General features: G+C 44.1%; 54 protein-coding genes (1 of these 54 running past the window's edge). 26 read left to right on the top strand and 28 right to left on the bottom strand.

The window, feature by feature from the left end; translation table 11 throughout:
- From sucC to sdhC, 7 genes are all read right to left on the bottom strand, one after another.
- Nucleotides 1-775, bottom strand: the 5' portion of a protein-coding gene (gene sucC, locus AB4161_RS12405; protein WP_019820479.1) for an ADP-forming succinate--CoA ligase subunit beta. Its footprint begins 392 nt before the window's first position; the window shows 775 of its 1,167 coding nt (coding positions 1-775); the start codon lies at nt 773-775; its stop codon lies beyond the left edge, outside the window.
- 206 nt (nt 776-981) lie between these two features.
- The gene (gene odhB / locus AB4161_RS12400) at nt 982-2,190 is read right to left on the bottom strand and encodes a 2-oxoglutarate dehydrogenase complex dihydrolipoyllysine-residue succinyltransferase (RefSeq protein WP_017056410.1); all 1,209 of its coding nucleotides are present in this window, start codon (nt 2,188-2,190) and stop codon (nt 982-984) included.
- 21 nt (nt 2,191-2,211) lie between these two features.
- Nucleotides 2,212-5,028, bottom strand: a complete 2,817-nt coding sequence (gene sucA / locus AB4161_RS12395; protein ID WP_017061946.1) for a 2-oxoglutarate dehydrogenase E1 component — start codon at nt 5,026-5,028, stop codon at nt 2,212-2,214.
- Between the two features lie 97 nt (nt 5,029-5,125).
- Nucleotides 5,126-5,839 (bottom strand): succinate dehydrogenase iron-sulfur subunit, encoded by a 714-nt coding sequence (locus AB4161_RS12390; protein ID WP_010436773.1) that lies wholly within the window; start codon nt 5,837-5,839, stop codon nt 5,126-5,128.
- A gap of 12 nt (nt 5,840-5,851) precedes the next feature.
- Complete coding sequence (gene sdhA / locus AB4161_RS12385) at nt 5,852-7,618, bottom strand: succinate dehydrogenase flavoprotein subunit (protein WP_048606450.1); 1,767 nt, start codon at nt 7,616-7,618, stop codon at nt 5,852-5,854.
- The gene (gene sdhD / locus AB4161_RS12380) at nt 7,619-7,966 is read right to left on the bottom strand and encodes a succinate dehydrogenase, hydrophobic membrane anchor protein (RefSeq protein ID WP_010436768.1); all 348 of its coding nucleotides are present in this window, start codon (nt 7,964-7,966) and stop codon (nt 7,619-7,621) included. It lies immediately after the preceding gene.
- Nucleotides 7,960-8,352 (bottom strand): succinate dehydrogenase cytochrome b556 subunit, encoded by a 393-nt coding sequence (sdhC, locus tag AB4161_RS12375; protein WP_017061948.1) that lies wholly within the window; start codon nt 8,350-8,352, stop codon nt 7,960-7,962. The genes sdhD and sdhC overlap by 7 nt, the downstream gene beginning before the upstream one ends.
- Nucleotides 8,353-8,769: 417 nt before the next feature.
- Between sdhC and AB4161_RS12370 the strand changes: the two genes are divergently transcribed.
- Nucleotides 8,770-10,059, top strand: a complete 1,290-nt coding sequence (locus AB4161_RS12370; RefSeq protein ID WP_017061949.1) for a citrate synthase — start codon at nt 8,770-8,772, stop codon at nt 10,057-10,059.
- A gap of 248 nt (nt 10,060-10,307) precedes the next feature.
- Here the strand turns inward: AB4161_RS12370 and AB4161_RS12365 are convergent, their stop codons facing one another.
- Nucleotides 10,308-11,066 (bottom strand): Nif3-like dinuclear metal center hexameric protein, encoded by a 759-nt coding sequence (locus AB4161_RS12365; RefSeq protein WP_372083397.1) that lies wholly within the window; start codon nt 11,064-11,066, stop codon nt 10,308-10,310.
- A gap of 90 nt (nt 11,067-11,156) precedes the next feature.
- Between AB4161_RS12365 and AB4161_RS12360 the strand changes: the two genes are divergently transcribed.
- Entirely contained in the window at nt 11,157-11,915 is a 759-nt protein-coding gene (locus AB4161_RS12360; protein ID WP_017061951.1) for a DUF1853 family protein, read from the top strand.
- Nucleotides 11,916-12,037: 122 nt separating this feature from the next.
- Here AB4161_RS12360 and pgm read toward each other — a convergent pair whose 3' ends face one another.
- Together pgm and seqA are read right to left on the bottom strand one after the other, a co-directional pair.
- Nucleotides 12,038-13,684, bottom strand: a complete 1,647-nt coding sequence (pgm, locus tag AB4161_RS12355) for a phosphoglucomutase (alpha-D-glucose-1,6-bisphosphate-dependent) (protein ID WP_061034159.1) — start codon at nt 13,682-13,684, stop codon at nt 12,038-12,040.
- 92 nt (nt 13,685-13,776) lie between these two features.
- Complete coding sequence (gene seqA / locus AB4161_RS12350; RefSeq protein WP_017061953.1) at nt 13,777-14,316, bottom strand: replication initiation negative regulator SeqA; 540 nt, start codon at nt 14,314-14,316, stop codon at nt 13,777-13,779.
- Between the two features lie 93 nt (nt 14,317-14,409).
- On the opposite strand from seqA, the gene AB4161_RS12345 reads away from it, so the two are divergent.
- From AB4161_RS12345 to fldA, 3 genes are all read left to right on the top strand, one after another.
- Nucleotides 14,410-15,171: an alpha/beta fold hydrolase gene (locus AB4161_RS12345; RefSeq protein ID WP_017061954.1), complete on the top strand. Its 762-nt coding sequence runs from the start codon at nt 14,410-14,412 to the stop codon at nt 15,169-15,171.
- A 108-nt stretch (nt 15,172-15,279) separates the two neighbouring features.
- Complete coding sequence (locus AB4161_RS12340) at nt 15,280-15,498, top strand: DUF2788 domain-containing protein (RefSeq protein WP_004737900.1); 219 nt, start codon at nt 15,280-15,282, stop codon at nt 15,496-15,498.
- 58 nt (nt 15,499-15,556) lie between these two features.
- On the top strand, nt 15,557-16,090 hold the full coding sequence (fldA, locus tag AB4161_RS12335) for a flavodoxin FldA (protein ID WP_010436745.1): 534 nt from the start codon (nt 15,557-15,559) through the stop codon (nt 16,088-16,090).
- Between the two features lie 96 nt (nt 16,091-16,186).
- Here the strand turns inward: fldA and AB4161_RS12330 are convergent, their stop codons facing one another.
- Complete coding sequence (locus AB4161_RS12330) at nt 16,187-16,693, bottom strand: DUF4442 domain-containing protein (RefSeq protein ID WP_017061955.1); 507 nt, start codon at nt 16,691-16,693, stop codon at nt 16,187-16,189.
- A gap of 207 nt (nt 16,694-16,900) precedes the next feature.
- Here AB4161_RS12330 and fcrX point away from each other — a divergent pair, with 207 nt between their 5' ends.
- Together fcrX and AB4161_RS12320 are read left to right on the top strand one after the other, a co-directional pair.
- Entirely contained in the window at nt 16,901-17,347 is a 447-nt protein-coding gene (gene fcrX / locus AB4161_RS12325; RefSeq protein ID WP_017061956.1) for a ferric iron uptake transcriptional regulator FcrX, read from the top strand.
- A gap of 57 nt (nt 17,348-17,404) precedes the next feature.
- Entirely contained in the window at nt 17,405-18,022 is a 618-nt protein-coding gene (locus AB4161_RS12320; RefSeq protein WP_032547229.1) for a prepilin-type N-terminal cleavage/methylation domain-containing protein, read from the top strand.
- Between the two features lie 132 nt (nt 18,023-18,154).
- Here the strand turns inward: AB4161_RS12320 and glnS are convergent, their stop codons facing one another.
- Nucleotides 18,155-19,822 carry a glutamine--tRNA ligase gene (gene glnS / locus AB4161_RS12315; protein WP_017063407.1) on the bottom strand — a complete coding sequence of 556 codons (1,668 nt, stop codon included), beginning with the start codon at nt 19,820-19,822 and terminating at the stop codon, nt 18,155-18,157.
- Nucleotides 19,823-20,121: 299 nt separating this feature from the next.
- Nucleotides 20,122-21,672, bottom strand: a complete 1,551-nt coding sequence (gene nagE / locus AB4161_RS12310; protein WP_032545860.1) for an N-acetylglucosamine-specific PTS transporter subunit IIBC — start codon at nt 21,670-21,672, stop codon at nt 20,122-20,124.
- A gap of 475 nt (nt 21,673-22,147) precedes the next feature.
- Here nagE and nagA point away from each other — a divergent pair, with 475 nt between their 5' ends.
- From nagA to asnB, 4 genes are all read left to right on the top strand, one after another.
- On the top strand, nt 22,148-23,284 hold the full coding sequence (gene nagA, locus AB4161_RS12305) for an N-acetylglucosamine-6-phosphate deacetylase (protein ID WP_017062193.1): 1,137 nt from the start codon (nt 22,148-22,150) through the stop codon (nt 23,282-23,284).
- 2 nt (nt 23,285-23,286) lie between these two features.
- Complete coding sequence (locus AB4161_RS12300; RefSeq protein ID WP_017062194.1) at nt 23,287-24,501, top strand: ROK family protein; 1,215 nt, start codon at nt 23,287-23,289, stop codon at nt 24,499-24,501.
- A gap of 83 nt (nt 24,502-24,584) precedes the next feature.
- On the top strand, nt 24,585-26,171 hold the full coding sequence (locus AB4161_RS12295) for a cation:proton antiporter family protein (RefSeq protein ID WP_017062195.1): 1,587 nt from the start codon (nt 24,585-24,587) through the stop codon (nt 26,169-26,171).
- Nucleotides 26,172-26,406: 235 nt separating this feature from the next.
- Entirely contained in the window at nt 26,407-28,077 is a 1,671-nt protein-coding gene (asnB, locus tag AB4161_RS12290) for an asparagine synthase B (RefSeq protein WP_017062196.1), read from the top strand.
- A gap of 78 nt (nt 28,078-28,155) precedes the next feature.
- On the opposite strand, the gene rfaH is transcribed toward asnB, so the two are convergent.
- Entirely contained in the window at nt 28,156-28,662 is a 507-nt protein-coding gene (gene rfaH / locus AB4161_RS12285) for a transcription/translation regulatory transformer protein RfaH (protein WP_372083396.1), read from the bottom strand.
- 501 nt (nt 28,663-29,163) lie between these two features.
- Here rfaH and AB4161_RS12280 point away from each other — a divergent pair.
- Complete coding sequence (locus AB4161_RS12280; protein WP_102393253.1) at nt 29,164-30,549, top strand: peptide MFS transporter; 1,386 nt, start codon at nt 29,164-29,166, stop codon at nt 30,547-30,549.
- Between the two features lie 90 nt (nt 30,550-30,639).
- Here the strand turns inward: AB4161_RS12280 and hemH are convergent, their stop codons facing one another.
- The 3 genes from hemH to htpG all read right to left on the bottom strand — a co-directional run bounded on the left by hemH (nt 30,640) and on the right by htpG (nt 34,820).
- Complete coding sequence (gene hemH / locus AB4161_RS12275; RefSeq protein ID WP_137001204.1) at nt 30,640-31,602, bottom strand: ferrochelatase; 963 nt, start codon at nt 31,600-31,602, stop codon at nt 30,640-30,642.
- A 279-nt stretch (nt 31,603-31,881) separates the two neighbouring features.
- Nucleotides 31,882-32,526, bottom strand: a complete 645-nt coding sequence (gene adk, locus AB4161_RS12270) for an adenylate kinase (protein ID WP_048660860.1) — start codon at nt 32,524-32,526, stop codon at nt 31,882-31,884.
- Between the two features lie 389 nt (nt 32,527-32,915).
- Nucleotides 32,916-34,820 (bottom strand): molecular chaperone HtpG, encoded by a 1,905-nt coding sequence (gene htpG, locus AB4161_RS12265; protein ID WP_372083395.1) that lies wholly within the window; start codon nt 34,818-34,820, stop codon nt 32,916-32,918.
- Between the two features lie 271 nt (nt 34,821-35,091).
- Here htpG and AB4161_RS12260 point away from each other — a divergent pair, with 271 nt between their 5' ends.
- From AB4161_RS12260 to AB4161_RS12250, 3 genes are all read left to right on the top strand, one after another.
- Complete coding sequence (locus AB4161_RS12260) at nt 35,092-36,003, top strand: transcriptional regulator (RefSeq protein ID WP_372083394.1); 912 nt, start codon at nt 35,092-35,094, stop codon at nt 36,001-36,003.
- 1 nt (nt 36,004) lies between these two features.
- The gene (locus AB4161_RS12255; protein ID WP_102393250.1) at nt 36,005-36,520 is read left to right on the top strand and encodes a regulatory protein ToxS; all 516 of its coding nucleotides are present in this window, start codon (nt 36,005-36,007) and stop codon (nt 36,518-36,520) included.
- 135 nt (nt 36,521-36,655) lie between these two features.
- Nucleotides 36,656-36,976 (top strand): SelT/SelW/SelH family protein, encoded by a 321-nt coding sequence (locus AB4161_RS12250; protein WP_017062204.1) that lies wholly within the window; start codon nt 36,656-36,658, stop codon nt 36,974-36,976.
- Between the two features lie 25 nt (nt 36,977-37,001).
- Here AB4161_RS12250 and yfcE read toward each other — a convergent pair whose 3' ends face one another.
- Genes yfcE through AB4161_RS12225 form a run of 5 tightly spaced genes read right to left on the bottom strand, consistent with a single transcriptional unit; the run spans nt 37,002 to nt 39,864 of the window.
- Complete coding sequence (yfcE, locus tag AB4161_RS12245) at nt 37,002-37,547, bottom strand: phosphodiesterase (protein WP_017068995.1); 546 nt, start codon at nt 37,545-37,547, stop codon at nt 37,002-37,004.
- A 47-nt stretch (nt 37,548-37,594) separates the two neighbouring features.
- Nucleotides 37,595-38,002, bottom strand: a complete 408-nt coding sequence (locus AB4161_RS12240; RefSeq protein ID WP_017062206.1) for a CBS domain-containing protein — start codon at nt 38,000-38,002, stop codon at nt 37,595-37,597.
- A complete protein-coding gene (locus AB4161_RS12235) occupies nt 37,999-38,349 on the bottom strand; it encodes a P-II family nitrogen regulator (RefSeq protein ID WP_017062207.1) in 351 nt (116 codons plus the stop codon). The genes AB4161_RS12240 and AB4161_RS12235 overlap by 4 nt, the downstream gene beginning before the upstream one ends.
- The gene (locus AB4161_RS12230; protein ID WP_017066002.1) at nt 38,339-39,133 is read right to left on the bottom strand and encodes a DUF1538 domain-containing protein; all 795 of its coding nucleotides are present in this window, start codon (nt 39,131-39,133) and stop codon (nt 38,339-38,341) included. The genes AB4161_RS12235 and AB4161_RS12230 overlap by 11 nt, the downstream gene beginning before the upstream one ends.
- Nucleotides 39,130-39,864, bottom strand: coding sequence for a DUF1538 domain-containing protein (locus AB4161_RS12225; RefSeq protein WP_017072437.1), 735 nt, complete (start codon nt 39,862-39,864; stop codon nt 39,130-39,132). Before AB4161_RS12225 ends, AB4161_RS12230 begins: the two co-directional genes overlap by 4 nt.
- 289 nt (nt 39,865-40,153) lie before the next feature.
- Between AB4161_RS12225 and AB4161_RS12220 the strand changes: the two genes are divergently transcribed.
- The 6 genes from AB4161_RS12220 (at nt 40,154) to AB4161_RS12195 (ending at nt 45,269) form a co-directional block, all read left to right on the top strand.
- Complete coding sequence (locus AB4161_RS12220) at nt 40,154-41,068, top strand: TIGR01777 family oxidoreductase (protein WP_372056258.1); 915 nt, start codon at nt 40,154-40,156, stop codon at nt 41,066-41,068.
- A 43-nt stretch (nt 41,069-41,111) separates the two neighbouring features.
- Nucleotides 41,112-41,939, top strand: a complete 828-nt coding sequence (locus AB4161_RS12215) for an SDR family oxidoreductase (RefSeq protein WP_017061923.1) — start codon at nt 41,112-41,114, stop codon at nt 41,937-41,939.
- A 396-nt stretch (nt 41,940-42,335) separates the two neighbouring features.
- Complete coding sequence (locus AB4161_RS12210) at nt 42,336-43,190, top strand: co-chaperone YbbN (protein ID WP_372083393.1); 855 nt, start codon at nt 42,336-42,338, stop codon at nt 43,188-43,190.
- 197 nt (nt 43,191-43,387) lie between these two features.
- A complete protein-coding gene (locus tag AB4161_RS12205) occupies nt 43,388-44,317 on the top strand; it encodes an SPFH domain-containing protein (RefSeq protein WP_017063395.1) in 930 nt (309 codons plus the stop codon).
- Between the two features lie 3 nt (nt 44,318-44,320).
- A complete protein-coding gene (locus tag AB4161_RS12200) occupies nt 44,321-44,770 on the top strand; it encodes an NfeD family protein (RefSeq protein WP_017061926.1) in 450 nt (149 codons plus the stop codon).
- Between the two features lie 319 nt (nt 44,771-45,089).
- Entirely contained in the window at nt 45,090-45,269 is a 180-nt protein-coding gene (locus AB4161_RS12195; RefSeq protein ID WP_004737863.1) for a hypothetical protein, read from the top strand.
- Nucleotides 45,270-45,345: 76 nt separating this feature from the next.
- On the opposite strand, the gene cueR is transcribed toward AB4161_RS12195, so the two are convergent.
- The 5 genes from cueR to zipA form a co-directional block, all read right to left on the bottom strand.
- The gene (gene cueR, locus AB4161_RS12190; protein ID WP_017061928.1) at nt 45,346-45,738 is read right to left on the bottom strand and encodes a Cu(I)-responsive transcriptional regulator; all 393 of its coding nucleotides are present in this window, start codon (nt 45,736-45,738) and stop codon (nt 45,346-45,348) included.
- 93 nt (nt 45,739-45,831) lie between these two features.
- The gene (locus AB4161_RS12185) at nt 45,832-46,638 is read right to left on the bottom strand and encodes a DUF2057 family protein (RefSeq protein ID WP_102320158.1); all 807 of its coding nucleotides are present in this window, start codon (nt 46,636-46,638) and stop codon (nt 45,832-45,834) included.
- Nucleotides 46,639-46,736: 98 nt separating this feature from the next.
- Entirely contained in the window at nt 46,737-47,840 is a 1,104-nt protein-coding gene (locus AB4161_RS12180) for a porin (protein WP_102393246.1), read from the bottom strand.
- Nucleotides 47,841-48,365: 525 nt separating this feature from the next.
- A complete protein-coding gene (gene ligA, locus AB4161_RS12175) occupies nt 48,366-50,378 on the bottom strand; it encodes an NAD-dependent DNA ligase LigA (protein ID WP_102332551.1) in 2,013 nt (670 codons plus the stop codon).
- Nucleotides 50,379-50,470: 92 nt separating this feature from the next.
- A complete protein-coding gene (gene zipA / locus AB4161_RS12170; RefSeq protein ID WP_372083392.1) occupies nt 50,471-51,514 on the bottom strand; it encodes a cell division protein ZipA in 1,044 nt (347 codons plus the stop codon).
- A 229-nt stretch (nt 51,515-51,743) separates the two neighbouring features.
- Between zipA and cysZ the strand changes: the two genes are divergently transcribed.
- The 5 genes from cysZ (at nt 51,744) to crr (ending at nt 56,745) form a co-directional block, all read left to right on the top strand.
- Entirely contained in the window at nt 51,744-52,502 is a 759-nt protein-coding gene (gene cysZ, locus AB4161_RS12165; RefSeq protein WP_372083391.1) for a sulfate transporter CysZ, read from the top strand.
- A 237-nt stretch (nt 52,503-52,739) separates the two neighbouring features.
- Entirely contained in the window at nt 52,740-53,708 is a 969-nt protein-coding gene (gene cysK, locus AB4161_RS12160) for a cysteine synthase A (RefSeq protein WP_017061934.1), read from the top strand.
- A gap of 302 nt (nt 53,709-54,010) precedes the next feature.
- Nucleotides 54,011-54,268, top strand: a complete 258-nt coding sequence (locus AB4161_RS12155; RefSeq protein WP_004734263.1) for an HPr family phosphocarrier protein — start codon at nt 54,011-54,013, stop codon at nt 54,266-54,268.
- Nucleotides 54,269-54,404: 136 nt separating this feature from the next.
- The gene (ptsI, locus tag AB4161_RS12150; RefSeq protein WP_048660880.1) at nt 54,405-56,129 is read left to right on the top strand and encodes a phosphoenolpyruvate-protein phosphotransferase PtsI; all 1,725 of its coding nucleotides are present in this window, start codon (nt 54,405-54,407) and stop codon (nt 56,127-56,129) included.
- Nucleotides 56,130-56,235: 106 nt separating this feature from the next.
- The gene (gene crr / locus AB4161_RS12145) at nt 56,236-56,745 is read left to right on the top strand and encodes a PTS glucose transporter subunit IIA (protein ID WP_004737851.1); all 510 of its coding nucleotides are present in this window, start codon (nt 56,236-56,238) and stop codon (nt 56,743-56,745) included.
- 491 nt (nt 56,746-57,236) lie between these two features.
- Here crr and AB4161_RS12140 read toward each other — a convergent pair.
- On the bottom strand, nt 57,237-57,671 hold a 435-nt coding region (locus AB4161_RS12140; RefSeq protein ID WP_372083390.1), incomplete at its 5' end, for a flagellin.

The raw sequence follows: 57,671 nt of genomic DNA, 5'->3' as shown, positions 1-57,671 counted from the left end.
CGTTGCCATCTAGTGCTACGTAGTTCAGTTCCCACTGTGCTGCGTGTGCTTCGCGCTCATCTTCTTGAGATGGATCGTGCATTTCACGTAGTTTAGGCTGACGGTACATCGCGTTTGAGTCGATGTTGATCTTACCGTCTAGACAAAGCAGGTTGCCTTCGCCAGTAATGACAAGCGGGTTGATTTCTAGTAGAGCTAGGTCGTACTGAGAGAACATTTTGCCAAGACCCATGAAGATCTTAACGAACTGTTTGATTTGATCGCCAACTAGACCAAGTTTGAACGCAAGTTCACGGCCTTGGTAAGCTTGAGGGCCTACTAGAGGATCGATCGCTGATTGGTGAATCAACTCTGGAGTTTCTTCAGCGATTTTCTCAATGTCCACACCGCCTTCAGTTGACGCCATGAATACAATTTTACGCGTTGCGCGGTCAACAACAGCACCTAGGTAAAGTTCGTTAGCAATGTTTGATGCTTCTTCAACTAGGATCTTTGTTACAGGCTGACCATTAGCGTCTGTTTGGTAAGTCACTAGGTTTTTACCTAGCCACTTTTGTGCAAACTCTTTAACGCCTTCTTTGGTGTCATGTAGCTCTACGCCGCCCGCTTTACCGCGGCCACCAGCATGTACTTGACACTTAACGACTTTCTTGGCTGTACTGATACGACCTGCAGCTTCGAAAGCTTCTTGTGCAGTATCACATGCGAAACCTTCTGGTACAGGCAAACCGAATTCTGCAAACAGCTGTTTGGCTTGGTATTCATGCAAATTCATTTTGATATTCCGTTTATTTTCCCTTAAGGGATTATTATTTCCATAACGACACAGTTTCCTGTGTTACGTCTGTAGGGTCTTCTCAAAACAACTGCTGTCCATTTTCTAATGGCTTTACAGTTCAATTGAAGGCCAGACGTTGAGCAGCCTAGCCTTTGAAACTTTTTACGTCTAGCTAACGGGGTTAACTAGACGTTTTAGCGATACTAAACGTCTAATAGCAGACGTGCAGGATCTTCTAGAAGCTCTTTGATGGTCACTAGGAAGCCAACTGATTCACGGCCATCGATTAGACGGTGGTCGTAAGAAAGCGCTAGGTACATCATTGGTAGAATCTCTACCTTGCCATCAACAGCCATTGGACGGTCTTGGATTTTGTGCATACCCAAAATTGCCGCTTGAGGTGGGTTGATGATTGGCGTAGACATTAGAGAACCAAATACACCACCGTTTGTGATAGTGAAGTTACCACCCATCAGTTCATCAACCGTTAGCTTGCCGTCACGGCCTTTGATTGCTAGCTCTTTGATGCCTTTTTCGATATCAGCGAAACCTAGTGTGTCACAGTCTTTAAGTACTGGAGTCACTAGACCACGTGGCGTAGATACCGCCATGCTGATGTCGAAGTAGTTGTGGTAAACGATATCTGTACCATCAATAGAAGCGTTCACTTCTGGGAAACGTTTTAGCGCTTCTGTTACTGCTTTCACGTAGAAAGACATGAAGCCAAGACGCGTATCGTGACGTTTCTCGAATTGGTCTTTGTACTGCTTACGAAGGTCCATGATTGGCTTCATGTTCACTTCGTTGAAAGTAGTCAGCATTGCTGTGCTGTTTTTCGCTTCTAGAAGACGGTTTGCAACTGTCTTACGCAGGCGAGTCATAGGCACGCGTTTTTGGCTGCGAGCCGCTGCTGGCGCTTCAACTGCTGGTGCAGATGCTGCTGCCGGAGCCGCTTTCGCTGCTGCTAGGTGTGCGTCGATGTCTTCACGAGTAATACGACCACCAACACCAGTGCCTTTAACGTCAGCTGGTTGTAGGTTGTGCTCAGCAAGCAGGCGACGAACAGCTGGGCTTAGTGCGTCGTTGTTCTCTTCTGTTAGCGCAGCTTTATGGCGCTTATCAGGAGATGCTTCTGTATCTTCAGTGGTGTCTTTCGTTGGTTCACCAGCGACAGCACCCGGCTTGATTTTAGCCAAAAGCTGCTTAGAAAGTACCGTAGCACCCTCTTCTTCGATGATAGCTTCCAGAACACCCGCTTCAGGAGCAGGTACTTCTAGAACTACTTTATCTGTTTCGATATCTACAATGACTTCATCACGTGCAACCGCTTCGCCCGGTTTTTTGTGCCAAGTAGCAACTGTTGCATCAGCCACAGATTCAGGTAAATCTGGAACCAGAATTTCAATTGTCATGTGCGTATTTTCCTTTTACTTCTAGTTCTTAAGTAGGGTCAAAGCGTCGTCAACTAACGCTTTTTGTTGTTTCAAGTGTACTGACATATAGCCAACAGCTGGTGATGCTGATGCAGGACGACCTGCGTATTGAATATCAGCACCTACTGGGATAGCAGCTCGGAAATTATGTTGGCTACTGTACCAAGCACCTTGGTTTTGTGGCTCTTCTTGACACCAAACGTAATCGACTACATTTGTGTACTGTGCGATGGCAGCTCTCACGTCCTCATAAGGGAACGGGTAAAGTTGCTCAATACGTACAATAGCGACATCGTCTTGCTCGTTCTTACGTCTTTGGTCAAGCAGGTCAAAGTAAACCTTACCTGAACAGAACACGACGCGTTTTACGTTCTCAGGAGCCAGATCATCAATTTCTGCGATAGCTGGTTGGAACGTGCCTTCTGCCAAATCTTCAAGAGAAGAAGTACACAGAGGGTGACGAAGCAATGACTTAGGTGACATTACAATCAGTGGACGACGCATTGGTCGAACAACCTGACGGCGAATCATGTGGTAAACCTGAGCTGGTGTTGAAGGAACAACAACCTGCATGTTTTGTTCAGCACATAACTGAAGGTAACGCTCAAGACGTGCAGAAGAGTGCTCCGGGCCTTGGCCTTCATAACCGTGAGGAAGCAGCATAGTTAGACCACATAGACGTGCCCACTTTTGCTCACCTGATGAAATGAATTGGTCGATAACAACTTGTGCACCGTTTGCGAAGTCACCAAATTGAGCTTCCCAAAGGGTTAGACCGCTTGGCTCTGCTGTCGCGTAACCATACTCAAATGCGAGTACCGCTTCTTCAGATAACACAGAGTCAAACACTTGGAATGGCCCTTGTTTATCATGAATGTTCGCAAGAGGAACATACGTGCTTGCATCTGATTGATTGTGCAGTACTGAGTGACGGTGGAAGAACGTACCACGACCTGAATCTTGGCCTGAGATACGAATACGCTTACCGTCGTCAACAAGTGTTGCGTATGCCAGAGTTTCAGCCATACCCCAATCGACTTGTTTCTCACCATTCACCATGGCAGTACGATCGTTGTACAGTTTATTTACTCGGCTTTGCAGCTTGTGGCTGTCCGGGTATTGACAAAGTTTGGTACCAAGCTCTTTCAGGCGCTCGATATCAATCTTGTTATCCCACTCGATGTTCCAGTCGTGACCTAGGTAAGGAGACCAGTCTACTGAGTGAAGTGCCATTGGACGCCACTCTTTAACCACAACTTCACCGTGATCAAGTGCATCACGATATTCGTTAACTAGCTGAGTTGCTGTATCAATACCAAACTCACCGCGCTCCATTAGCACGTCAGCGTAAAGCTTACGTGGTGTTGGGTGCTTCTTGATTTTTTGGTACATCAAAGGCTGTGTTGCATTCGGCTCATCGGCTTCATTGTGACCGTGGCGACGGTAACAAACCAAATCAATAACAACATCACGCTTAAACGTATTACGGTAATCCAATGCAAGACGCGCAACAAACGCAACCGCTTCTGGATCATCAGAGTTAACGTGGAAAATCGGAGCCTGAACCATCTTCGCGATATCGGTACAGTACATCGTAGAGCGTGTATCGCGAGGGTTAGACGTTGTAAAACCAACTTGGTTGTTTACAACGATACGAACCGTACCACCTACACAGAAACCACGAGCTTGAGACATGTTAAACGTCTCTTGTACTACACCCTGACCAGCGATAGCTGAGTCACCGTGGATAGTAATTGGAAGTACACGGCTACCATCATTATCACCAAGGCGATCTTGACGTGCACGTACTGAACCGATAACTACCGGGTTTACGATTTCTAAGTGAGATGGGTTAAATGCTAGTGCTAAGTGAACGTTGCCGCCTGGCGTTGCGAAGTCCGCAGAGAAGCCTTGGTGGTATTTCACATCACCAGTACCCCACGTGTCATCGTGCTTGCCCGCAAACTCGTCAAACAGGTCTTGTGGCTTTTTACCAAGCACGTTGACCAACATGTTTAGACGACCACGGTGAGCCATACCAACAACAACTTCACGCATGCCTTGTCCGCCAGCATGACGAATAATTTCTTTCGTCATTGGGATAAGAGCATCACCACCTTCCAACGAGAAGCGTTTTGCGCCTGGGAATTTCGCACCAAGATAGCGCTCAAGACCTTCAGCAGCAGTTAGCTCTTCTAGGAAAGCTTGCTTTTCTTCTTTGTTGAAAGAGGGTTGACCAGATACAGACTCTAAACGTTGTTGGATCCAACGCTTTTGCTCTGTATTTGTCATGTGCATGTATTCAGCACCAATAGAGCCACAATACGTTTGCTTTAGAGATTTGTAGAGATCTTTAAGCACCATCGTCTCTTGGCCAATGGCGTAAGAGCCGACGTTGAACGTCTCATTGAGGTCATCTTCGGTAAGAGTGTGGAAAGAAGGGTCCAGTTCATCAACTGTCGCTCTTTTCCATAAACCTAGGGGGTCTAGATTTGCTGCTTGATGCCCTCGGAATCGATAGGCATTAATAAGTTGCAGAACCTTTACTTGTTTCGCATCGACATCTGGATCACTAACTTGGACACTGTAATGCTTTGTTTCTTGAGCGAGTCGACGGAAGTATTCACGAACACGAGAGTGTGGTTGTTCCACTGTCTCTGAAGCTTGCACAGGCAGTTCTTCAAAAACACTTCTCCATTCGTCACTTACCGAATCTGGGTCACTTAGATACAGTTCATAGAGTTCTTCTACGTACGTTGCATTGGCGCCAGCCAAGTGTGAAGACTCGAGCCATGCCTTCATCACGCCGTTGTGCATATTTTCCCTTAACCAGTAGTTTTCACGTTTGCTGCGGTCTATGCCGAGCTATTAAAAGGCCGCCCCAAAACTTCTAGGGCGGCAATTTTTATATAACTTAAACCGAACGATTCACTAGCATGGTCTTGATGTGACCAATAGCTTTCGTCGGATTTAATCCCTTAGGACAAACACTTACACAATTCATGATGCCATGGCAACGAAAAACGCTAAATGCATCATCAAGATCGGACAAACGTTCGTCTGTCGCTGTATCTCGGCTATCAATTAGCCAACGGTACGCTGCAAGCAGGCCTGCTGGTCCGATGAATTTGTCAGGGTTCCACCAGAATGATGGGCATGACGTTGTACAACATGCACACATGATACATTCGTACAATCCATCTAAATGAGCACGCTCATCAGGGCTTTGTAAGTTTTCACGAGCCGGTGGCACATTGCCATCAGACACTAAGAATGGCTTCACTTTTTCGTAGTTATCGTAGAACTGAGTCATGTCTACAATCAGGTCACGAACAACGGGTAAGCCAGGCAGTGGGCGAATCACAATCTTGTCTTGGCCCGAAAGCGCAGACAATGGCGTGATACACGCTAGGCCATTTTTACCGTTCATGTTCAAACCATCCGAGCCACATACACCTTCACGGCATGAGCGACGGAATGAGATTGTTGGGTCTTGCTCTTTCAACAGAATAAGCGCATCCAAAAGCATCATGTCTGAACCTTCATCCACTTCTAGAGTGTATTCCTTCATATAAGGTTTCTGGTCGACATCTGGATTGTAACGATATAAAGAGAAATTCAGTTTCATGGTCATATCTCCTTAGTACGTACGTGCTTTTGGTGGGAACGCTTCACGATGGATAGGTTCCATGTTTACACCACGCTTAGTCATGCTCTCTGACTCTGGGTTGTAAAGTGAGTGGCATAGCCATTGCTCATCATCACGGTCAGGGAAATCGAATCGAGCGTGTGCGCCACGGCTCTCTGTACGGAAATTTGCAGCAACAGCCGTTGCGAATGCCGTTTCCATCAAGTTTTCAAGCTCTAGACACTCGATACGTTGAGTGTTGAACTCTGTAGACTTATCAGATAGGTGTGCATTTTTCAGACGCTCGCGAATCGCTTTTAGCTCTTCTAGGCCTTCAGCCATTGCTTTGCCTTCACGGAATACTGAGAAGTTGTTCTGCATACATTGCTGAAGATCTTTACGGATTTGCGCTGGATCTTCGCCGTCTGTGCTGTTTTCCCAACGGTTGTAACGCTCTAGTGAACGCTCAATGTCAGCTTCAGTTGCAGGTTTCGCTTCGTCTTGCTTCTTCAGTGTCTCACCTAGGTGTAGACCTGTCGCACGACCAAATACCACCAAATCAAGCAGTGAGTTACCACCTAGACGGTTGGCACCATGTACTGATACTGATGCGATTTCACCACAAGCAAATAGACCTTGGATTTCAACATCGCTGCCGTCTTCGGTTTGCTTAATAGCTTGACCAGAAACTTGTGTTGGAACACCACCCATCATGTAGTGACATGTCGGGATTACTGGGATTGGCTCTTTCACTGGATCAACGTGAGCAAAGGTACGAGAAAGTTCACATACACCAGGAAGACGAGATTCAAGCGTCTCTTTACCTAAGTGATCAAGCTTAAGCTTAATATGTGGACCCCAAGGGCCATCGCAACCACGACCTTCACGAATTTCAACCATCATTGAACGAGCAACAACATCACGACCCGCTAAGTCTTTAGCGTTTGGTGCGTAACGTTCCATGAAGCGTTCGCCGTCTTTATTGAGAAGGTAACCACCTTCACCACGACAACCTTCCGTTACCAATACACCTGCACCAGCGATACCCGTTGGGTGGAACTGCCACATTTCGATGTCTTGCATAGGAACGCCAGCACGAATCGCCATACCAACACCGTCACCAGTATTAATATGTGCATTGGTTGTTGATGCGTAGATACGACCAGCACCTCCGGTAGCAAGGATTGTTGCCTTCGCTTTGAAGTAGCAAACCTCACCGGTTTCCATGCAAAGCGCAGTAGTACCTAAGATTGCACCATCTTCGTTCTTAACAAGATCCAGTGCATACCACTCAGAGAAAACAGTCGTTTTGTGTTTAATGTTTTGTTGGTAAAGCGTGTGAAGCAGAGCGTGACCAGTACGGTCGGCTGCAGCTGCGGTACGAGCCGCTTGCTCACCACCAAAGTTTTTAGATTGACCACCGAAAGGACGCTGGTAAATAGTACCGTTCTCAAAACGAGAGAAAGGTAGGCCCATTTTTTCGAGTTCGATTACCGACTCAGGACCGTTTTTACACATGTATTCGATAGCGTCTTGGTCACCGATGTAATCAGAACCTTTTACTGTGTCATACATATGTTGTTCCCAATGGTCTTCATGCGCGTTACCAAGAGCAACAGTGATGCCGCCTTGCGCTGAAACCGTATGAGAACGAGTAGGGAAAACTTTAGAAAGCAATGCACAAGAAAGGCCTTGCTCAGAAATTTGCAGTGCGGCACGCATACCTGCACCACCAGCGCCGATAACTACGGCATCAAACTCACGAACAGGAATAGTCACTTACGCACCCCACAAAATAAACAGACCAGAGAAGAAATATCCAAGAAGAACTGCAACAACACCGACTTGAAGACCAACACGCAGTTTTGCGCATTTGATGTAGTCAGTTAGTACTTGCCATAGGCCGATCCACGCGTGAACCAAAACAGAAGTAAGCGCTAACATGGTGAAGACTTTAGTGAAGGTTCCACCAAAGAATTGCGTCCAAGATGCGTAAGAGATATCACCAGAGAAAGCACAGAAGCTAACTAGGTAGATAGTGTAAAGCGTCATAATGATGGCAGTTGCACGAATCAATAGATAATCGTGGACACCATTACGACCAAAAGTAGAAACGTTGTTTACCATACTAAGATCCCCGCTAGTAGAGACAATACCGCTGTTGCTGCGAATGCAACCTTAGCGCTCTTAGCGCCAGATTCCAGCTCTTCAAAGTGACCAAGGTCCATAAGAAGGTGACGAATACCACCAGCAATGTGGTAAGCCAAAGCGGTTAAAATGCCCCACAGAATAAACTTCACGAAGAAACCATCGACAATGTCGCTAGCTTCGGCAAAGCCTACTGGGGATGAGAGGGAAATGGATAGTAACCAAAGCAGAATTCCAATCGCGACAAAAGTTATCACCCCAGACACACGGTGTAGGATGGAAGCTATTGCTGTGATTGGAAAGTGGATGGTCTGTAAATCTAAATTAACAGGTCTTGTCTTTCTTTCTTTCACGGGCTTGCTCACTCAGCTCCATTGAGCATTATGGTCATTAAATAACCTTATGATATTGTTATGGACAAAATTTGATTGTAAACCTTCAAAATTTAACATTAACTTAACAAATAACTGAAGTTGAGCCTTAGATAATTGTAAAATAATTGTTAACTGCTCGATTAAGAAAGACACCTCACATTTCTTCTTAGCCTTGCATTTATAAGGTTTTAACCAAACTTTTCAGCGTCACTATACGACTGGCAACATTCTAATACAATTGATGTAACAAATAATGCTACACAGACCAGATTTTTAACGAATTTAATGTAAAAAACACTAACAAGTGCACACAAAGCTTCAGAAAAATTGACTTTCCCACGTAAGACCAGTAAAAAAATGGCACATAAACATCCTGGACGGATTAAATAATAAACAAAGGAGATTGTTATGGCGGATAAGAAAGCTACCCTTCACATTGAAGGTCAAGCGCCAATCGAGCTGCCGATTACAGAAGGTGTACTTGGTACTCCAGTGATCGATGTTCGTACACTAGGTTCTAATGGTTTTTTCACTTTTGACCCTGGTTTTCTTGCCACTGCATCCTGTGAGTCTCAAATCACTTTTATTGACGGTGGAAAAGGCATTCTTTTACATCGTGGTTATCCAATCGACCAACTTGCCAATAACGCTGATTACTTAGAAGTATGTTACATACTTCTTTACGGTGAAGCCCCATCTCGAGCTGAGTACGAAAAGTTCAAGACTACCGTGACACGTCACACTATGGTGCACGAGCAAATCGCTAGTTTCTTCCACGGCTTCCGTCGTGACGCTCACCCTATGGCTGTAATGTGTGGTGTTGTAGGCGCTCTAGCGGCGTTCTACCACGACTCACTTGATGTCAACAACGATACACACCGTGAAATTGCGGCATACCGCCTGATTTCAAAAATGCCAACACTGGCTGCAATGTGTTACAAATATTCAATCGGTCAGCCGTTTATCTACCCACGTAACGACCTAGGCTACGCAGAAAACTTCTTACACATGATGTTTGCAAACCCATGTGAAGAGTATGAAGTGAACCCTATCGTTGCTCGTGCAATGGATAAGATTTTCACTCTACATGCTGACCACGAACAGAACGCTTCTACGTCTACAGTGCGTCTTGCTGGTTCATCTGGTGCTAACCCGTTTGCGTGTATCGCAGCAGGTATCGCATCACTTTGGGGCCCAGCTCACGGCGGTGCAAACGAAGCTTGTCTGCGCATGCTTGAAGAGATCGGTAGCGTAGATAACATTGAAGAATACGTTGCGAAAGCAAAAGACAAAGATGACCCATTCCGTTTGATGGGCTTCGGTCACCGTGTTTACAAGAACTACGACCCACGTGCAACAGTAATGCGCGAAGCGTGTCACGAAGTGCTTAAAGAGCTAAACATCCAAGATCCACTACTAGACGTGGCGATGGAACTTGAGCGTATCGCTCTTTCTGATGAGTACTTTGTTTCTAAGAAGCTATACCCGAACGTAGATTTCTACTCAGGTATCATTCTGAAAGCAATCGGTATTCCAGTATCTATGTTTACAGTAATCTTCGCGATGTCTCGTACCATCGGTTGGATTGCTCACTGGAACGAAATGCACAGCGATCCGACGAACCGTATCGGTCGTCCTCGTCAGCTATATACTGGTGAAGAACAACGTGACTTTAAAGCACTTCACGAACGTGAATAGTTGCTATAAATCATAATGTTAAAAGGGGTTGATGTGAGAACATCAACCCCTTTTCTTTTGTACGCTCTCAACTTCGTCATCCTCAAGAATGCGAAGTGAACGAATAAAATAATATCGTCATCCCCAAGAACGAGGGACGAATGAGTTGGGGATCTCCTTAAGCGAGCAGATAAACTATACAGGTTACCTGCTCAATTCTAGAGAACGACGCATACACTCGACTCGTACCCCTTATCTCGCATCTGCTCTTAAACTGGGTTATCGATATCAATAAACTCAACATCCAAGCCATGTTCTTCCGCTAACCATTCACCTAACGCTTTTACACCGTATCGCTCAGTCGCGTGGTGGCCAGCAGCAAAATAATGAATGTCTTGCTCGCGTGCTGAGTAAGTAGTGCGCTCAGAAATTTCACCAGAAATAAAAGCATCAATGCCTTGAAAAGCCGCTAGCTCAATGTAGTCTTGACCACCACCAGTACACCAACCGACGGTCGTTATCATTTTGTCTTGGTTTTCTGGAGCGATATGCAGTGGTTTACGATTTAGAGCTTGATCGATTTTTGCTGCGAATTCAGTACCTGTCATTGGTGTTTTTAATTTACCAAACATAGCAACCGATTGTGGGTGCCCTTCCAAACCGCCTTCGACTTCTATCTCAAGTAACTCCGCCAGTTTCGCGTTATTACCAAGCTCAGGGTGGATATCAAGCGGCAAGTGATAACCTAAAAGATTGATGTCATTTTTAATCAAGGTACGAATGCGCTTGCCCTTCATGCCACGAATCGCTTCTGACTCGCCTTTCCAGAAAAAGCCGTGATGGACTAACAAAGCGTCTGCGTTCAGTTCTACCGCTTTATCAATCAAGGCTTGAGAAGCTGTTACACCAGTAACGATTCGCTTCACTTCTGTCGCGCCTTCAACTTGAAGACCATTAGGACAGTAATCTTTAATCTGCTGTGGCTGCAGTTTTTCGTTAAGTAGCTTTTCTAATTGTAAGTTAATCATTTTTCTTTCCAGCTTACCTTTATAATAACGTCGTTATATCAATTTACGGGTAGAATGTCGAAAGCCCCACGATGAGTTTATGAGGAAGAGATGACAGCACTGCAACGTTTTTACCAATGGGTCATCGACTCACCGCCATTACTAGAAATCAAGCCACCGGTTTCGGATCTCAGTGCATTCTCTAGCAACCATGCCATCGACTCATCACATACTTATGAGGGTAATCCTAGATTAGGTTTCCTCTACCAATATCTATGCGAGCAAGTGATCGCTGCCTCACCGAATTACTCGATAAAGCACGACGAGATTCAGATCAATGTGGAAGGCAGAACTCTCGGTGCAATCGACTTTATTCTTAAAGAGGAGAGCAGCCAAAAGCTGGAACATTGGGAAGTGGCGATTAAGTTTTATCTGCTCCACGAACAAACATGGTTTGGACCCAACTCTCACGACCAATTGGATAAGAAACTCGACAGGATGCTCAGCCACCAACTCGAAATGTCCTCTTCTGCCGCCTTTGTTGAGCAATATCCAGAAATCGATGTCGACTCAAAACACTTACTGATGCAAGGTCGTCTATATACCAACCCTTTCTTAGAGCAAAACATACCGACAAAATGCTTGGGCTATGACATTAACCCAAGCCAAGTAAACGGCTTTTGGTGCTATCAAGATCAGGCTCATTTAATCAGTGAACCACTGTATCCACTCACCAAAGAGCAATGGGCAGCAGGGACGGATGATTTCAGCAGTCAGCCGATCACCGAGTTCGGTGATCGCTTCGTCCATGGGCAAACAAAGTCGGGGCAATTCTGGTTTGTGATGCCACAAAGTTGGCCACACGGTTAGTCGTCTGAGCTAACTCAGTTACCTTTTCCCGCTTATACGTAACTAACACAAACAAAAAGGGTTGATGCTTTCACATCAACCCTTCTTCTATTTACTTAGCAACTCTAGTAATCGAGATTCGATTATAGGCCAGCGGCTGCAAATACTTGGTTAACAATCTCTTGAGCTTCTGCTTCGATTGCTTTCAGGTGCTCTTCACCCTTAAAGCTTTCACAGTAGATCTTGTAGATGTCTTCAGTGCCTGATGGACGCGCAGCAAACCAGCCGTTCTCAGTTGTCACTTTCAAGCCACCAATCGCAGCACCGTTACCTGGAGCGTGTGTTAAGCGTGCAGTAATTGCATCACCAGCCAACGTCTCAGCAGAAACCATCTCTGGAGATAGTTTCTTCAGCACGTCTTTTTGTGCGCCATTTGCTACCGCTTGAATACGGTTGTACTTAGATTCACCGTGTTTAGCAGCCAGCTCTTCGTAGTACTCTTGTGGGTTCTTACCTGTAACGGCTGTGATCTCAGCCGCAAGTAGGCAAAGAATTAGACCATCTTTATCTGTTGACCAAGGCGTACCGTCTTTACGTAAGAAAGATGCACCTGCACTCTCTTCACCACCAAAACCAAACTGACCGTTGTAAAGGCCATCAACGAACCATTTGAAACCAACTGGCACTTCACAAAGTTCACGACCTAAGTCTGCTACTACACGGTCGATCAATGCGCTTGATACCAAAGTTTTACCAACAGCAACCTCTTTACCCCAACCTTCACGGTTACGGTATAGGTAATCGATACAAACCGCTAGGAAGTGGTTTGGGTTCATTAGGCCTTTAGGCGTAACAATGCCGTGGCGATCGTAATCAGGGTCGTTACCAAACGCTAGTGCGTATTCATCTTTAAGTGCAAGCAAACCTGCCATTGCGTATGGAGAAGAACAGTCCATACGAACTACGCCATCTTTATCTAGAGACATGAATTGGAATGAAGGGTCAACCGCTTCACTTACCAGAGTAAGATCTAGATTGTACGCTTTACCAATTTGACGCCAGTAATCAATACCGCTGCCACCCAGTGGATCAACACCAATCTTGATGTTTGCTTTCTGGATCGCTTCCATATCCACGACGTTAACCAAATCAGCGACGTATGGCGCGACTAGGTCAACTTCTTTTACTAGCTCAGACTGTTTAGCCTGTGCGATAGGCGTACGCTTAACACCTTGCATTTGCTCAGCAATGATCACGTTCGCACGGTCTTCAATCGCTTGAGTCAGTTCAGCTTCAGCTGGGCCACCGTGTGTCGGGTTGTATTTAATACCGCCGTCTTGAGGTGGGTTATGTGAAGGCGTGATAACAATGCCGTCGGCTTTTTTGTCATTCACTAGGTTGTGCGTAAGAATCGCGTGCGAGATACCAGGTGTTGGAGTAAAGCCGTTGTTTTCTTGAATAATAACTTCAACACCGTTCGCTACAAGCACTTCGATAACCGTAGAGAACGCAGGCTCAGATAGAGCGTGAGTATCTTTACCTAAGAAAAGAGGGCCAGTTGTACCTTGCTCGGCACGAACTTCAGCAACCGCTTGTGCAATTGCTAGAATGTGGTTTTCGTTAAATGTTGATTTGTCTGCTGTACCGCGGTGACCTGAAGTACCGAAAAGTACTTTATGATCTGGGTTCGTAGCATCCGGTTGCTGTAAGAAATAGTTAGCAACTAAAGCCGGGATATTATGAAGATCTTCCTGCTGAGCTTTCTGCCCAGCACGAGGGTGCATAGCCATTTTTCGACATCCTTATATATAAAATTTTAAAACAAAAAAACCTCATAATATCTTCTTATCCATGGATATTATGAGGTTTAAATCAGATTTCGTTAAATTGAACCTGTTACTTTTTCTATCAATTCTGCTTGGAAATTCATGCGGCTCATAAGCTGCTCAACCATCTGTCTTTTTCGGCTTGTATTGTTATTAGTAATAACCCAAAAAGGACTTTGTGGAATAGCTTTAGGCTTAGTCGTGTTGCCGTTTGCTAGCAACGTCGCTTCGTTATCTGCAAAGTAAACGCGCTTACGGCCTTTTACTTGAGTTGCTTCTGAAAAGCTTAAAGGGTCGATTTTATGCAGTGTTGATAACACAAGCATGAAACGATCAATGGCTTTCTTTAGTGATGCAAACTCATCTGATATTAGTAGTGAGCGCATTTCTTTAACGCCATCGAACTTCTCTGGAGTAAAGCCTACCTCTTTGCTAACAACGATACCTTTTGGCTCAACGATCTCTTCGATCGGAGCCATGCCTTGGCTATCAACCTGTAACAAGCGGCGCAGAATATCTGAAGCGCTTTCGCCAATACGTTCTGTCTGACCCGCAATAAAACGGTATAGGTCCTCATCAACCTCAATTGTTTTCATTCGCTTTTCACAATCTCAATGTTTAAACTCTGGGGGATTATAGCGAGATCCGCGCGGATACTCTACGTCAAACCCACCATGAATAAGATAAAAATGTCAGTACAGCTCAACTATAAAATTGAAGGTGAGGGTCACACCATTGTTTTGATCCATGGATTATTCGGTAATCTGGACAACCTTGGCTTGCTCGCTAGGGATCTAAAAGCCGATCATCAGGTACTTAGTATCGATCTCCGCAACCACGGTCAATCCTTCCATAGTGACACTCATAACTATCAAGCGATGGCACAAGACGTGGCTCAACTGCTGCATGATCTTAAGTCAGAAGACGTCACTGTGATTGGTCACTCGATGGGTGGCAAAGTAGCGATGGCACTGACACAACATCTTGCGCTGCATAAATTGATTGTCTTGGATATGGCTCCGGTCGCGTACACTCAGAGTCGCCACGACAACGTATTCGCAGGCCTGCAAGCCGTGATAGAAGAAGAGCCGACTTCACGCTCAGATGCACTCAAGGTTCTCGCAAAACATATCGAGATCGATGGCGTTCGCCAGTTTTTAACCAAATCTTTGTTCAAAACAGAGCAAGGCATCATGGAATGGCGCTTCAATGTTGCTTCGTTATTGAGCAACTACCCACATATTATTGGTTGGGAACCGATCGAGAAAACCTCGGTCAAAACCTTGCTCATTAAAGGTGGGGATTCAGATTACCTCACCGCAGAACATCAAGCAGCCGTTCAGCAGCAATTTTCTAACGCAAAAGCGCATGTCATTGCCAACACAGGTCACTGGCTGCATGCTGAAAAACCAGCAGAAGTACTTAGAGCAATTAGAAAATTCATCGCTTAACTGCGCTTTTTCGTGCAGATAAATGAGAGCTGTGTAATTACTGCAGATTAACTTTATCTCACAACAGTGATATAGTGCGCCCAAGCAAAATTGGTATATAAGGTTCCCATGCTTTACGACTACATGAACATCATCGAATCTGTTGGTTTAGATCTCCTGTTTGCCGCGATTTTCTTTTTAATCGGTATGGCAATTAAGGACGTTCTCAAGCAGGGAAATGTTCCTCCATTTGGTCGTCGCATCGTATGGTTAGTACTTTTCCTTGGCTGTGCGGGTTTTATCGCCAAAGGGATAATCCAACTAAGCTGGGAAGGAACTGGGATCTAACGATTCTCTTCCGAACTTTATTACACCGACAACAGACAAAATGAAAGGTAATGATTCTATGGCAAGTGTAGGTCTCTTCTTTGGTAGCGATACAGGTAACACTGAAGCTGTTGCTAAGATGATTCAAAAGCAATTGAGCAAACAGCTCGTTCACGTTCAAGACATTGCAAAAAGCAGCAAAGAAGATATCGATAACTTCGATCTACTGCTGCTTGGTATCCCTACGTGGTACTACGGCGAAGCACAATGTGATTGGGATGACTTTTTCCCAGAGCTAGAAGCTATTGATTTCTCAACTAAGCTTGTTGCTATCTTTGGTTGTGGCGACCAAGAAGATTACGCAGAATACTTCTGTGATGCTATGGGTACTATCCGTGACATCGTTGAAGCGAAAGGCGGTACTATCCTAGGTCACACATCAACTGAAGGCTACGAATTCGAAGCATCGAAAGGTTTAGTTGAAGGCGATGACAGCCAATTCGTTGGTCTATGTATCGATGAAGACCGTCAACCTGAGCTAACTGATGAGCGCGTATCTAACTGGGTTAAACAAATCCACGAAGAGATGTGCCTAGCAGAGCTAGAAGACTAATTCTCTAGTGGTTGTTAATTGTTACAGTTAATAACCATTATGTAGATATGAAAAAACCTCCTTATAGGAGGTTTTTTGCTATTTAAAATCTATTAATTAGCACTCAGCCTCTAATGCTTCATCATCATCTCTAAATTGCGGCTTCTTTCTTACATAGAGGGTGCGTTGAATTTCTGAAACCACATTACCCTGCTTATCTTTCACGTGAATAATAAATTCGGGGAAGCACTTTTCACCGAGTTGCGTCTGACGATAGATATCGTCAAGCTGCCCTTGCCTTATCTCAAAATCTGCATACAAGTCCGATTGCCCCGGCTTGATGAAGTTAATGCTCGCTTCTTTATCCCAAACATAATATCGTTCACCTAAAATTCCCATTAACATCAATGAGTAAACGGGATCGGTAAGAGAAAAGATACTGCCGCCATATTGAGTACGATTGGCGTTCTTATTCCACCAGCGTAGCTTAAGTACTGTCTTAACAACCCTAAAGTCAGTGCTAATGTGGGCTATTCGAATACCCGCTCCCCAAAAGGGAGGCCAAATATTAAGAGCAAATTTTACAATGTTGGGTTTATATATTTTTGCGAGTTGCTTATTCATAACAACATTCCATGTTCATATCAGAAACACCGTCACCTTGACTGGTCGTACCTCCACTATAAGTGAGATACTTCCAATTTACAAAACAGATTGTGATGTCAGTAAGTAACCCTTTGAAGTTCGTGGTTTATTGTTATGCCTGACTAAACTATAATGGTATTAATATTGAATTCTGTTAATTGCTGCAGATCATCAACAGGAAAGTATATGTCAGACAATAATCAAGCGCTAAAAGATGCAGGTCTTAAAGTGACCCTTCCACGGCTCAAAATTTTAGAAGTATTACAACAGCCAGACTGCCAACATATTAGTGCTGAAGATTTATATAAGAAGCTGATCGACCTAGGTGAAGAAATCGGTCTTGCAACCGTTTATCGAGTACTTAACCAATTCGATGACGCTGGCATTGTAACTCGTCACCACTTCGAAGGCGGCAAGTCTGTATTTGAACTTTCTACACAGCACCACCACGACCACCTTGTATGTTTAGATTGTGGCGAAGTGATCGAATTCTCTGATGACATCATCGAAGAAAGACAGAAAGAGATTGCTCAGCGTTACAACGTGCAACTAACAAACCACAGTTTGTACTTGTACGGCAAAAGCATTAACGGAGATTGCAAAGGCAATCCAGACGCGCATAAAGCGAAGTAGTAATACAGAACGCTGGCTTAGGCCGGCGTTTTTTATATAGGGCATCATAAAGTATCCATGAAAAGAATCCCGCTAGTTAAGGCTTTTACTTTAATTGAGATGTTGGTTGTTGTAGTGATTATTGCAGTGCTTGCTATTGTTGCCCTTCCCCGTTTTCTTAACATTCAAACCGATGGCCGTATCGCTCTGTTTGACGCTGCTCAATCTCAATTTCAAACTGCGATCACGTTTGCTCACAGTAAATGGCTGGTCAGCGGCGGCGGCAACGCTGAAATGAATGACATGCCAGGTTTTGGGGAAGACGGAGACGGCAATGCTCAATTGGACATAAATGACGTCGGCTATCCACTCGGCGTCGATAAAGGCAACCCTATGGGGCAGCCTTACAACATAGGTCAAGGTGACCAAGGGTGTGTGTCAATATGGAATGCCATTATGACAACCGACCTGACCGCTACTACAGACCCGAACCAGTCCAACAATTTTGATTTTATTACCCGCCGTCAAAACCATAGTTTTGTTGCCAAAGACGGTACTCCTCAAAACAAACTCGCGCTTTGCTACTTCATCTACACTGGAGTCGATTTCGACAGCGATCCTGGTAATGCAGGTTATGTTTTCTGGTACAACTCACGCACGGGTGAAGTAACCCAACAAGACCCTAATAATCCCTAAAACTCTGGCTCTAGTGCTTAAAACGCTAGTTGGTCACTAGAAACACCTTGGTAATCAAATTTAAGACACAAAAAAACCGGCTCTAAGCCGGTTTTTTATTGGGTCGTTTTTAACAAACTAAATACTCAAGCATTAAGCTTCAGTTTTACCCCATGTGTCACGTAGACCAACCGTGCGGTTGAAGACTAGTGCATCTGCTTTAGAGTCTTTCGAATCCACACAGAAGTAACCTGTACGTTCAAACTGGTACGCTTGCTCTGCCACACCTTCTGCTAAGCTAGGTTCAACAAAACCATTTAGCGTAACAAGAGATTCAGGGTTTAGCGTTGCAGCGAAGTCATCAGCAGCGGCTGGGTTTGGCACTGTGAATAGACGATCGTACAAACGAATCTCAGCAGGCAGTGCTTTATCAGCAGATACCCAGTGGATAACGCCTTTCACTTTGCGGCCATCTGCAGGGTTCTTACCCAATGTTTCATTGTCGTAAGAACAGAAGATAGTCGTAATGTTGCCTTCTGCATCTTTTTCGATACGTTCAGCTTTGATCACGTAAGCACCACGCAGGCGAACTTCTTTACCTAGAACCAAACGCTTGTACTTTTTGTTTGCTTCTTCACGGAAGTCGTCACGTTCGATCCAAACTTCGCGTGTAAATGGTACTTCACGAGTGCCCATTTCTGGCTTGTTTGGGTGATTTGCAACCGTTAACGTTTCTACTGTATCTGCTTCGTAGTTTTCGATAACGATCTTAACTGGATCCAGAACAGCCATTGCACGAGGTGCATTTTCGTTCAGATCATCACGGATGCAAGATTCAAGTGAACCGAACTCAATCATGTTCTCTTGCTTAGTTACACCAATACGCTTACAGAATTCACGAATCGAGCTTGAAGTAAAACCACGACGACGTAGGCCAGAAATAGTAGGCATGCGTGGGTCATCCCAACCTTGAACTAGGTTTTCAACCACAAGTTGGTTCAGCTTACGCTTAGACATCACTGTATATTCAAGATTCAGGCGGCTAAACTCGTACTGACGAGGTTGGCAGTCAATCGTGATGTTATCTAGAACCCAATCGTACAAACGACGGTTATCTTGGAATTCAAGCGTACAGATAGAGTGCGTAATACCTTCCAACGCATCAGAGATACAGTGAGTAAAGTCGTACATTGGGTAAATGCACCACTTGTCAGCCGTTTGATGGTGGTGAGCAAAACGAACACGGTAGATAACAGGATCGCGCATAACCATGAACGAAGAGCTCATGTCGATCTTAGCACGTAGACACGCTTTACCTTCTTCGAAGCCACCGTCACGCATTTTTTCAAACAACGCTAGGTTCTCTTCTGGGCTGCGGTCACGGTATGGGCTCGCTTTACCTGGCTCTTTTAGCGTGCCACGGTACTCACGGATTTGATCAGGACTTAGCTCGTCAACATACGCTAAGCCTTTATTAATTAATTCCACAGCATAAGCGTAAAGCGTATCGAAGTAGTTTGATGAGTAGCAAATATCACCAGACCATTCGAAGCCTAACCAGCTTACATCATTCTTAATTGACTCAACGTATTCAACGTCTTCTTTTTCAGGGTTTGTATCATCGAAACGAAGATTACATTGTCCCTGGTAGTCCTGAGCAATACCAAAGTTCAAGCAAATAGATTTAGCGTGACCAATGTGCAGGTAGCCATTTGGCTCCGGCGGGAAACGAGTATGCACGCTACTGTGTGTACCATCCGCTAAATCTTTATCAATAATTTGGCGAATGAAATTCGATGGACGAGCCTCAGCTTCACTCATCTATAGCACCTCTATGTATTTAGTATTGTCAGAGAAAGTTATCTTTCGTCCCCAAGAAAACGGTCGCTTATGGCGCCAGTCAAAGATAGAAAGATCATTGTTGCTAATCATCCACAATTCTTAGCCTTTGCACAATAAGAACCGTCCGTTAATTGCGATTATTTCTGCTATTCGATGAAGAATAGAACGAACCGTGTTCGCTGGTCTTAAACTGCAGGCACAAAAAAGCCTCCCGTGTGGGAGGCTTTCAATTTGACACTTACTTAAGAGTAACTTTACGTCTTAATTAAGTACTTCCCTTACTGTGGAAGTTTTACATCAGATAGGTCTTCGCCTGCACCAATAGCTTTCATTTCGCCAGCTACGATTTCAGCTAGTGGGCCTAGGATAACCTGTAGGTTGTTTTCACCTAGTTTAACCACACCTTTAGCACCAAGTTTCTTAAGAACAACTTCATCTGCAACAGAGCGGTCTTTAAGAGTTAGACGTAGACGAGTGATACAAGCGTCGATTGAAGTTAGGTTGTCGTGACCACCTAGAGCTTTCAGGTATTGACGTGCAAGGTCGCCCTTTGGTGCTTCGCCAGCAGGAGCTGCAACAGCTTCGTCATCATCTTCACGACCTGGCGATTTCAAGTTGAAAGCGCGGATTGCGAAAGAGAAAGTGAAGAAGTATAGAGCACCGAAGCCAAGACCGATTAGTAGTAGTACGAATGGTTTAGTTGCTAGACCCCAGTTCAATACGAAGTCGATAAGACCAGCAGAGAAACCGAAACCGTGCAGAGTACCAAACATGTTAGCAACTACTAGAGACAAACCTGTAAATACAGCGTGCATTGCGTATAGAGCAGGAGCTAGGAATACGAACATGAATTCTAGCGGCTCTGTGATACCTGTTAGGAATGAACAGAATGCAACTGAGAATAGTGCGCCACCAACTTGGCTACGTTTTTCAGCAGGAGCAGCTAGGTACATTGCAAGTGCAGCACCTGGTAGACCGAACATCATTACTGGGAAGAAACCGTTCATGAATACGCCAGCGCCTTTATCGCCGCCGAAGAAACGGTGTAGGTCGCCAGATTTAACTGTTTCAGTTACTTCTTTAACAGTTGCAACAATTTCTGGGTTAACTGAGTTAGCAAATTCAAATGTGTACTCTTGACCAACAACTAAAGTTTTAGCTAGTGCAGGGTCAACACAAAGTTGAGAGAAGCCTTCTGCAGCAACTACGATCTCTTGACAAGAGCCCATACCGAACCAGAAGTACGAGTTCAGTACATGGTGTAGACCTACTGGGATAAGTGCACGGTTAAGAGTACCGTAAACAAATTGACCGATAGCGCCAGACGTTGAAACTGCGTGAGCAAGTGCATCTAGACCAGATTGAACAGCAGGCCATACAACACCAAAGATTGCGCCAGCAACTAGAGCAAATAGACCAGCCATAATAGGAACTAGACGTTTGCCAGAGAAGAATGCTAGCCACTCTGGAAGACGAGTCGCGTGGAATGCATTGTAAGAGTGACCTGCGATGATACCTGCAAAGATACCGCCGAAGAATGACATATTTACACTAGCATCGATGTTTGTTGCGGTTGCTGTCAGAACAAAGTAAGCAACTGCACCAGCAAGACCTGCTGCGCCGTTACCGTCTTTAGAAAGACCAATAGCTATACCCAAACCAAACAATAATGGTAGTTGACTGAAGATTGCGTTACCAGCAGATGCCATGAATGCGATATCGAGTAAGTCTGGTTGACCCAGACGTAGCAGCAATGCCGCAATCGGAAGCGTTGCGATTGGTAGCATTAACGCCTTACCAAGCTTCTGCGCATATCCTAGAATATTCACCAGTTGTTTCCCCCTATAGGATTTTTTAGAATTCGTTTGAGAAACTTATTTTAGTCGCTCAATTTAGTCCTATTCAGTGTATTCAATTAATTTTGCTCCGCAAATTAAAACCTTACCATTTGTGATCCTAATCACCAGTTTTTACCAAATCCAGAGGTTTTTGCTAGCGAGATCATAAAACTTATTTTATCATTAAAAAAAACGAACATTTATGGATAAAATCCAAATCTAATCATTAGGCAAAAAGATGGTAACTCCGGGCTTATAGAGCACCGTGAATAATCATTATTGATGGACCTAAATGTATAATAAAAATCAATTGTTCATATGTTTTTCAACAACTTAAATCGCTTCTCATTTTGAAGCCGTTTGCCCATAAAAGATAAATCGTTACGTAAATGATGCTCGCAAACTAAGTCCGCATTTAGGTAACGAACGAATTTAAAAGATCTCACGAAATAAGGATTAGCTGACTATGTACGCGCTAAGTAACTGTAAAATTTACACTGGTAGTGATGTTCTAACCGATCATGCTGTTGTAATCGAAAACGAACTGATCAAAAAAGTCTGTCCTATCTCTGAATTGCCAGAAGGAATCGAGCTTCGCGACCTAGACGGAGCAAACCTAAGCCCAGGTTTCATTGACCTACAACTGAATGGTTGTGGCGGTGTAATGCTTAACGATGAGATCACTGCAGAAACCATGCAGATCATGCACAAAGCAAACCTGAAATCTGGCTGTACTAGCTTCCTACCAACGCTTATCACCTCTTCAGACGAAGATATGCGTGCGGTTATTACGGCAGCTCGTGAATACCATAACCAGTACCAAAACCAATCTTTAGGTCTGCACCTTGAAGGCCCTTACCTAAACGTTGCGAAAAAAGGCATCCATAGCGTCGATCACATTCGTAAATCTGACAACGAAATGATTGAGCTTATCTGTGAGAACCGTGACCTTGTTGCAAAAGTAACATTGGCTCCAGAGCTTAACGACCCTGAACACATCGAACGCCTGCACAAAGCTGGCGTTGTCGTTTCTATCGGCCACACCAACGCAACTTACGCAGAAGCGCGTCAAGGTTTCGAATCTGGTATCACGTTCGCCACTCACCTGTTCAATGCAATGACGCCGATGGTTGGTCGTGAGCCTGGCGTTGTTGGCGCGATTTACGATACTCCTGAGGTTTACGCTGGCATTATTGCCGACGGCTTCCACGTTGATTACGCAAACATCAGAATTGCGCATAAAATCAAGGGAGAAAAGTTGGTATTAGTGACGGATGCCACAGCTCCTGCAGGTGCTGACATGGAATACTTTATTTTTGTCGGTAAGAAAGTATATTACCGTGATGGTAAGTGTGTTGATGAAAACGGCACACTGGGCGGCTCAGCTCTGACTATGATTGAAGCAGTTCAGAATACAGTTGAGCACGCTGGTATCGCTTTAGACGAAGCTCTTCGCATGGCTACGCTATACCCAGCTACGGCTATCGGTGTAGAAAGCAAGCTAGGTCGAATCAAAAAAGGCATGGTTGCAAACCTAGCTGTATTTGACCGAGACTTTAACGTTAAAGCGACTGTTGTTAACGGACAATACGAGCACAATTAAGTATGAATGGCGGACAAATAGGTAACGTAGACTTAGTTAAACAACTAAACAGTGCGGCGGTATACCGACTTATAGACCAACAGGGGCCTATCAGTCGTATACAAGTGGCTGATGTAAGCCAACTCGCACCGGCAAGTGTTACAAAAATTACCCGCCAACTTTTAGAGCGCGGCCTAATTAAAGAGGTTGCGCAGCAAGCGTCTACTGGCGGTAGACGCGCTATCTCCCTAACCACAGAAGTAGAGCCTTTTCATTCTGTTGCTGTGCGTTTGGGTCGAGACTACATTCAAATAAGCCTGCATGACCTTGGTGGTCGTGAATTGGCTTTCCAACAGCAAGACCTGAATTATTCAGACCAATCAGACCTTACCCAAGGCTTGGTCAATAACCTCAAAGCTTTCATTGCTGAGCATCAACCAAAGATCGATCAACTGATTGCTATTGGTGTCACGCTTCCAGGCTTGGTTAACCCAACGACCGGTGTTGTTGAGTACATGCCGAATACCGACATCGATAACCTCGCATTAAGCGACATTATTCGCGATACATTCCATGTTGCTTGTTTTGTTGGTAACGATGTTCGTGGAATGGCGCTTGCTGAGCACTACTTCGGTGCAAGTAAAGATAGCCAAGATTCTATTTTGGTCAGTGTTCACCGTGGTACAGGTGCAGGTATTATCGTTAATGGTCAGGTTTTCCTAGGTCATAACCGTAATGTGGGTGAAATTGGTCATATCCAAATTGATCCGCTAGGCGAGCAATGCCAATGTGGTAACTTCGGCTGTCTTGAAACAGTAGCGGCAAACCCAGCTATCGTTGAACGCGTGCAGAAGCTGATTAAACAAGGCTATGAGTCTTCTTTAACAGAGCTTGAGCATATTACGATTCAAGACGTTTGTGACCACGCGATTAATGGTGATGAGCTAGCCAAGCAAAGCTTAGTTCGAGTAGGAAACCAGTTAGGTAAGGCTATCGCGATGACGATTAACTTATTTAACCCTCAAAAAGTTATCATTGCTGGTGATATTACCAAGGCACAAGAGATTGTTTTTCCTGCAATTAAGCGCAATGTAGAGAATCAGTCGTTAACGACTTTCCATAGCGGCTTGCCTATTGTAGCATCACAGATCGATAAACATCCTACGATGGGAGCTTTTGCTATGATTAAGCGCGCCATGCTTAACGGCGTGTTACTGCAGAAGCTTCTCGAAGACTAGAGAAAACAATTCTGATTTTCCGCGGGCCGTGTTTGTATAAACACGGCCCGTTTTTTTAAGCTAGGGAACTACAACAACAAGTTATGGAACTTATATTAATATCCACTGCGTTTATCGCAGGATTTATTGCTTTAAAGTGTCACCTTCCCCCATTAGTTGGTTTTTTGGTTGCAGGCTTTGGGCTTTTTGCCTTTGGCTTTGAAACCAATGACACCATCATTACTTTAGCTGACCTTGGTGTCACGCTGCTTCTATTTACTATCGGCTTAAAGCTCGATATCAAAACCCTACTCTCTAAAGAGATCTGGGCTGGCGCGACAATCCACAACCTTTTGTCCACTCTGTTTTTCGCCGTCGCCCTGTTTGGCTTTAAGTTCTTAGGTATTTCATCGCTAGCTGCCATGTCGGTAGAACAGATCGTTCTGCTCGGTTTTGCTCTTTCATTCTCTAGTACTGTATTTGCGGTTAAGACTCTGCAAGAGAAAGGCGAAATGAATGCGACCTACGGAACGTTAGCGATTGGTATCTTGGTCATGCAGGATATCTTCGCCGTAGTATTCTTAACGGCTTCTACGGGCAAAATACCTGAGTGGTATGCAATTGCTCTGTTTGCCCTACCCTTATTACGCCCACTGTTCTACAAAGTGCTCGATTGGGTTGGTCACGGTGAGATGCTGGTTCTTTCCGGCATCTTCTTCGCATTAGTCGTCGGTGCTGGTTTATTCCATTTGGTTGGTGTGAAACCAGATTTGGGGGCTCTTGTTCTAGGTATGTTACTTGCTGGTCACCCAAAAGCCTCAGAATTATCAAAGTCGCTGTTTAACCTTAAAGAACTTTTCCTTGTCTGTTTCTTCTTGAATATTGGTCTGTCAGAGCAACCAACCATTCAAGGCTTTATGCTCGCAATCTTGTTCTTGCTGATGCTGCCTGTGAAAGGTGTTCTCTACTTCTTGGTACTCAACCGCTTCAAGTTCCGTGTTCGAACGTCTCTACTTGCCTCGCTATCACTGTTTAACTATAGCGAGTTTGGCCTCATCGTTGGTGGTCTCGCCTTCAAGATGGGGTGGATGTCGGGTGATATCTTAGTTGCCGTTGCCATTGCAGTTTCACTGTCTTTTCTAATCGCTGCTCCTTTAAACCGAGCTGGTCATAAGCTTTATCAGCAGTCAGGTAAATGGCTAAAAGAGCATGCGTCAGAAAAGCTTCACCGACGTGATAAGCGAATTGACCCTGGTCGTGCCCAAGTGCTTATTCTAGGTATGGGCCGAATTGGTACCGGTGCTTATGACGAATTACGTACTCGCTATGGCAAGGTCAGCCTAGGTGTAGAAGTGCGTGAAGAAGCCGCGCACAACCACAGAAGCCAAGGCAGAAACGTGATTTCTGGCGACGCGACTGACCCAGATTTCTGGGAGCGAATTCTAGATACAGCAAACGTAAAGCTGGTGATTTTGGCAATGCCTCACCACCAAGGTAATCAAACCGCTTTAGAACAATTAAAGTCACGTAACTTTAAAGGCCAAATTGCGGCTATTGCTGAATATCCCGATCAACTCGAAACACTGAAAGAGAATGGCGTTGATGCGGCATTTAACATTTACAGCGAGGCTGGTAGTGGTTTTGCTCGCCACGTTTGCGAACAGTTAAATCCAAATATCAATAAAATCTAGTATTAGACAGTGTTCAACTAAACCTCTCAAAACTGCCTATTTTTCGCACTTTTGAGAGGTTTTTGTTTAAAAAACCAACCGCAATTAAACATCACACACCAAAAGCACATAAAAATTAGATAATTTCTAACAGAACACCCTTTATATTATTTTTTTGCTCACATCCGGTTGCTTTTTTTAGCCAGAATGGCAAATTGAATGCAGTTGATTTGGAAATTATTTAAAAGGAAGTTCTATGTGTTCAGTATTTGGCATTCTCGACATTAAAAGTGATGCCGCAGCACTTCGCCCTATTGCTTTAGAAATGTCTAAGAAGCTTCGTCACCGTGGTCCAGACTGGTCTGGTATCTATGCTGGTGAAAAAGCAATCCTTGCTCATGAACGTCTTGCTATTGTTGGCTTGAACAGTGGTGCTCAACCACTATACAGTCAAGACAAAAAGCACATTCTTGCAGTAAACGGTGAAATTTATAACCACAAAGAACTTCGTGCACGCTATGAAGATAAGTACCAGTTCCAGACTGATTCTGACTGTGAAGTTATCCTAGCGCTATACCAAGAGATGGGTGCAGACCTTCTAGAAGAGCTTAACGGTATTTTCGCATTCGTTTTATACGACGAAGAGAAAGACGAGTACCTAGTGGGCCGCGACCATATTGGTATCATCCCGCTTTACCAAGGTTACGATGAGCACGGCAACTACTACGTGGCTTCAGAGATGAAAGCATTGGTTGAAGTATGTAAGACGATCAGTGAATTCCCTCCAGGTAGCTTCTACTCTTCGAAAGATGCTGAACCTCAACGCTACTACATCCGCGATTGGAACGAGTACGCTGCGGTACAAGGCAACAGCACAAGCAAAGAAGAACTGACTGAAGCGCTAGAAGCAGCCGTTAAACGTCAACTAATGACTGACGTTCCTTACGGTGTACTTCTATCTGGTGGCCTGGATTCATCAATTACTTCAGCAGTTGCAAAACGCTTTGCGGCAATGCGTATCGAAGATGATGAGCAATCTGAAGCTTGGTGGCCACAACTGCACTCGTTCGCTGTTGGTCTTGAAGGCGCACCAGACCTTATCGCTGCTCGTGAAGTTGCGGACAAGATCGGAACTGTGCACCATGAGATGACTTACACTATTCAGGAAGGCCTAGACGCAATCCGTGACGTTATCTACCATATCGAAACTTACGATGTAACGACGATTCGTGCATCAACGCCAATGTACTTGCTGGCTCGTAAGATCAAAGCGATGGGCATCAAGATGGTACTTTCAGGTGAAGGTGCTGATGAAATCTTTGGTGGTTACCTGTACTTCCATAAAGCGCCAAACGCGAAAGAGTTCCACGAAGAGACAGTACGTAAACTGCTTGCTCTAAGCATGTTCGACTGTGCTCGTGCAAACAAATCGCTAGCGGCATGGGGTGTTGAAGGCCGTGTACCATTCTTGGATAAAGAGTTCATCGATGTCGCAATGCGTCTGAACCCTGAAGATAAGATGTGCGGTAACGGTAAGATGGAGAAACACATCCTGCGTGAGTGTTTTGAAGACTACCTACCAGATTCAATCGCATGGCGTCAAAAAGAGCAGTTCTCTGATGGTGTTGGCTACGATTGGATTGATACATTGAAAGCAACGGCTGAAGCAAAAGTAACGGATCAACAAATGGAAGCTGCTAAGTTCCGTTTCCCTTACAACACGCCAACAACCAAAGAAGGTTATGCTTACCGTGAAATCTTTGAGGAGCTATTCCCTCTAGAATCTGCGGCAGAGTGTGTACCTGGTGGTCCTTCAGTTGCTTGTTCATCAGCGAAAGCGATTGAGTGGGATGAGTCATTCAAAAACTGTGTCGACCCATCAGGCCGTGCAGTACAAGCCGTTCACAACGATGCTTACAACGCTTAGAGCGTTTTGAACAAATCCTAAAGACTAAAAAAGGCGCATTATGCGCCTTTTGTTTTAAGCCTATTTTTATTACTGCAGTTATGCGCGAGCTTGTAGTGCTTCGTTCTCAATACTGATTGGAATGACTTGGCTGATCATTTTCACCAGCATAATCGATCGAGCCTCACCGTCTTTCTGATCGAAAATAGCTTCAACCCCAGCAAATTGGCCACTCTGAATCTTAACTACCTGTCCAGATTCAAACTCAACACAACAATCTTCCACTTCGTTACTGCAGCACTTCTCAAACTCTTTAAGTTCAAACACCAAGTCTCCTTGGACCTCGTGCGGCAGTGAACCGAACTTAATAAAGTCCACAACGCCACGTGTTGAACGAACGGTCGTGAAGCTAGGACCTTGCTCATAGTCGAAGCGAACAAAGATGTAAGACGGAAACAGCGGTTCTTTGACCTGCTTTTCTTTCCCTCTCACCACCTTTTCGACTTCTATTTGAGGGTAAAAGCACTCTACCCCCTGATTCTCTAAGTGCTGCTGAGCGCGTTTTTGATCACCACGCTTACAGTAAAGCAAATACCAACGTTTCATTTGACTAGCCATTTTATATTTTTAGATATTTTACCACATGCCTAAAACGGTTAAATCACCATTAATAAAATGAATCGTTGCTAACGAAAAATAATGCGTAGCAGACCAATTTATCAACAAAAAGTTATAGGTGTCGGAGTGGTTAAGCATTGTACAGAGATCATTTAGAGATCAAAAGACTCATTGTTGTAAGCATATGTATGCCCCACCTAATGCGCATGCCACTCCCTTAAAACTCAAAATGATACACCAGAGCAATATATCTAAAGATTTTAATTCAACACAACTTTAATGAAGGTTATTAACCAACCAACTCAAATCTGGAAAATTAGTTTGCAGCACATCTAAAATGGGCAACATTAAAAATAAAGATATTTAATATCAACATCTTAGTTAAACCAAGTTGTCGTGACCATAAAATAAGTCTATTGCAGACTTTTATCCCACTGTGTATACATGAATGACTATAAAATCTTTTAATACCTAAAATTAGTAAAACTTATGCCAAGCAACCACAACATCTTTGGCCACCCTAGAGGCCTATTTCTACTTTTTAGCACAGAGCTATGGGAACGTTTCTCTTACTATGCGATGCGTGCCATCCTTGTCTTATTTTTGACTGACACTACCCTCAACGGTGGACTGGGTTGGTCAACGAAAGACGCACTCGATCTCTACGGTATTTACACCGGCTTAGTCTACATCACACCATTAATTGGTGGCTGGATTGCCGATAACTACCTAGGTCAGCGTAAATCAATTATGATTGGCGGTGTATTGATGGCACTTGGCCAATTTACAATGGCTCTACCTAACGGCTTCATCGGTTTAGACCAAGTGAACGCGCTGTACCTTGGTTTAGCTCTGCTAATCAGTGGTAACGGTATGTTTAAGCCGAACATCTCAACCATGGTTGGCGATCTGTACCAAGAAGGCGATAACCGCCGTGACGGTGCTTTCACCATTTTCTACATGGGCATCAACTTAGGTGCGCTGCTTGGTGGCTTAATTTCAGGTGCTGCTGTCGATTCATTCGGTTGGAAAGCAGGTTTCCTAGCCGCTGGTATTGGTATGGTTATTAGCTTGATCATGCAAGTGACAATGGCTCAGTCTTGGTTGGGCAACATCGGTTCTGTACCTGCTGCTGCAAGAGCGAAAGCACTAAACAAATCTAAAGAAAAAGCGCCACTGACCAAAGAAGAGTTCGACAGACTAAAAGTGATTCTTATCATGGGTCTGTTCGTGATTGTTTTCTGGGCGGGCTTTGAACAAGCTGGCGGCCTAATGAACATCTACACTCAACAATATACTGACCGTATGATTGGTGGCTTTGAAGTTCCTGCTGCGTGGTTCCAATCTTTGAACCCATTCTTCATCATTACACTTGCTCCAATCATTGCTGCGTTCTGGGTGAAACTGGGTAAGCGTGAACCCAACTCTCCTGTTAAGTTTGCAATGGCATTGTTCTTCTTAGCACTGGGCTTTGTGTGCATGATGGGCGCGGTAATGGAGCAAGGCGGTGACCTAACCGTGAAAACATCAATGCTATGGCTAGTCGGTGCTTTCTTCTTCCATACCCTTGGTGAGCTTTGTCTATCGCCTATTGGCCTGTCGTTGGTCACTAAGTTAGCTCCGCTTCGCCTAGCATCATTGATGATGGGTGCATGGTTTGGCTTCAATGCGGTGGCAAACTACGTGGCAGGCCTGGTCGGTTCTCACGTTGGTGAGCTTGGTGCTATGTCAATCTTCAGTGGTATTGCTATCACAGCAACGGTGAGTGCCATATTACTGCTGCTTTGTGCTGGTAAGCTTGTATCATGGATGCACGGTGTAGAAACCAACATGACGCTTGAAGCAGAACCAAAAGCAGAAACTTCGGTCGCTTAATAGCTAGATCGATTTCAAGAAGAAACATCAAGATCAAAAAGGGCTGCTCAATGAGCAGCCCTTTTGTTATCTATTCAATCGCCATATCAGTTAGCGATGAAGCGCCACTAGTTCAGCCATCATGTCGATGTGTGAGTCTCTGTCGTTCAGACACATAATGTAGCTAAAGTCTGAGCCACCAGCTTCGATGAAAGTCTCTTTACACTGGTCTGAAATCTCTTCCAATGTTTCCAAGCAATCCACCGAGAATGCAGGCGCCATGATATCGATCTTCTTGATGCCTTTGTTTGGCAGTGATTCAAGCGTCTCATCAGTGTATGGCTTCAACCACTCCTCTCGACCAAATCGAGATTGGTAGGTCATGGTGATGTCTTCTTCAGATAAACCTAGCTCTGCTGCAAGCAGTTTTGTCGTTGCTTCACAGTGCTGTGGATAGATATCGCCTTCATCAGCTAAGCGCTTCGGAATGCCGTGGAACGAACAAACCAAGTGATCAGCTCTGCCATTTTGATCCCAATGACTGCGAACGCTTTCAGCCAGTGCTTTGGCATAGCTCGGGTGTGAATAGTAATCGCGAATAAAGCGATAGCTTGGGATGACAGGCATCTGCTTAAAAGCTTTGGTTAAGCCATCAGAAACAGCCGCTGTCGTTGTACCTGAGTACTGAGGGTACAAAGGCAATACAATAACGTCTTCAACGCCCTGCTCCATCAGTTGTTCGATACCCGTCTTAAGGCTTGGGTTACCATAGGTCATTCCCAATGCAACCGGCATCTCTAATTTTTTCTCTAGCTTTTCCGCTTGTCTCTGCGAGTAAACGAGCAAAGGTGATCCATCATCCATCCAAACCGACTGATATAGCTTCGCAACCTTAGGTGAACGAATAGGAAGAATCACCCCATGCAGAATAGGACACCAAAGCCAACGAGTTAGGTTTACTACTCGCTTGTCGTGCAAGAACTCACTCAAAAATCGACGAACGCCAGCGGGGGTCGCAGAATCTGGCGTACCTAAATTCACCAGTAAAACGCCCTGCTTTTTATTATTTTCCATAGATACCTGAGACCAATATGTGATTTTCTGGAAAGTAATATACTAATCTGCATAAGTTTAAGATCATTGCTTCCCACTAAATGTCTGAATAATCATTCTTTAAACGGGATATCACAACATCTACTTTCGATTGTGAGCCACCTTCATCAAAAACGGTTTCGTCTTGAACGATGTGTAATCGAATTATCTAGATTGGTATCGTACTAAAAATTGAAACAAAAAAAGCGACCCTTAAGGTCGCTTCCAATATATCAAATTCTAAAACTGGCTGTTAGCCAATTATGCTAGTGCTTTCTCAAGTTCTGCACTAACTTCAGCAACTTGCTTAGTACCGTCAAACTTAAGGTACTGAGTGTTGCCTGCTTCAGCTTCTTTACCGTAGTAAGAGATTAGCGGAGCTGTTTGATCGTGGTATACACCTAGACGTGCACGAACTGTTTCTTCTTTGTCGTCATCACGTACAACTAGCTCTTCGCCAGTTACGTCATCTTTACCTTCTTCTTTAGGCGGGTTGTACACAGTGTGATATGTACGGCCTGAAGGAAGGTGAGCACGACGACCAGCCATACGCTCAACAATCACATCGTCAGCTACGTCGAATTCAACAACGTAATCAACAGCGATGCCCATTTCTTTTAGGCCATCAGCTTGTGGGATTGTGCGTGGGAAACCGTCTAGTAGGAAACCTTTCTCACAGTCATCTTGAGCGATACGCTCTTTGATAAGACCAAGGATAATTTCATCAGAAACTAGCTGACCAGCGTCGATTACTGATTTTGCTTGCTTACCAAGCTCAGTACCCGCTTTGATAGCAGCACGTAGCATGTCACCAGTTGAAATTTGAGGGATACCAAATTTGTTCATGATGAAGTTAGCTTGAGTACCTTTACCCGCGCCAGGAGCACCTAGAAGAATGATGCGCATGTTTAATCCTCTTATAAAATTATGATTTATACCGAAGCTCACTATCCCTCCATTCTTGCTCATTTTTAGGATGAACAGAAAGCGTTAAGTAACCATTGAGGCTAAGCAAAACTGTGAACAGAAGCAAAACGGTAAGTTTCGGTATAACGTTTAAAAATCATACAACTGGAGATAGTAGCTTCCTAGCCCCAGCTGATTAGGTCGAGCATTCTATCACATTAATATTCAATTTGGCTGAATTTACGACTAAAGAATGCATCGACAACATTTGTTGTGACGATAACGGTGACGTCGACCACGTTAGGTCAATTTTCAACGACGTTCATAAAAAAAAGCCCGCATTTGCGAGCTTTTTATTGTAATTGTTGGCTTAACCTAAAGTCGAAAGACTAACGCTTTGTTAGTAGCTCGTTGATTGCACCCAAGAATTGTGACGGATCTTCCATTGAGCCCTTTTCAGCCAGCATCGCTTGACCAAGTAGCAACTCAACCCAACGACCAAACGCTTGCTCGTCTGCTTCGTCAGCCATCTGTTTAACCAGTGCGTGCTCAGGGTTAATCTCGAAGATGTACTTCACTTCCGGTGCCGCTTGACCCGCAGCTTCAAGAAGCTTCGCCATTTGCGTGCCCATTTCGAAGTCGTCAGTCACAACAACCGCAGGTGTCGTTGCTAGCTTGAAGGTCGTACGAACTTCTTTAACACGACCACCTAGGTAAGATTGAGTACGCTCAACAACAGATTTGAACTCTTCTTCTGTCTCTTTTTGCTTCTCTTTCTCTTCTTCACCTTCAAACTTGCTTAGGTCTAAGCCTGCTTTAGTGATCGATTGGAACTGTTTACCGTCGAAGTCAGTCAGGTAGTTCATTACGTACTCATCAATACGATCGTACATTAGAACCACTTCAATACCTTTAGCTTTGAACTGCTCCAAGTGTGGGCTGTTCTTAGCGGCAGCGTAGCTATCTGCTGTCAGGTAGTAAATCTTATCTTGGCCTTCTTTCATGCGCTCAACGTAAGATTCTAGGCTGATGGTTTGTTCAGCAGAATCCACTTCCGTTGACGAGAAACGAAGTAGACCAGCGATCTTCTCTTTGTTCGCCATATCTTCAGCCGGGCCTTCTTTCAATACTAGGCCGAACTCTTTCCAAAACTCTAGGTACTTATCATTGTCATTCTTCGCCATGCGCTCAAGCATAGTCAGTACACGCTTGGTACATGCGCCACGAAGAGACTGAGTTACCTTGTTGTCTTGCAGGATTTCACGAGACACGTTCAATGGCAGATCGTTTGAGTCAATCAAGCCACGAACGAAACGCATGTAAGATGGCATGAACTGCTCTGCGTCATCCATGATGAATACACGCTGCACGTAAAGTTTCAAGCCACTCTTGTGGTCACGGTTCATCATGTCCCAAGGTGCTTTCGCTGGGATGTAAAGCAGGCTTGTGTAATCGTTCTTACCTTCAACCTTGTTGTGGCTCCAGGTTAGTGGATCAGCAAAGTCGTGAGATACGTGCTTGTAAAACTCTTGGTACTCTTCTTTGTCGATATCAGATTTGTTGCGAGTCCAAAGCGCTTGCGCCTTATTGATCTGTTCCCAATGTTTCTCTTCGGTGTCTTTACCTTCGTCATCTTTCACTGCTGTGAAGATAGAAACAGGAATACCGATGTGGTCAGAATATTTACCAATCACTTCACGCAGACGCCACTCATTTAAGAACTCTTTACCGTCTTCACGCATGTGCAGAACGATGTCAGTACCACGAGACTCTTTAGTGATGTCTTCGATTGTGTAATCGCCTTCACCTGCAGAGTGCCACTGAACAGCTTCATTGTTCGGCAGGCCAGCTGCACGTGTGCGAACCGTTACCGCATCTGCGACGATGAATGCAGAATAGAAACCCACACCAAATTGACCAATCAGTTGAGAGTCTTTGCTTTGGTCTTCAGACAGCTTTGAGAAAAAATCTGCAGTGCCTGACTTAGCAATCGTACCTAAATGCTCAATAACGTTGTCGCGGCTCATACCGATACCGTTATCAGAAATGGTTAACGTGTTTGCTTCCGCGTTGAAAGAAAGTTTTACACCTAGATCTGCATCACCTTGGTAAAGGTCACCGTTCGATAGAGCTTGAAAACGAAGCTTATCAGCCGCGTCAGATGCGTTAGAGATCAGCTCACGTAGAAAGATTTCTTTATTTGAATACAGTGAGTGAATCATTAGATGAAGTAGTTGTTTTACTTCAGATTGAAAGCCACGAGTCTCTTTATTTTGCGTTGCCGTTTCGCTCATTTTTACTCCAAAACATCTATACTTTATGTTGAATAATCATAGGGGCGTAACACTTGATGCCACTCTTCTGTTCATTAACATGAGGATGACAAATGTAAATTCAAGGTCAAAAATCATAAAAACACTGTTTTTTTTATCTGTTTTTATTATCCTTGAGCCTGATAAATATAAAAGAACATAAAATAAGCCATGATTTGGTGAAGAATTAACGGAACTTCACCTGAGATTTGTCTATTTCGCCCCCCAAAACAATCCAAAATAGAAGAATTCAATGAGTAATATCGGCACAAAGTTTATTCTCGCACAACGGTTCGTATTCGACCCAAACAGCAATTCACTTGTCGATCAAATGAGCGACGGTGAAGTCGTACGTCTTGGTAGCAATGAAAGCCGCATTCTCTTGATGCTGTCAGAAAGGCCTAATGAAGTTATCACTCGTAATGAATTGCATGAGTATGTTTGGCGAGACCAAGGCTTTGAGGTGGATGACTCAAGCTTAACGCAAGCCGTATCGACTCTGAGAAAGATGCTCAAAGACTCGACTAAATCTCCTGAATTCGTAAAGACAGTACCGAAGCGCGGTTACCAATTTATTGCGACCGTTGAGCGCTCTGCGCCACTGTCATCAAATGATCAGCCAGTAGCCGCTGAAATTGCAGAAAATGACGTTGAACCTATCCTAACGTTTGCAACGCCTGCAGCGACTGAACAAGCAATCACTGACACATTTGAACCTGAGCCAATTACAAAAGCTCAACAAACTAAAGTGGCAGTAGAACCAGCAACCGCTCCTGTTGTAGCTCCGGCTAAAAGCACCAATAAATGGTTAACATTTTGGTTACTGCTTGCCGCTTTCATCATGCCGATTCTCGTTTTAACGTTTACTACCCCGGTGGAGTCCGAGTTCACGGTTTTGACTGAAGTGGATGGTGTAAAGGTTCAATCACCGGTTAACCACCCAGACCTCAGCAGTTGGCTGCCAGCAATAGAAAAGTGTGTATTAAGTTACAACACGAGTCACACTGGTGTGTTAAAGCCGGCTGAAGTGATCGCTACAGGAGGACAAACCAATAACCTTGCCCTCAATTACATTCACCCGCAAGATTACTCGAGCGAAAATGTAACCCTAAGAATTTACGCAAACCAGTCGGATGTAAACGACATTTGTAACGGTGGTAAGTAACATGAAATTAAAAGTATCGATTATCTTACTGGTTCTATCGGCATTTTTGAGTGGTTGGCTATATTGGAGCAGCAATGCAAAAGTAGAGCGCTTGCTCACTCAGCATGAATGGCAGTCGAGAATGGTGACGCTGATTAGCGATAACAAGCAAGCTGACTCAATAGGCCCACTTCGTAGAGTTGAACTATCATCGAATGCGAAATACCTACCAAATGGTACATATTTAAGAATGTCAGTGGTTAGACTTTACGGTAATCAAACTGAGCCTGCGAATGTCATCAACATCTCTGAAACGGGTCAGTGGGATATTAACGATAACTACTTACTGATTTCGCCAACGGAGTTTAAAGATGTGACCTCGGCTCAGCGCCAAGACTTTTCAGAAGAACAGCTAGAGCTGATCACTCAAGTCATTAAGATGGACGCAGAGCAAAGCCGCCGCATAGATATTGTTAACCCGAAGGCACTGCTACTGACTAGCTTAAATCATGGTTCTACCGTATTGTTTTCAAACTAAGATTGGATCGCTATTTACTGTTTATGAATAGCTGAATACCATGAAACGGTAAACCAATAGAAAAAAGGGGCATGAAGCCCCTTTTTTGTTAGCCGTTGGTATCAAATTACGGATGTAGCATTTTAAGGATTAACCATGAAAACGGAACAACCTAATCTGGCGCCAGCGAAAGAGACAGCAACAAAAGCCACAATCGCGATACACTATTGCCGTCAATGCAATTGGATGCTTCGCTCTAGTTGGTTATGCCAAGAGCTACTGCATACCTTCAGCGAAGAAATTGAACAAGTGAGCTTACACCCAGACACAGGAGGCAGGTTCGAAATCTTTTGTAATGGTGTGCAGATTTGGGAAAGAAAAGCAGATGACGGTTTTCCAGAGGCGAAAGTTCTGAAGCAAAGAGTACGAAACATCATTGCTCCAGACAGAGATCTCGGCCACGTGGACTCAAAATAAGCCCTTTTACGGCCGATCCAATGATTTAAAGCTGACCACTCACGAGAACATCACCTTCAAGGCTAATGACTTTGAAGGTATTGTTTTCATAGATGCCATAGCTTGCCGCGTGTCCCTCTCGTGGGAATGTCACCGAGCTAGGGTTAAAGATAAAGATGTCATCTTGGTATTCGGCGACAGGAATATGGGTATGACCGTGTGCAATGATATCGCCCGCCTTCAACGCAGGGCGTTTATTGGTGTTGTACAAATGGCCATGCGTTAGGAAGATACGCTGGCCTGATTCTAATAGCACCCACGAGTAATCCATCATCATTGGAAAAGACAACAACATCTGATCCACTTCGCTATCGCAGTTACCACGAACGGCAATGATCTCTTGAGAAAACGCATTCAACTTATCTGCAACCGCCGGCGGGTTGTATCCTTCTGGAATCGGATTTCTTGGTCCATGATTCAGAATGTCACCCAATAGAACTAAATATTGCGCACCAGATGCTTGGTAGAGTTCTAATACCTTTTCTGTTGCTGGCAGCGAACCGTGTAGGTCTGAAGCAAAAAATAATTTCACACGTACTTCTCCATAAAATTTATGAGCCTATTGTACGTATCTAAATGCTACACGTCATCTCTCGCCATACCATTGATCACGATATTATTGTAACTAACCATACCGACTATCTTGTTATCACGAACTACTGGCGCACGACTGATACCAAAGCGTTCAAACAGGCGAGCGCAATACTTTACGTTCATCTCAGCAGACACGCTTAGCGCTGGCTTGGTCATGATCTCATAAACATTGGTTCGCTTTGGAGATCGGTTCTTAGCCAGTACTTTCTTGGCAATGTCATTCATCAATACGATGCCGTATTCGTCATCTTCGTGGCGTTTATCGACAATGATTGCCTTCACTTTGTGCTTTTTAGCCATCTCTATCGCTTCTAACACCGTGGTTAGCCCATCGATAATCACATACGTATTGGCCATGACATCGCCTACTCGGATCTTTTCACTGGTACTCATAGCTCATCCTCCACAACCTTTGTTAACGTCTCGACTTGATGCGCAACCCCGACTGCGTCTTCGATATCGATCTGCACCGCTATACCTTGTCCTGACTCCTGGTCAAACTCACCGACTTCGCCAATAGTTTCAAGAATATGCCTCGCTAAGTGTTCCTCAACCACAAACAGCAACACATCTTTTTGTACCTCTAGCGTTAGGCCAAAGAAGGTGGTTTTTTGGTTTAAGCCTTGCCCTCTGGCGTTGTTAATCACCGTTGCTCCAGTCGCGCCCGCATCACGCGCGGCATCGAGCACAGTGTCAGTCTTGCTCTCTTCTACAAACGCTAAGATAAGTTTAAAGCGCATCTTTGCTCTCCTTAGAGGTGTGTAAACGGTTTAACCATTGTGTTATTTGGGCATAGCCCATCACTGAAATGATGGGAAATAAGCTGGCAAAGGCGATCAACCCAAAGCCATCAATAACAGGGTTTCTTCCTGGTACGGTTGAAGCGAGTCCAAGCCCGAGCGCCGTCACTAAAGGGACTGTCACCGTTGATGTAGTGACGCCACCCGAATCGTAGGCCAATGGAATAATGAGTTTTGGGGCGTAAAAGGTTTGAATGACCACGACGACATAACCAAAAATGATGTAGTAGTGGATCGGGTCACCCGCAACGATACGGTAGCTGCCCAGTGAGATACCGATAGCAACGCCCAATGCCACGGCGATCCTCAGCCCATTGACGCTGATACTGCCACCGGAAACTTGGTTCGCCTTAATCGCTACAGCTATCAAAGAAGGCTCGGCTATCGTGGTGCTGAAACCAATACAAAACGCAAACAGGTAAACCCAGTAATAATCAAACCAAACCAAAGCAAGACCAGAACTGATCTTAAACTCAGTCAAAAAACTCGGCTCGGTGAGTTGCATTGCCATCGTCTCCCCTAGAGGGAATAACGCGAGTTCCAATCCCATCAAAAAGAGTGATAAGCCAAGAATGACGTAGAAGAAACCGATCAGCACTTTGGCTAGGTTATTGACTGGCTTTCGTAATACCGCCAACTGAAAACCGAAGATGATGATCGCAATCGGGATCACATCCATCACAGTGCCGAGAAAGGTGTCGATAAATTGTTGAACACTGATCATGTCACCACCATCCCGTACACCATGACAAACATCATCGGCAGCAACGAAGCAAACGCGATCAACCCAAAACCATCTATCATCGGATTACGCCCTTTAATTGCCGAGGCTAAACCCACCCCTAACGCAGTTACTAATGGGACGGTGATCGTCGATGTCGTTACTCCACCAGAGTCATACGCAATTCCAATGATGTTTTCCGGAGCAAATGCAGTGAGCACGACCACTCCAATATATCCACCGATGATCATGTACTGGATTGGCCAACCTTTTAAGATTCTCAGCACACCGAGTAAAATAGCGATACCGACTGACAGTGCCACAGTAAAGCGCAGGCCATTGGCATACTGCTCCATTTCATCTAACGTATTGGGGATTACACCTCCCTCAGCTGCCACTTCTGCGGCTTCGGCAGCGACTGCGGTTAACGCTGGCTCGGCTATGGTGGTACCAAAACCCAAACAAAAAGCGAAGATCAATAACCAGAACACACTCCCCTTTCTGGCAAATGCTTGAGCCATCGATTCGCCAATTGGAAACAACCCCATTTCAAGGCCAAAGATAAAGAAAGTGAGTCCAAAAACGACGAGCACTAAGCCAGTCAGAATAGATAAAAGATGAGGAAGTGGCTCTTGTAAGACAGCAAGCTGGAAGAAAGCGATTACCGCCACGATTGGCAATAGATCCCTCAGGCTACCTAACATGGATCGAAACAAAGCAAGCACCGCCGTCATCGCAATTCCTTGTCGCTGATTATGAATTAATAATAATCATGGCAAATCCTTATCATTGCTTATGTGACAAATATTACGCAGTTGGTAACATATCCGAGTAAAGTGCATAAGTGTGATGACGGTACACATCCTGACTTGATGAATTTAATTTCACTCCTTTGTAAATTGAAAAAGGCGTAATTTGGGCATCACACGATTGAAACCTTATGATCGTTATAGTGATTTTTTCGTATTGATTGGCGACTAAAAACAAGCCATGTCTATAATTATGTTTAATAGGGAGATTGGTATGAAGATATTGTTAACGGGTGGTACTGGATTTATTGGCTCTGAATTGGTCAAGAGTTGGAACACTGACGACGTGACATTGCTGACGCGGAGTCCTGAAAATGCGAAGCAAAACCTAAATCACCTCAACCAGAACAACCTTCATTACATTCAATCCCTTGATGAGCTCAGTGATCTCAATGACTTTGATGTGGTGGTCAACCTCGCGGGTGAGCCGATTGCCGATAAGCGTTGGAGTACAGAACAAAAAGAGAGGATCTGTAACAGCCGCTGGCACATCACTGAAAAGCTGGTCGAATTAATTCATGCCAGTAGCAACCCGCCACACGCTTTTATTAGCGGTTCAGCCGTGGGTTACTATGGCGATCAACAGCAGCACCCGTTTGACGAGTCACTGCAAGTAGAAGATGAAAGCTTTCCTCATAAAGTCTGTGCCCACTGGGAAGAGATAGCCAAGAGAGCACAATCAGAAAGCACACGCGTGATACTACTGCGAACAGGGGTTGTACTTGGCGAGAATGGCGGCGCACTCAAGAAGATGCTATTGCCTTATAAACTCGGCGTCGGTGGTCCAATAGGTTCAGGTGAGCAGTACATGCCATGGATTCACATTCTCGATATGGTGAGAGCCATCAATCACTTGTTGTCACTCCCCCACGCTCAAGGGGAATTCAATATGTGTGCCCCTCACCCTGTGACCAACAAACTGTTCAGCAGCACGTTAGCGAAACAATTAGGCCGACCGCATTTCTTATTCACGCCGAAATGGGCAATGTCGATTCTCATGGGGGAATCATCTTGTTTGCTATTTGACAGCATTCGCTCCAAGCCGAAGAAACTCACTGAGATGGGATTCATCTTTAGTTACTCAAGAATCGAGCCAGCACTAAAAAACTTGTTACAACATCAAGACTAATTCTTTACCCTAGAGCGATAGAGACTCTAATAAAGGATTAAGTGTGAACAAGTCGATTCTGATTACCGGTTGCTCAACAGGTATTGGCTATACATGTGCTCATGCACTTCAAAAGCGTGGTTTTCATGTCATTGCATCTTGTCGTGATCCACAAGATGTTCAACGCCTTCAAGATGAAGGCCTCACCTGTATTCAATTAGATCTTTCCAACCAAGAAAGTATTGAGCATGGCGCCAAGCTTGCTATTGATCTCGCACCTAATGGATTGTATGGATTATTCAATAACGGTGCTTACGGTCAAGCAGGTGCGCTAGAAGACTTACCGACCCAAGGACTCAGAGAACAATTCGAAACCAACTTCTTTGGTTGGCATCATCTCGTCTGTCAGATCCTTCCGCACATGCGCGAGCGTGGCGAAGGTCGAATCGTACAAAACAGTTCCGTATTAGGTTTTGCAGCCATGAAGTATCGTGGTGCTTATAATGCTTCTAAATTCGCGATTGAGGGTTGGACAGATACCTTACGATTAGAACTGCATGGCAGCGGTATACAGATCTCATTACTGCAACCAGGGCCAATTGAGACTCAATTTAGAACCAATGCCTTGAAAGCGTTCAATAAATGGATCAACATTTCTGGCAGCGCCCACCAAGACGCTTACCAACAACAAAAAGATCGACTCGAAAAAGAATCATCGAATAACGCTTTTGTCCTGCCTCCAGAAAGTTGTATTGAGCCGGTATTCCATGCTCTCACCGCCGACAAACCCAAGCTAAGATACCGAGTTACGACCCCGACTAAAGTGTTCGCGGTATTGAAAAGGATTCTACCGAGTCGCTTGCTAGACCCTATTTTGAGAAAAGCTGCATAAATTACTAACTTTGAATGCAGAGTCGCAAACTTTAATGTAACGATGTAATTTTTCCGTAACAATAAGATGTCATGATTATCCTATCCCATCAGTTATTCCCAATTGATGGTTCTACTCTGGAAATCTCATGACTTTAAACCGCCTTAATTGGGTAGGTGTGGGTCTGGCGATTACGTTGTTTATTCTGTTTTGAGTATCTCACGCAACGCCTCACTGACTACCTCGATGATAACGCTATGCCTTCGATGTTGAGATAACAATTATATCAACATCGAAGCATAGCGTTTTTCTATTTTTGGTTCTTTTTATCCGAGATAACCGAGTTAGATCTTGAAGTTACCGACTAATCCCCCCATATTTGCAACGTATCCACAAAACAAACCTCAAGGAACGTAAATGCAATCTCCGCATATTGTTGAACTTAATGAGCAGAACTTTCGTCAAGTATTAGAAGGTTCGATGCAGACCCCTGTACTCATCCATTTTTGGGCACCAATGAGCCAAGAGAGCGCCCAAGTCATTCCTGAACTGCAAACTTTAACTCAGCAATACAACGGTGCCTTCACCTTAGCCCTGCTCAATTGCGAACAAGAGCAAGCTATTGCTAGCCAGTTTGGTGTTCAAGCACTGCCCACTATTGCACTGTTTGTTAATGGTCAGCCAGTCGATGGGCTCGGTGGCCCTCAAAGCATAGAAGCTATTGTCGATATGCTCAGCAAACACCTTCCTAGCCAAGATGAACTTGCTTTGCGTCAGGCTCTTGAGCAAATGCAAGCTGGCGAGCACACACAGGCACTAGCAGCAATGCAGCAACTTCCAGCAGAGCTGACGAATAAAGGTGAAGTAAAACTGGCGATCGCAGAGTGTTTGTTAGAAACGCAACAATTTGACCTTGCTGAAACTCAGCTAGCAACTATCCCTCTTGAGTACCAAGACAACTACTACAAAGGCTTAGTTGCAAAGCTTGAACTTCATAAACAAGCAGCAGACAGCCCTCAAATACAAGCATTAGAAGCAGCTCTTCAGCAAAATCCGAGCGACGCTAAAACAGCATCTGAATTAGCATTGCAATATCACCAAGTGAACCGCAGTGAAGAAGCTATGGATCTATTATGGTCTTTCCTAGCCAAAGATCTTAATGCTCTCGATGGTGACATGAAGAAAGAGTTCATGGACATCTTGAGTGCGCTTGGACAAGGTAACCCAGTTGCCAGTAAGTACCGTCGACAACTGTACTCTCTGCTTTACTAGTTAAACCTAAAAAGCCGTAGATTAAACATCGAAAATTGACAATTCAATCAATTAGTTTATCGCATAATAGAATGTAAAATGGGCCATAAAATCAATATTTTATGGCCCATTTCTCGTTTATAAATTTGCTCAGAATTTAAATATGAGCCAGTATCAATACTGAACTATCAAAAACTCAAACTTGCAAAGGATTTTGTATGCCTATTGATACCTTGATTACTATCGGCGTCTTTACTGCCGTCGCACTGTTATTTATCTTCGCTGGCGTAAAAACCGTTCCACAAGGCAACAACTGGACCGTTGAACGCTTCGGGCGATACACACACACCCTTAAACCGGGTCTTAACTTAATCATTCCATTTATTGATAAAGTTGGACAGCGCATCAGCATGATGGAGCGTGTTCTCGACATCCCAGCACAAGAAGTCATCTCCAAAGATAATGCAAATGTGGTTATCGATGCGGTTTGTTTTGTTCAAGTTATCGACGCGCCTAAGGCAGCTTATGAAGTGAATGACCTTGAACATGCGATCCGTAACTTAACCCTCACTAATATCCGTACTGTGCTTGGCTCGATGGAACTGGATGAGATGCTGAGTCAGCGTGACATGATCAATACCAAGCTACTGAACATCGTTGATGAAGCGACAAACCCTTGGGGCGTAAAAGTCACCCGTATCGAAATTAAAGACGTACAGCCACCAGCAGACCTTACTGCTGCGATGAATGCCCAGATGAAAGCCGAGCGTAATAAACGTGCTGATATCTTAGAAGCAGAAGGTGTACGACAAGCTGAGATCTTGAAAGCAGAAGGCCACAAGCAATCAGAGATCCTGAAAGCAGAAGGTGAGAAGCAAGCGGCAATATTGCAAGCAGAAGCCCGTGAGCGTGCCGCAGAAGCAGAAGCTAAAGCGACAGAAATGGTATCAACGGCAATTGCTCAAGGTGACATGCAAGCGGTCAATTACTTCATTGCACAAGGTTACACCGACGCATTGAAATCTATAGGCCAAGCTGAAAACGGCAAGATCATCATGCTACCACTCGAAGCAACTGGCCTTATGGGTTCTGTAGCGGGTATCGCGGAGATGTTTGCACATAAGAATGACAAAGGTAGTAAGGACTAACTTATGGTCGAATTACTAGAACAAGTAAACCACTGGCATTGGTTAGCGTTTGGTCTAGCATTGTTAGCGCTTGAGCTAATTGGAACCGCTGGTTACTTTTTATGGATAGGCATATCTGCCATGCTGGTCGGTGCCCTATTAGGAGCATTACCAATTGGTTGGCAGATGCAATGGCTGTCCTTTGCTAGCTTCTCTCTTATTACCACTTGGTTGTGGTGGAGAAGACAACTCTCGAATGACAAGCAATCGGATGCAGGGCGAGAGTTAAACCAAAGAGAAAAGCAATTGGTAGGTCAAACCGTTATTTTAAGTGAAGACGTAAAGAAAGGTAGCTGTCGAATTAAGTTCGGTGACTCTTCTTGGTCAGCAAAGGCCAGTCAAGATATTCCATCTGGAACCGAAATTAAGATTGTCGCTTTAGACGGAATCGTTCTAATAATAGAACCTTTATAAACAAGAGCTATATGAAGCCTGCATTTTCAATAAATGCAGGCTTTTTCTATTTTTGAACCTTAATAATATTCGAATTATCATTGCGATAGATTGAATTGAAAAAAAAATAAGTTCTTATTTCGTAAAGCTAAAAAGTTTGATTGAGCTAAAAAGGTATAAGAAAGCCAGATTTCTTACCCAATATATATATGAATAGTTAACCTTACTCTCGCTTATTTATAATTATTAAAAATGTTAAGTCCGTCCAATTTTTGAAATTTTCTTTTCCTTGTCCATACTTTCATTTATCTCAATCAGAGATAAACCTAATGGAGTTTGTATGAGACATTTTCTAATCATTGTTACGGCTATTTTTAGCTTGTCATTCGGAAGCGCTCTAGCGAGCAGTCAATCACCAGGTAACGGTAATATGGGACCTATTGTTAAGTGTTCAGATGGTAACGCGGTCACTCATGTACCACTGTTGATCTGTAAACATTACGGCGGAAAGGTGCTGTGATAGGTGCTGTGATAGGTGATTAAAGTCAGGCTAGTAATGAAATTGCTGCCTGACGATTATTTAGAACTGGAATAACCTAACTGCGGCCAGATAGATTATTCAAGATAGGACATTCCGTTGAAGTATCTCCAGGGCAGTCATGTACCCAAGATTGTAGCTGCACCTTCATCTTGTTTAACTCCGCAAGCTTCAACTCTATTTCATCTAACTTCTGAGTAGCCTTCTTCTTTACTTCGTAGCTTTGTCTGTTGGGATTCATTGCCAACTCAACCAGTGACTTACACTCATCGAGAGTGAAACCAACCATTTTAGCTCTCAAAACGAACTCTAACTGTTCGATGTGAATCTCGCCGTATTGCCTATAGCCGTTTTCTGAACGATGTGGTGGGCTCATCATGCCTTTACTTTCGTAAAAACGAATGGATTTCGCTGTTGTACCAACACGCTTCGCTACTTCACCAATATTCACAATCTTACCTGTAAGCCTAAAATGAAAAACCGCAGTACTGCTGTTATACAATACTGCGGCTGAAAAACATAGCTAGGGTGTAACGTTAGAAACTTACTCTTGTTCTAACAACCAAATCATAGTTTGAGATTTTTCTTCACTGTCTAGCTTATTGAACCAGTATGAAACCATTTCGATCTCTTTTGAGCCTTCTAGTAATGCTGGGTTAGCGTTCTTACGGTTCTTGAATGCCCAATCTGTTACTGCAGATTGCTCTTCTTTGGTTGCTTCACCATACCAGTAATTCACCATCTCTTGTGCTTGTGATGCTTTTGGCTCTTCAGCAACTACTGCTGCTACTGGAACAGCCGCGACTGGAGCAACAGCGATAGCTGTATGATTATTTGCACCGTTATAAATTGTGTCGATATACGCCTTTGGTACGATAAAAGTCGTGCTCATGACTGAGTTTTGGCCTTCAAGCGTAAATTCTAAATTCTTTTGTCTTGCTTGCTGAATATCAGCGTCACTTAATGGAAACTTAATATATTGAGTCTTAGTACAGTGCTCGCTGCAGCTTTCTCTTGGTACTTGTCTATCTTCTAATTCTATCGTTTTACCAAAAAAACTAACCGTTTCGTACTCTTTGTAACTTTGGAAGTAACTCACGTCCATAGTAATTGAAGATTCTGGGGCAGTATTTGGTGTTACTTCTTTATTGTATGTAAAGTAAAGCGACGACTTGAGAATGTCTGCGCCTACATTTGCTCTATTTTCTGCTACGTAAGATTGACCGGTTACTTTAATGTAACCACCTTTGGGCTGCACATCAGCAACTGAGTCTGCAAAATTACTTTGTGAATCGAGTGAACTACAAGCTCCCAAAAATAATGATAATACAACTACACTAACTTTATTCATTATGACTAATTCCTTATGTTCACTATGGAAAAACGCTGGCAAACAAAATTTACCAGCGTTTTGATTTTTATCTAACTGTTTAAGCTAAAGATTCTAGCTTAGAAACCGTATTCAAGACCAACGCGAGTTACGATATCTGTATCAGCGTCACCAACAGTACGACCCGCTACACGTAGGTAAGGTACGAAACCGTTATGAACAGCCATTAACTGACCAGAAATAGTGTTGCTGTCTGAGTTAGCTTCTTTCTTACCGTTAAGTTCAGATTCTAAGTTCGCTGCGTAACCCAGTTTAAAGCCGATTGGACCGTTCCAGTATTGACCAATAATTGAGTAAGAATCTTGTGTTTGCTTACGGATGCCGTTATCTAGCTCTTCGCCTTTAAACGCAGCTGCAATACCAAAACCTGCAGGTAGGCTAGCTTCAAAACCAACGATGTACGCAAATGTATCGTCTTTAATTTCCGCAGCAGCAGCTACAGGGTCTGCAATACCCGTCTCTGGGTTAAACTCAAAACCAGCATCAACAGCTGGAGTTACACGTGTACCAGATTCAACCGCACCCATTAATGTTACTTTCTCGAAGCTGTACTTAGCACTTGCGCCAACAAAGTTTGCGTCACGAGTTGCTGCACCACCACCGTTGTCGTTATCGTCACGACCAACAGAAGCTGCAAAAGAGAAACCGCCAAATTTAGCTGAATCGTAACGAACTTGGTTAGATTGACGATCGTAGTGACCGTTGATGCCACCCCAATCGAATACAGAACCTAGACCAGGGTTAGAGAATGGCCAGTCGACGATTTCGTATAGTGGAGTAAGAACACGACCCACACGCAGGTTACCCCAAGAGCCAGAAGCACCAACGAACGTATCACGGAAACCAAGCACACCGCCTGAAACGCCGCCATGACCCCAGTCTGTGCTATCTACGTAGCCAGATTCAATCTGCATTGTGATTAATACGTCATCAAACATCTCTTTATGAGCACGGAAGCCGATACGAGATTCATTCTCTACAGCGTAACCAGTACTAGAGTCGTTGTTGTCAGTTGTGTTGTAGTTAACTAGAGAGATAGCTGCAACACCGTATACGTCAACGTTGAAATCAGAGTTGATACCAACTTCTTTCGCCATTACGCCTGTCGATAAAAGTGCAACGGATGCACCTAGTAGAGTACGTTTGAAAATTTTGTTTTCCATGGAATAAAACTCCTAAAAATGGATATAGCTGTTTGAATATTCCCCGCCTAAAGTTGGCCGCCGTAGAGAGAAATACCTTTTCTTGTTTGAGAACCCTAAACTCTGAATTCTCTATTTCCTTTCTGGTTATACACATCATGTGCATCCATGGCATTAAGACTAACTTCGCCCTCAAAAAGATCAATGAGAACTTAATTTTCATCTAAAAAAATATGAGTTGGTGCAAATTTAATAGGTACTTAGTGATCCAGATCGATAAATAGAAAAATCCTCACCAAAACAAAATCAATACCAATAAATTCAACAACTTGAGGTAATTATCACTTTGTAAAAATAGATATGACTCGCATTTTTGATACAACTAGAATGGTATTTCATTAATGTTGAGCAGCGTCACTGTCCTGATTTTAGAGTTCGTATAGGAACAAAATTCTCAACAATTAAAAAGCCCTCATTTTTATATCAGAAACAAAAAAGGCACTCCCTTGAAATGAGTGCCTTTGAGCTTTTTTTATCTGTATTTACTTACGAAATAAGGGCTATTAGATCTTCTTCTGTTCTTATTTCGATACCTAAATCTTGTGCTTTAGTTAATTTAGAACCCGCAGCTTCACCGGCAAACAAGATGTCCGTTTTCTTCGATACGCTACCCGTCACTTTCGCACCTAATGCTTGTAACGCAGCTTTAGCTTCACTTCGACCTAATTGCGACAATGAGCCTGTTAACACAACGACTTTACCTTCTAATGGTAGCTCTTGGTCATCGGCAGCTTCTTTGATGATTGGCCAATTCACACCTAGCTCTATCAGCTGATCGACGACCGCTCTGTTTTTCTCTTGTGAGAAGAAGCTGGTGATATGGCTAGCAACGATGTCACCAATATCTGACACTTCAACTAATTGTTCATGAGTAGCTGCTTGAACCAGTTCCAACGTCTTAAAGTGTTGAGCTAAGTTCATAGCCGTCGCTTCACCGACTTCACGAATACCGAGTGAATAGAGGAAACGTGCTAACGTTGTGTCTTTGGCTTTATTCAGCGCACTCACCACATTTTGCGCCGATTTAGGCCCCATACGATCAAGAACTGTAATTACGCCCGCGCTAAGCTTGAACAAGTCAGCGGGCGTTTCTACCATTTCACGGTCCACAAGCTGCTCTATCACTTTTACGCCAAGGCCATCGACATCCAACGCCTTTCTCGACACAAAGTGCTTAAGCGCTTCTTTACGCTGTGCCTGACACACTAGACCGCCAGTACAACGCGCTACAGCTTCCCCCTCGACACGCTCAACCGTAGAGCTACATACAGGGCAAGCATCAGGGAAAACAATGTCTCTAGCCGTTTCAGGGCGACGATCTAGTACAACAGCCACAATTTGCGGAATAACATCACCTGCACGGCGAATAATAACGCTGTCGCCTACCTTCACGCCTAAACGCGCAATCTCATCGGCATTGTGTAAAGTGGCATTGCTGACTGTCACGCCACCAACGAAGATAGGTTCAAGTTTAGCAACCGGCGTAATAGCACCAGTACGGCCCACCTGAAATTCAACGTCATTGAGCAGTGTAATCTCTTCTTGAGCTGGAAACTTATAAGCAATTGCCCAACGTGGCGCTCTAGCAACAAAACCAAGCACTTCTTGAGCCGCGATATCGTCGACTTTGATAACAACGCCATCAATCTCGTAAGCCAGAGCATCACGACGAGTCATAATATCTTGGTAATAGGCTTTCACGTCTTCGAGAGAGCTCAGTTGCTTAGTCTCGGGGCACATAGGTAAGCCCCAACCTTTAAGCTGTAAAAAGCGTTGGTAGTGACTATTTGATAGCTCAGCGCCTTGTACAACACCGACACTGTATGCGTAGAAAGCTAGCGGACGTTTCGCAGTAATACGGGAATCAAGCTGACGCAGGCTACCTGCGGCGGCATTACGTGGGTTAACAAATACTTTCTCGCCTTTCTTCAACGCCATCTCATTCAACTTATCGAAACCCGCTTTTGGCATAAATACTTCGCCACGAACTTCAATACGCTGCGGCCAGCCTTCACCTTGTAACTTAAGTGGGATAGAGCTGATCGTACGCACGTTTTCAGTGATGTTTTCACCCGTCGCACCGTCACCACGTGTCGCAGCCTGAACTAAAATACCATTCACATAGAGTAGGCTAACTGCAAGGCCATCAAGCTTAGGTTCACAACAGAAAGTCTTGAGGTTAGCGGTTGGCGCTCTATCAGACATTCGCTTATTGAACGCATCCAAATCTTCATCAGAGAAAGCATTGTCCAGAGAAAGCATTGGGATCTCATGAGTCACTTGAGTGAAACCATCGAGAGGCTGACCACCAACACGTTGGCTCGGAGAATCTACCGTCACTAGTTCCGGGTTCTCTTCTTCGATCTTTAGCAATTGCTGCATTAATCGATCGTACTCGACATCAGGGATCTCAGGGCTATCTTCTACGTAATAACGAACGGCGTGATAATGCAGAGTTTCTCTTAACTGCTCTAAGGTAACTTGAATCGATTCTTTCATATCATTCTCTATCGTGATTGAAATATCAAAAAGGGCTCCCTTAGGAGCCCTTTTCTATAAATATAGATTATTTACAAGGCTAAACAATACGGCTAGGCATTCGATGCCGTCATAAAGTCTCTGATTTGCTTGCGGTAGTCAGATAAACGGTTTGGTGTCATTAAGTTGCGTGACTCATCCAACACGTTTCCGCCCATATCGTCAGCAATTTTCTGCGCCGCACTCAGCATCACATTGAAGTTTTGATCAGCTTGACCATAACAAGGCAACGTCATAAAGAACGAAATACCTTTAGTCGTGAAGTCAGCAGGATCATCATGTTCTAGCGTTCCTGGCTGCATCATGTTTGCAACGCTGAAAATAACCTTTGGTGCATCTGTAGATTGTGCAAAGCAGTGGTAAATAGACATCTCACCATAAGTTAAACCGTTGTTCTCCATGCTGCGAAAAAGTTCAGTCCCAACGAATGGGATCTCTCCAGCACAGTGAACATTAAGAACGATCACTTCTAAACCAAGTTCTTCATCTGGTTTTGCTTCTTCAACAGTCGCACTTTGCGGAGTCACGACTTTTTTCGCAACAACGGGCTCTCTTTGAGTAAGCGTTTCGTTTGGAACGACTGGCTCATCAACTGTTTCAGAAGGCTCTTCAAACGAACCGTACTGCACTTTAAAGCCGGCATGGTTTTCTTTTTGCTCGTCAGTCAACTCAAAGCTTGGAACTTCAGGCTCAACGTCCTTCTCTTCCTCAATCACTTCAGGTTCACTTTCAACCTTAATTGGGTCTTCTACGCTGAAAGAAGGAAGATCATTTAATTCGATATCATCTTCGTAAGCTTCTTTCGCTTGTGGCGCTGTTAGCGGATCTGAGTCGATCAGCGGATCAGTATCAGAGGGTGAAACAGCAAAATCCGGCTCTTTACGTTCTTTTCGGATTATCTCAAAATCATCTTCTGGGGCGAATGAACGGTTTGGAATAGTTTCTGCTTCATCTAAGCTGTCGTTATCAAGCTTACCGAGCGGCTTATCTCCAAACTTTGCTTTCCCTTCTTTTTTACTCGTCCATAGACCATGGAACAATAATGCGGCGATAGCTAATGCGCCAACAATAATGAGTACAAATCGCAATTCCTGCATTTTTCGCTCTCAGCTTTCTTAGTCAACTAGCTATAAACACGCTGTCACTAAGTTGGGTTAATTTGGCTAATCTCACTACTCTATCAAAAGTAGCCACTGTTTTAGAACAACTTAATACAATTAGTTCCTTACATGGTGTGATTTTCACCACGCTTTTTTTCTTAATTTCGGTCGAGTACACTAGACATGTTTGCTATTTAACCAAATTCACATGTGACCTAATTTAAATATGACTATTGAATCTGTTCCCCGCTCCGGCTTTGGCTATTTTATTTTCGGAATAAAAATCGCTTTATCACCGAGCATTCGTAAGTTTGTACTAATGCCACTTATCGCGAACGTGTTACTCGTTGGTGGTGCCTTGTTTTATATCTTCTCCAACCTAAACACTTGGATTGAAGGTTGGATTGGTGCATTGCCAAGTTTCTTGTCGTGGTTGTCATACATTTTATGGCCATTACTTGTGTTAACCGTCTTGGCCACATTCTCGTATTTCTTTAGCACGCTCGCTAACTTCATTGCCGCACCGTTCAACGGTTTACTCGCGGAAAAAGTTGAAGAGTTGTTGAGCGGTAAAAAAGTTAATGACGATGGTTTACTTGATGTCCTCAAAGATACCCCACGTATATTAGCGAGAGAATGGCGCAAGCTTGTCTACATTCTGCCAAAAGCGATCGGTTTATTCCTACTTTTGTTAATTCCAGCACTAGGGCAAACCGTTGCTCCGTTTTTATGGTTCATTTTCACAGCATGGATGTTAGCGATTCAATACGCCGACTACCCGTTCGATAACCATAAAATCAAATTTGATGACATGAGAAACAATTTGAAACAAAAACAAGGCAAGAGCTACAGCTTTGGCGCGCTTGTTTCTTTGTTCACCACAATTCCAATTCTAAACCTGATCGTAATGCCCGTTGCCGTTTGCGGCGCGACGGCAATGTGGGTTGCTGAGTTTAAAGACCAAGCTCTGCGTTCTCGTCTATAATTCTCGTCTATTACCCCGCCTATACTTCCTAGTTTCGCCTATCTTTTTGAAGTTCTGATTTCAATAAAGATAGGCGTGAATTCTGCTACATATCTATATGATATAACTTTTTAATCCTTTTACCTTTTTTTCAACTTGTTTAATCTGAATTCAAGCTGAATAAACATCGTAAGACACTAGACGGTAAAGTGATTGATATACTACGTTTAGTTCTGTCATTAAATGAAGGAATATCGCATGAGCAAGATCTACGAAGACAACACCCTAACGATTGGTAACACACCTCTAGTCCGCCTTAACAAAGTAAGCAAAGGTAACGTCCTAGCTAAGATCGAAGCTCGTAACCCAAGCTTCAGTGTTAAATGTCGTATCGGTTCAAACATGATCTGGGAAGCAGAAAAAGCGGGTACGCTTAAGCCAGGTATCGAGCTTGTTGAACCTACCAGTGGTAACACAGGTGTTGCACTTGCATTCGTAGCAGCAGCACGCGGTTACAAACTAACGCTAACTATGCCTGAATCAATGAGCCTAGAACGTCGTAAGCTGCTTAAAGCGCTTGGCGCAAACCTAGTGCTGACTGAAGCACCAAAAGGTATGAACGGTGCGATTGCTAAAGCAGAAGAGATTGTTGCTTCAGACCCAGACAAGTACCTACTACTTCAACAGTTCAACAACCCAGCCAACCCACAAATTCACGAGCAAACGACTGGTCCTGAAATTTGGGAAGCAACAGACGGCGAAATCGACGTGTTTGTAGCGGGTGTTGGTACGGGCGGTACTATCACAGGTACAAGTCGTTACATTAAAGGTGAAAAAGGCAAAGCGATCACTTCAGTAGCGGTTGAACCAGCAGAGTCTCCAGTGATTGCACAGGCACTTGCAGGTGAAGAAATCAAACCAGCTCCACACAAAATTCAAGGTATCGGTGCAGGTTTCATCCCTGGAAACCTAGATTTAGAGATTATTGACCGTGTTGAATCGGTAACTTCTGAAGAAGCGATTGAGATGGCTCAACGCCTAATGAAAGAAGAAGGTATTCTTGCAGGCATCTCATCTGGCGCGGCAGTTGTAGCAGCAAACAGAATCGCCGAACTACCTGAATTTGCAGGAAAAACTATCGTTACTGTACTACCAAGCTCTGGTGAGCGTTACCTAAGCACAGCCCTATTTGCTGGCATCTTTACGGAAAAAGAGAACCAACAATAATATGTGGTCAAATCAATTTTTCGTCCAAAAAAGCCCCGTTTAGGGGCTTTTTTGTTGATCCCTGCCCCACCTTTGGTAATATCAGGTCTGTTTTATTTTTCGCTTCAAAATAAAAGAAGCAATAAACAAATTCTGAAAGTCATGAGTACTCAGCAAAAGACGACCATGGCTGGATAAAAATTTATAACCAGTCTAAGTTCTAACACGAACATGGCGTACTAGCCTCTAGCGCATTTGGGCTAAAGCAGTTAAGCTAATCTGGTTACAAACTTACAAAAAATAAATTAATTGGGGTATATAAAATGTACGAGAAGCAAGTAGAAATCACAGCAGAAAACGGTCTTCACACTCGTCCAGCTGCACAGTTCGTTAAAGAAGCAAAATCTTTCGACGCTGACATCACAGTGACTTCTAACGGCAAAAGCGCTAGCGCGAAAAGCCTGTTCAAACTACAAACTTTAGGCCTAGTAAAAGGTACTAACGTTACTATTTCAGCTGAAGGTCCTCAAGCTCAGCAAGCAGTAGACCACCTAGTTGCTCTTATGGATCAACTACACTAATACGGTCTCCTTCTTTCAAAGCCATTTTGCATAGCAAAGTGGCTTTGTTCGAAATAGATAGGAATAAGCGCGACATTAGTCGACGACTTAAAGTCACACACTCTCCCGTTTACAGTTGAACAACTAAGGTAAGGCTATGATTTCAGGCATCCTAGCATCTCCCGGTATTGCTTTCGGTAAAGCACTACTACTTCAAGAAGATGAAATTGTCCTAAACACTCAATCTATCTCTGACGACCAAGTTGAAGCAGAAGTACAGCGTTTCTTTGACGCTCGTAACAAATCTTCTCAACAGCTTGAAGTTGTTAAGCAAAAAGCACTTGAAACTTTTGGCGAAGAAAAAGAAGCAATCTTTGAAGGCCACATCATGCTGCTTGAAGATGAAGAGCTAGAAGAAGAGATTTTAGCACTCATCAAGAAAGACAAGATGCACGCAGACAACGCGATCCACACTGTGATCGAAGAGCAAGCTGTTGCACTAGAGTCTCTTGATGATGAGTACCTAAAAGAACGTGCAACTGATATCCGTGATATCGGTACTCGTTTCGTTAAAAATGCTCTAGGCATCAACATTGTATCTCTAGCAGATATCAATGAAGAAGTTATCCTAGTAGCTTACGACCTAACGCCATCTGAAACTGCACAAATCAACCTAGACTACGTTCTTGGTTTCGCTTGTGACATCGGCGGTCGTACATCTCATACTTCAATCATGGCACGTTCTCTTGAGCTTCCAGCTATCGTTGGTACTAACGATATCACTAAGCAAGTTAAGAACGGCGACATGCTTGTGCTAGACGCGATGAACAACAAAATCATCATCAACCCTTCTGAAGCTGAATTAGCAGAAGCTAAGAAAATCAAAGCAGATTTTGAAGCAGAAGCGGCTGAACTAGCAAAACTAAAAGATTTACACGCTGAAACTCTAGACGGTCACCGTGTAGAAGTTTGTGGCAACATCGGTACAGTAAAAGACTGTGACGGTATCCTGCGTAACGGCGGTGAAGGCGTTGGTCTGTACCGTACTGAATTCCTATTTATGGACCGTGACGCGCTTCCTACTGAAGAAGAGCAATACGTTGCTTACAAAGAAGTAGCAGAAGCAATGGAAGGCGAGTCAGTGATTATCCGTACTATGGATATCGGTGGCGACAAAGACCTACCATACATGGACCTTCCACAAGAGATGAACCCGTTCCTAGGCTGGCGTGCAGTACGTATCAGCTTGGATCGTCGTGAAATCCTACGTGACCAACTACGTGGCATCCTACGTGCATCTGCACACGGTAAACTACGTATCATGTTCCCAATGATCATTTCTGTTGAAGAGATCCGTGAACTGAAAAAAGCAATCGAAGAGTACAAAGTTGAACTTCGCGCTGAAGGCCTAGCTTTCGATGAAGAAATCGAAATCGGCGTAATGGTTGAGACTCCAGCAGCTGCTGCAATCGCACACCACCTAGCGAAAGAAGTATCTTTCTTCTCTATCGGTACTAACGACCTAACGCAATACACTCTTGCGGTAGACCGTGGTAACGAAATGATTTCTCACCTATACAACCCACTATCTCCTGCTGTTCTTACAGTAATCAAGCAAGTGATCGACGCATCACACGCTGAAGGTAAGTGGACTGGTATGTGTGGTGAGCTTGCTGGTGATGAGCGTGCAACGCTACTTCTTCTTGGTATGGGTCTAGATGAGTTCTCTATGAGCGGTATCTCTATCCCTAAAGTTAAGAAAGTAATCCGTAACTCTAACTTCGCTGAAGTTAAAGCTATGGCTGACGAAGCACTATCTCTACCAACAGCTGCTGAAATTGAAGCTTGCGTAGAAAAGTTCATCGCTGAGAAAACTCAGTAATCGCCAATCGCTTAATAACGTTAGACGGCTAAAAATAGTCGTCTAATTTGTTAGATTGGTATAGTATATTCTACAGAATAAAACTAAACGTTAGGAGCATGACACAATGGGTCTGTTTGACAAACTGAAAAAGCTTGTATCTGATGACAGCGCTGATGCTGGTGCAATCGAAATCATCGCACCTCTTTCTGGTGAAATCGTAAACATCGAAGATGTGCCAGATGTAGTTTTCGCTGAAAAAATCGTTGGTGACGGCATCGCGATCAAACCAGCTGGCGACAAAATGGTAGCTCCAGTTAACGGTACTATCGGTAAGATCTTCGAAACTAACCACGCATTCTCTATCGAGTCTGACGACGGTGTTGAGCTTTTCGTTCACTTCGGTATCGATACTGTTGAACTTAAAGGCGAAGGCTTCACTCGTGTAGCTGAAGAAGGTCAATCTGTTAAAGCTGGTGACACTATCATCACTTTCGACCTAGCGCTTCTAGAAGAGAAAGCAAAATCTACGCTTACTCCAGTTGTTATCTCTAACATGGACGAAATCAAAGAGCTGAACAAGCTTTCTGGTTCTGTAACTGTTGGCGAAACTCCAGTTCTTAAAGTAACTAAGTAATCTCGATTACTTAACTGCTTTAATTAAAACGCTACCTAAGGGTGGCGTTTTTTGTGCCTGCTATATAGTTCTAATGCCAGATTACCAGCCGCTTTGGCCTTATACCTAACAACTACAAATCCCCTTCTTCTTTGGGCCTCTCACGAACAGAGATCCCTGACATCTCGCTCGGTTCGATTCTGGGATGACGATTAAACACTATGGTTTAAGCCTGAGTGATTGTTACTCAAACCGACCTCTTCTATACAGTTAGCTATAGAGTCACCAATACCCAACTCCCGTCATTCCCTACAGTGAGGAACGAACGTGATAGGGAATCTCGCTTTTGCTTCTGTTTACCCGCACTACACTTTTCCAAATACACCTTCACCAAATTTCAGGCAATAAAAAACCCAGCCGAAGCTGGGTCTGTTTAGCGCTCATCTCTCACCACGAGCTAATTTGTGGAAGCCTAACGTCAACACTATTGGTCAACGTGGCTTTTCAATCGATTAACCTAGTAGGCTAAGTGCCGAGTTCGGTGCTTGCTTCGCTTGAGCAAGAATCGAGCTTGAAGCTTGAGAAAGGATCTGAGACTTAGTCATCTGAGTCGTTTCTTTCGCGAAGTCGGTATCTTTAATACGGCTCTTAGATGCGTTAACGTTCTCGTTAATGTTGTCTAAGTTGCTGATAGCGTGGTCGAAACGGTTTTGGAAAGCACCTAGCTCAGCACGGTGACTGTCTACATACTTAAGGGCCGCATCGATTACTGCTACAGACTCTTGTGCGCCGCCAACAGATGTTACGTCGATAGTATCAACCGTTACGTCTTTAGCTGCTTGAATACCTAGCTCGCCCGCAAGACCGCCAGAGAAAGACACATCGCCGCTCACTTTGTTGTTGCCTGTGAACATTTGTAGCTTGCCGTCTTCAGTTACAGATGCTTT

This window comes from Vibrio sp. 10N.286.51.E5, from assembly GCF_041469125.1.
Taxonomy (GTDB): Bacteria; Pseudomonadota; Gammaproteobacteria; order Enterobacterales; family Vibrionaceae; genus Vibrio; species Vibrio crassostreae_C.
This window is presented reverse-complemented; position numbering and strand designations above follow the sequence as displayed.

What these genes read in the sequence shown, in the direction of transcription:
- odhB (WP_017056410.1), bottom strand. Translation starts at nt 2,190, where the DNA reads ATGACAATTGAAATTCTGGTTCCAGATTTACCTGAATCTGTGGCTGAT.
- sucA (WP_017061946.1), bottom strand. Translation starts at nt 5,028, where the DNA reads ATGCACAACGGCGTGATGAAGGCATGGCTCGAGTCTTCACACTTGGCT.
- AB4161_RS12390 (WP_010436773.1), bottom strand. Translation starts at nt 5,839, where the DNA reads ATGAAACTGAATTTCTCTTTATATCGTTACAATCCAGATGTCGACCAG.
- sdhD (WP_010436768.1), bottom strand. Translation starts at nt 7,966, where the DNA reads ATGGTAAACAACGTTTCTACTTTTGGTCGTAATGGTGTCCACGATTAT.
- AB4161_RS12370 (WP_017061949.1), top strand. Translation starts at nt 8,770, where the DNA reads ATGGCGGATAAGAAAGCTACCCTTCACATTGAAGGTCAAGCGCCAATC.
- AB4161_RS12365 (WP_372083397.1), bottom strand. Translation starts at nt 11,066, where the DNA reads ATGATTAACTTACAATTAGAAAAGCTACTTAACGAAAAACTGCAGCCA.
- AB4161_RS12360 (WP_017061951.1), top strand. Translation starts at nt 11,157, where the DNA reads ATGACAGCACTGCAACGTTTTTACCAATGGGTCATCGACTCACCGCCA.
- pgm (WP_061034159.1), bottom strand. Translation starts at nt 13,684, where the DNA reads ATGGCTATGCACCCTCGTGCTGGGCAGAAAGCTCAGCAGGAAGATCTT.
- seqA (WP_017061953.1), bottom strand. Translation starts at nt 14,316, where the DNA reads ATGAAAACAATTGAGGTTGATGAGGACCTATACCGTTTTATTGCGGGT.
- AB4161_RS12345 (WP_017061954.1), top strand. Translation starts at nt 14,410, where the DNA reads ATGTCAGTACAGCTCAACTATAAAATTGAAGGTGAGGGTCACACCATT.
- AB4161_RS12340 (WP_004737900.1), top strand. Translation starts at nt 15,280, where the DNA reads ATGCTTTACGACTACATGAACATCATCGAATCTGTTGGTTTAGATCTC.
- fldA (WP_010436745.1), top strand. Translation starts at nt 15,557, where the DNA reads ATGGCAAGTGTAGGTCTCTTCTTTGGTAGCGATACAGGTAACACTGAA.
- AB4161_RS12330 (WP_017061955.1), bottom strand. Translation starts at nt 16,693, where the DNA reads ATGAATAAGCAACTCGCAAAAATATATAAACCCAACATTGTAAAATTT.
- fcrX (WP_017061956.1), top strand. Translation starts at nt 16,901, where the DNA reads ATGTCAGACAATAATCAAGCGCTAAAAGATGCAGGTCTTAAAGTGACC.
- AB4161_RS12320 (WP_032547229.1), top strand. Translation starts at nt 17,405, where the DNA reads ATGAAAAGAATCCCGCTAGTTAAGGCTTTTACTTTAATTGAGATGTTG.
- glnS (WP_017063407.1), bottom strand. Translation starts at nt 19,822, where the DNA reads ATGAGTGAAGCTGAGGCTCGTCCATCGAATTTCATTCGCCAAATTATT.
- nagA (WP_017062193.1), top strand. Translation starts at nt 22,148, where the DNA reads ATGTACGCGCTAAGTAACTGTAAAATTTACACTGGTAGTGATGTTCTA.
- AB4161_RS12300 (WP_017062194.1), top strand. Translation starts at nt 23,287, where the DNA reads ATGAATGGCGGACAAATAGGTAACGTAGACTTAGTTAAACAACTAAAC.
- AB4161_RS12295 (WP_017062195.1), top strand. Translation starts at nt 24,585, where the DNA reads ATGGAACTTATATTAATATCCACTGCGTTTATCGCAGGATTTATTGCT.
- asnB (WP_017062196.1), top strand. Translation starts at nt 26,407, where the DNA reads ATGTGTTCAGTATTTGGCATTCTCGACATTAAAAGTGATGCCGCAGCA.
- rfaH (WP_372083396.1), bottom strand. Translation starts at nt 28,662, where the DNA reads ATGAAACGTTGGTATTTGCTTTACTGTAAGCGTGGTGATCAAAAACGC.
- AB4161_RS12280 (WP_102393253.1), top strand. Translation starts at nt 29,164, where the DNA reads ATGCCAAGCAACCACAACATCTTTGGCCACCCTAGAGGCCTATTTCTA.
- hemH (WP_137001204.1), bottom strand. Translation starts at nt 31,602, where the DNA reads ATGGAAAATAATAAAAAGCAGGGCGTTTTACTGGTGAATTTAGGTACG.
- adk (WP_048660860.1), bottom strand. Translation starts at nt 32,526, where the DNA reads ATGCGCATCATTCTTCTAGGTGCTCCTGGCGCGGGTAAAGGTACTCAA.
- htpG (WP_372083395.1), bottom strand. Translation starts at nt 34,820, where the DNA reads ATGAGCGAAACGGCAACGCAAAATAAAGAGACTCGTGGCTTTCAATCT.
- AB4161_RS12260 (WP_372083394.1), top strand. Translation starts at nt 35,092, where the DNA reads ATGAGTAATATCGGCACAAAGTTTATTCTCGCACAACGGTTCGTATTC.
- AB4161_RS12255 (WP_102393250.1), top strand. Translation starts at nt 36,005, where the DNA reads ATGAAATTAAAAGTATCGATTATCTTACTGGTTCTATCGGCATTTTTG.
- AB4161_RS12250 (WP_017062204.1), top strand. Translation starts at nt 36,656, where the DNA reads ATGAAAACGGAACAACCTAATCTGGCGCCAGCGAAAGAGACAGCAACA.
- AB4161_RS12240 (WP_017062206.1), bottom strand. Translation starts at nt 38,002, where the DNA reads ATGAGTACCAGTGAAAAGATCCGAGTAGGCGATGTCATGGCCAATACG.
- AB4161_RS12235 (WP_017062207.1), bottom strand. Translation starts at nt 38,349, where the DNA reads ATGCGCTTTAAACTTATCTTAGCGTTTGTAGAAGAGAGCAAGACTGAC.
- AB4161_RS12230 (WP_017066002.1), bottom strand. Translation starts at nt 39,133, where the DNA reads ATGATCAGTGTTCAACAATTTATCGACACCTTTCTCGGCACTGTGATG.
- AB4161_RS12225 (WP_017072437.1), bottom strand. Translation starts at nt 39,864, where the DNA reads ATGACGGCGGTGCTTGCTTTGTTTCGATCCATGTTAGGTAGCCTGAGG.
- AB4161_RS12220 (WP_372056258.1), top strand. Translation starts at nt 40,154, where the DNA reads ATGAAGATATTGTTAACGGGTGGTACTGGATTTATTGGCTCTGAATTG.
- AB4161_RS12210 (WP_372083393.1), top strand. Translation starts at nt 42,336, where the DNA reads ATGCAATCTCCGCATATTGTTGAACTTAATGAGCAGAACTTTCGTCAA.
- AB4161_RS12205 (WP_017063395.1), top strand. Translation starts at nt 43,388, where the DNA reads ATGCCTATTGATACCTTGATTACTATCGGCGTCTTTACTGCCGTCGCA.
- AB4161_RS12200 (WP_017061926.1), top strand. Translation starts at nt 44,321, where the DNA reads ATGGTCGAATTACTAGAACAAGTAAACCACTGGCATTGGTTAGCGTTT.
- AB4161_RS12195 (WP_004737863.1), top strand. Translation starts at nt 45,090, where the DNA reads ATGAGACATTTTCTAATCATTGTTACGGCTATTTTTAGCTTGTCATTC.
- AB4161_RS12185 (WP_102320158.1), bottom strand. Translation starts at nt 46,638, where the DNA reads ATGAATAAAGTTAGTGTAGTTGTATTATCATTATTTTTGGGAGCTTGT.
- AB4161_RS12180 (WP_102393246.1), bottom strand. Translation starts at nt 47,840, where the DNA reads ATGGAAAACAAAATTTTCAAACGTACTCTACTAGGTGCATCCGTTGCA.
- ligA (WP_102332551.1), bottom strand. Translation starts at nt 50,378, where the DNA reads ATGAAAGAATCGATTCAAGTTACCTTAGAGCAGTTAAGAGAAACTCTG.
- zipA (WP_372083392.1), bottom strand. Translation starts at nt 51,514, where the DNA reads ATGCAGGAATTGCGATTTGTACTCATTATTGTTGGCGCATTAGCTATC.
- cysZ (WP_372083391.1), top strand. Translation starts at nt 51,744, where the DNA reads ATGACTATTGAATCTGTTCCCCGCTCCGGCTTTGGCTATTTTATTTTC.
- cysK (WP_017061934.1), top strand. Translation starts at nt 52,740, where the DNA reads ATGAGCAAGATCTACGAAGACAACACCCTAACGATTGGTAACACACCT.
- AB4161_RS12155 (WP_004734263.1), top strand. Translation starts at nt 54,011, where the DNA reads ATGTACGAGAAGCAAGTAGAAATCACAGCAGAAAACGGTCTTCACACT.
- ptsI (WP_048660880.1), top strand. Translation starts at nt 54,405, where the DNA reads ATGATTTCAGGCATCCTAGCATCTCCCGGTATTGCTTTCGGTAAAGCA.
- crr (WP_004737851.1), top strand. Translation starts at nt 56,236, where the DNA reads ATGGGTCTGTTTGACAAACTGAAAAAGCTTGTATCTGATGACAGCGCT.